58 protein-coding genes, 1 tRNA gene and 1 pseudogene (1 of these 60 running past the window's edge) are annotated in these 55958 nt (G+C 66.1%); 41 read left to right on the top strand and 19 right to left on the bottom strand.

Annotated features, from left to right (window positions below):
* The 3 genes from QA609_RS04855 to QA609_RS04845 all read left to right on the top strand — a co-directional run.
* On the top strand, nt 1-70 hold the 3' portion of the coding sequence (locus tag QA609_RS04855; RefSeq protein WP_278301455.1) for a hypothetical protein. The gene continues 386 nt to the left of window position 1, outside the view; the window shows 70 of its 456 coding nt (coding positions 387-456); its start codon lies off the left edge, out of view; its stop codon occupies nt 68-70.
* 55 nt (nt 71-125) lie between these two features.
* Nucleotides 126-737 (top strand): (d)CMP kinase, encoded by a 612-nt coding sequence (gene cmk / locus QA609_RS04850; RefSeq protein WP_278301454.1) that lies wholly within the window; start codon nt 126-128, stop codon nt 735-737.
* Between the two features lie 254 nt (nt 738-991).
* Nucleotides 992-1273, top strand: coding sequence for a GYD domain-containing protein (locus tag QA609_RS04845; protein WP_278301628.1), 282 nt, complete (start codon nt 992-994; stop codon nt 1271-1273).
* Nucleotides 1274-1460: 187 nt separating this feature from the next.
* Here the strand turns inward: QA609_RS04845 and QA609_RS04840 are convergent, their stop codons facing one another.
* Nucleotides 1461-1988: a cupin domain-containing protein gene (locus QA609_RS04840; RefSeq protein WP_278301453.1), complete on the bottom strand. Its 528-nt coding sequence runs from the start codon at nt 1986-1988 to the stop codon at nt 1461-1463.
* A 420-nt stretch (nt 1989-2408) separates the two neighbouring features.
* On the opposite strand from QA609_RS04840, the gene QA609_RS04835 reads away from it, so the two are divergent.
* The 6 genes from QA609_RS04835 to QA609_RS04810 all read left to right on the top strand — a co-directional run bounded on the left by QA609_RS04835 (nt 2409) and on the right by QA609_RS04810 (nt 8684).
* Entirely contained in the window at nt 2409-3239 is an 831-nt protein-coding gene (locus QA609_RS04835; protein WP_278301452.1) for a transcriptional regulator, read from the top strand.
* 108 nt (nt 3240-3347) lie between these two features.
* Nucleotides 3348-4790, top strand: a complete 1443-nt coding sequence (locus QA609_RS04830; RefSeq protein WP_278301451.1) for an FAD-binding oxidoreductase — start codon at nt 3348-3350, stop codon at nt 4788-4790.
* Nucleotides 4783-5217 carry a rhodanese-like domain-containing protein gene (locus tag QA609_RS04825; protein WP_278301450.1) on the top strand — a complete coding sequence of 145 codons (435 nt, stop codon included), beginning with the start codon at nt 4783-4785 and terminating at the stop codon, nt 5215-5217. The genes QA609_RS04830 and QA609_RS04825 overlap by 8 nt, the downstream gene beginning before the upstream one ends.
* Nucleotides 5218-5240: 23 nt before the next feature.
* A complete protein-coding gene (locus tag QA609_RS04820) occupies nt 5241-5834 on the top strand; it encodes a GNAT family protein (RefSeq protein ID WP_278301449.1) in 594 nt (197 codons plus the stop codon).
* 230 nt (nt 5835-6064) lie between these two features.
* On the top strand, nt 6065-6427 hold the full coding sequence (locus QA609_RS04815; RefSeq protein WP_278301448.1) for a hypothetical protein: 363 nt from the start codon (nt 6065-6067) through the stop codon (nt 6425-6427).
* A 547-nt stretch (nt 6428-6974) separates the two neighbouring features.
* Nucleotides 6975-8684 carry an AMP-binding protein gene (locus QA609_RS04810; protein WP_278301447.1) on the top strand — a complete coding sequence of 570 codons (1710 nt, stop codon included), beginning with the start codon at nt 6975-6977 and terminating at the stop codon, nt 8682-8684.
* A gap of 60 nt (nt 8685-8744) precedes the next feature.
* Here the strand turns inward: QA609_RS04810 and guaB are convergent, their stop codons facing one another.
* Nucleotides 8745-10244, bottom strand: a complete 1500-nt coding sequence (gene guaB / locus QA609_RS04805) for an IMP dehydrogenase (RefSeq protein ID WP_278301446.1) — start codon at nt 10242-10244, stop codon at nt 8745-8747.
* A gap of 452 nt (nt 10245-10696) precedes the next feature.
* Here guaB and QA609_RS04800 point away from each other — a divergent pair, with 452 nt between their 5' ends.
* The 6 genes and pseudogenes from QA609_RS04800 to QA609_RS04775 all read left to right on the top strand — a co-directional run bounded on the left by QA609_RS04800 (nt 10697) and on the right by QA609_RS04775 (nt 14570).
* Nucleotides 10697-11722 carry a DUF5794 domain-containing protein gene (locus QA609_RS04800; protein WP_278301445.1) on the top strand — a complete coding sequence of 342 codons (1026 nt, stop codon included), beginning with the start codon at nt 10697-10699 and terminating at the stop codon, nt 11720-11722.
* A 62-nt stretch (nt 11723-11784) separates the two neighbouring features.
* Nucleotides 11785-11959: transfer RNA gene (locus QA609_RS04795), tRNA-Trp, on the top strand.
* A gap of 169 nt (nt 11960-12128) precedes the next feature.
* Nucleotides 12129-12296: pseudogene (locus QA609_RS04790) on the top strand (DNA-binding protein); the annotation flags it as partial.
* A 284-nt stretch (nt 12297-12580) separates the two neighbouring features.
* Nucleotides 12581-13429, top strand: coding sequence for a nucleotidyltransferase (locus QA609_RS04785; RefSeq protein ID WP_278301444.1), 849 nt, complete (start codon nt 12581-12583; stop codon nt 13427-13429).
* 133 nt (nt 13430-13562) lie between these two features.
* Complete coding sequence (locus QA609_RS04780) at nt 13563-14072, top strand: hypothetical protein (RefSeq protein WP_278301443.1); 510 nt, start codon at nt 13563-13565, stop codon at nt 14070-14072.
* A 267-nt stretch (nt 14073-14339) separates the two neighbouring features.
* Nucleotides 14340-14570 (top strand): hypothetical protein, encoded by a 231-nt coding sequence (locus tag QA609_RS04775; RefSeq protein WP_278301442.1) that lies wholly within the window; start codon nt 14340-14342, stop codon nt 14568-14570.
* Nucleotides 14571-14638: 68 nt separating this feature from the next.
* Here the strand turns inward: QA609_RS04775 and QA609_RS04770 are convergent, their stop codons facing one another.
* Nucleotides 14639-14842, bottom strand: a complete 204-nt coding sequence (locus tag QA609_RS04770; RefSeq protein ID WP_278301441.1) for a hypothetical protein — start codon at nt 14840-14842, stop codon at nt 14639-14641.
* A 155-nt stretch (nt 14843-14997) separates the two neighbouring features.
* On the opposite strand from QA609_RS04770, the gene QA609_RS04765 reads away from it, so the two are divergent.
* The 3 genes from QA609_RS04765 to QA609_RS04755 all read left to right on the top strand — a co-directional run bounded on the left by QA609_RS04765 (nt 14998) and on the right by QA609_RS04755 (nt 20891).
* The gene (locus QA609_RS04765; protein WP_278301440.1) at nt 14998-17445 is read left to right on the top strand and encodes an ATP-binding protein; all 2448 of its coding nucleotides are present in this window, start codon (nt 14998-15000) and stop codon (nt 17443-17445) included.
* Between the two features lie 45 nt (nt 17446-17490).
* Nucleotides 17491-18270 (top strand): enoyl-CoA hydratase-related protein, encoded by a 780-nt coding sequence (locus tag QA609_RS04760; protein ID WP_278301439.1) that lies wholly within the window; start codon nt 17491-17493, stop codon nt 18268-18270.
* A gap of 359 nt (nt 18271-18629) precedes the next feature.
* Nucleotides 18630-20891 carry a catalase gene (locus QA609_RS04755; RefSeq protein ID WP_278301438.1) on the top strand — a complete coding sequence of 754 codons (2262 nt, stop codon included), beginning with the start codon at nt 18630-18632 and terminating at the stop codon, nt 20889-20891.
* Nucleotides 20892-21289: 398 nt separating this feature from the next.
* On the opposite strand, the gene QA609_RS04750 is transcribed toward QA609_RS04755, so the two are convergent.
* Nucleotides 21290-21739 carry a hypothetical protein gene (locus QA609_RS04750; RefSeq protein ID WP_278301437.1) on the bottom strand — a complete coding sequence of 150 codons (450 nt, stop codon included), beginning with the start codon at nt 21737-21739 and terminating at the stop codon, nt 21290-21292.
* 153 nt (nt 21740-21892) lie between these two features.
* Here QA609_RS04750 and QA609_RS04745 point away from each other — a divergent pair, with 153 nt between their 5' ends.
* Entirely contained in the window at nt 21893-22624 is a 732-nt protein-coding gene (locus tag QA609_RS04745; protein WP_278301436.1) for a GNAT family N-acetyltransferase, read from the top strand.
* A 195-nt stretch (nt 22625-22819) separates the two neighbouring features.
* A complete protein-coding gene (locus tag QA609_RS04740) occupies nt 22820-23998 on the top strand; it encodes a redox-regulated ATPase YchF (protein ID WP_278301435.1) in 1179 nt (392 codons plus the stop codon).
* Nucleotides 23999-24123: 125 nt separating this feature from the next.
* On the opposite strand, the gene QA609_RS04735 is transcribed toward QA609_RS04740, so the two are convergent.
* Together QA609_RS04735 and QA609_RS04730 are read right to left on the bottom strand one after the other, a co-directional pair.
* Complete coding sequence (locus QA609_RS04735; RefSeq protein ID WP_278301434.1) at nt 24124-24591, bottom strand: GNAT family N-acetyltransferase; 468 nt, start codon at nt 24589-24591, stop codon at nt 24124-24126.
* A gap of 136 nt (nt 24592-24727) precedes the next feature.
* Entirely contained in the window at nt 24728-25018 is a 291-nt protein-coding gene (locus tag QA609_RS04730) for a hypothetical protein (RefSeq protein WP_278301433.1), read from the bottom strand.
* A 100-nt stretch (nt 25019-25118) separates the two neighbouring features.
* On the opposite strand from QA609_RS04730, the gene QA609_RS04725 reads away from it, so the two are divergent.
* The 3 genes from QA609_RS04725 to QA609_RS04715 all read left to right on the top strand — a co-directional run bounded on the left by QA609_RS04725 (nt 25119) and on the right by QA609_RS04715 (nt 27297).
* On the top strand, nt 25119-25685 hold the full coding sequence (locus QA609_RS04725) for a maltose acetyltransferase domain-containing protein (RefSeq protein WP_278301432.1): 567 nt from the start codon (nt 25119-25121) through the stop codon (nt 25683-25685).
* A 166-nt stretch (nt 25686-25851) separates the two neighbouring features.
* On the top strand, nt 25852-26475 hold the full coding sequence (locus QA609_RS04720; RefSeq protein ID WP_278301431.1) for a DUF1326 domain-containing protein: 624 nt from the start codon (nt 25852-25854) through the stop codon (nt 26473-26475).
* Between the two features lie 24 nt (nt 26476-26499).
* Entirely contained in the window at nt 26500-27297 is a 798-nt protein-coding gene (locus QA609_RS04715) for a DUF2182 domain-containing protein (protein ID WP_278301430.1), read from the top strand.
* Nucleotides 27298-27333: 36 nt separating this feature from the next.
* On the opposite strand, the gene QA609_RS04710 is transcribed toward QA609_RS04715, so the two are convergent.
* The 3 genes from QA609_RS04710 to QA609_RS04700 all read right to left on the bottom strand — a co-directional run bounded on the left by QA609_RS04710 (nt 27334) and on the right by QA609_RS04700 (nt 29927).
* Nucleotides 27334-27978, bottom strand: a complete 645-nt coding sequence (locus QA609_RS04710; protein WP_278301429.1) for a LysE family translocator — start codon at nt 27976-27978, stop codon at nt 27334-27336.
* 99 nt (nt 27979-28077) lie between these two features.
* Nucleotides 28078-28938 carry a UbiA family prenyltransferase gene (locus QA609_RS04705; protein WP_278301428.1) on the bottom strand — a complete coding sequence of 287 codons (861 nt, stop codon included), beginning with the start codon at nt 28936-28938 and terminating at the stop codon, nt 28078-28080.
* Nucleotides 28939-29012: 74 nt separating this feature from the next.
* Nucleotides 29013-29927 (bottom strand): YncE family protein, encoded by a 915-nt coding sequence (locus QA609_RS04700; RefSeq protein WP_278301427.1) that lies wholly within the window; start codon nt 29925-29927, stop codon nt 29013-29015.
* A 111-nt stretch (nt 29928-30038) separates the two neighbouring features.
* Here QA609_RS04700 and QA609_RS04695 point away from each other — a divergent pair, with 111 nt between their 5' ends.
* Complete coding sequence (locus QA609_RS04695) at nt 30039-31730, top strand: thiamine pyrophosphate-binding protein (RefSeq protein ID WP_278301426.1); 1692 nt, start codon at nt 30039-30041, stop codon at nt 31728-31730.
* An 18-nt stretch (nt 31731-31748) separates the two neighbouring features.
* On the opposite strand, the gene QA609_RS04690 is transcribed toward QA609_RS04695, so the two are convergent.
* Nucleotides 31749-32219, bottom strand: coding sequence for a hypothetical protein (locus tag QA609_RS04690; RefSeq protein ID WP_278301425.1), 471 nt, complete (start codon nt 32217-32219; stop codon nt 31749-31751).
* A 184-nt stretch (nt 32220-32403) separates the two neighbouring features.
* On the opposite strand from QA609_RS04690, the gene QA609_RS04685 reads away from it, so the two are divergent.
* Nucleotides 32404-32607 (top strand): hypothetical protein, encoded by a 204-nt coding sequence (locus QA609_RS04685; RefSeq protein WP_278301424.1) that lies wholly within the window; start codon nt 32404-32406, stop codon nt 32605-32607.
* A 30-nt stretch (nt 32608-32637) separates the two neighbouring features.
* Here QA609_RS04685 and QA609_RS04680 read toward each other — a convergent pair whose 3' ends face one another.
* On the bottom strand, nt 32638-34023 hold the full coding sequence (locus QA609_RS04680; RefSeq protein ID WP_278301423.1) for an FAD-binding oxidoreductase: 1386 nt from the start codon (nt 34021-34023) through the stop codon (nt 32638-32640).
* Between the two features lie 113 nt (nt 34024-34136).
* Here QA609_RS04680 and QA609_RS04675 point away from each other — a divergent pair, with 113 nt between their 5' ends.
* Nucleotides 34137-34421 carry a hypothetical protein gene (locus tag QA609_RS04675; protein ID WP_278301422.1) on the top strand — a complete coding sequence of 95 codons (285 nt, stop codon included), beginning with the start codon at nt 34137-34139 and terminating at the stop codon, nt 34419-34421.
* Nucleotides 34422-34468: 47 nt separating this feature from the next.
* Nucleotides 34469-34792, top strand: coding sequence for a DsrE family protein (locus QA609_RS04670; protein ID WP_278301421.1), 324 nt, complete (start codon nt 34469-34471; stop codon nt 34790-34792).
* A 31-nt stretch (nt 34793-34823) separates the two neighbouring features.
* Here the strand turns inward: QA609_RS04670 and QA609_RS04665 are convergent, their stop codons facing one another.
* Nucleotides 34824-36173: a sulfatase gene (locus QA609_RS04665; protein ID WP_278301420.1), complete on the bottom strand. Its 1350-nt coding sequence runs from the start codon at nt 36171-36173 to the stop codon at nt 34824-34826.
* A 152-nt stretch (nt 36174-36325) separates the two neighbouring features.
* Between QA609_RS04665 and QA609_RS04660 the strand changes: the two genes are divergently transcribed.
* On the top strand, nt 36326-37333 hold the full coding sequence (locus QA609_RS04660; protein WP_278301419.1) for a TIGR04024 family LLM class F420-dependent oxidoreductase: 1008 nt from the start codon (nt 36326-36328) through the stop codon (nt 37331-37333).
* Nucleotides 37334-37343: 10 nt separating this feature from the next.
* On the opposite strand, the gene QA609_RS04655 is transcribed toward QA609_RS04660, so the two are convergent.
* From QA609_RS04655 to QA609_RS04645, 3 genes are all read right to left on the bottom strand, one after another.
* Nucleotides 37344-38234, bottom strand: coding sequence for a methyltransferase domain-containing protein (locus QA609_RS04655; protein WP_278301418.1), 891 nt, complete (start codon nt 38232-38234; stop codon nt 37344-37346).
* A 170-nt stretch (nt 38235-38404) separates the two neighbouring features.
* Nucleotides 38405-39256, bottom strand: a complete 852-nt coding sequence (locus QA609_RS04650) for a MarR family transcriptional regulator (RefSeq protein WP_278301417.1) — start codon at nt 39254-39256, stop codon at nt 38405-38407.
* Between the two features lie 62 nt (nt 39257-39318).
* A complete protein-coding gene (locus tag QA609_RS04645; RefSeq protein ID WP_278301416.1) occupies nt 39319-40284 on the bottom strand; it encodes an NADPH:quinone reductase in 966 nt (321 codons plus the stop codon).
* 180 nt (nt 40285-40464) lie between these two features.
* Between QA609_RS04645 and QA609_RS04640 the strand changes: the two genes are divergently transcribed.
* The 4 genes from QA609_RS04640 (at nt 40465) to QA609_RS04625 (ending at nt 45897) form a co-directional block, all read left to right on the top strand.
* A complete protein-coding gene (locus QA609_RS04640) occupies nt 40465-41931 on the top strand; it encodes a proton-conducting transporter membrane subunit (protein ID WP_278301415.1) in 1467 nt (488 codons plus the stop codon).
* Between the two features lie 51 nt (nt 41932-41982).
* A complete protein-coding gene (locus QA609_RS04635) occupies nt 41983-43617 on the top strand; it encodes a proton-conducting transporter membrane subunit (protein WP_278301414.1) in 1635 nt (544 codons plus the stop codon).
* On the top strand, nt 43614-45395 hold the full coding sequence (locus QA609_RS04630) for a Na(+)/H(+) antiporter subunit D (RefSeq protein WP_278301413.1): 1782 nt from the start codon (nt 43614-43616) through the stop codon (nt 45393-45395). Before QA609_RS04635 ends, QA609_RS04630 begins: the two co-directional genes overlap by 4 nt.
* A 94-nt stretch (nt 45396-45489) precedes the next feature.
* Nucleotides 45490-45897 carry a hypothetical protein gene (locus tag QA609_RS04625; RefSeq protein ID WP_278301412.1) on the top strand — a complete coding sequence of 136 codons (408 nt, stop codon included), beginning with the start codon at nt 45490-45492 and terminating at the stop codon, nt 45895-45897.
* Nucleotides 45898-45962: 65 nt separating this feature from the next.
* On the opposite strand, the gene QA609_RS04620 is transcribed toward QA609_RS04625, so the two are convergent.
* Nucleotides 45963-47084 carry an aminotransferase class I/II-fold pyridoxal phosphate-dependent enzyme gene (locus QA609_RS04620; protein ID WP_278301411.1) on the bottom strand — a complete coding sequence of 374 codons (1122 nt, stop codon included), beginning with the start codon at nt 47082-47084 and terminating at the stop codon, nt 45963-45965.
* A gap of 136 nt (nt 47085-47220) precedes the next feature.
* On the opposite strand from QA609_RS04620, the gene QA609_RS04615 reads away from it, so the two are divergent.
* From QA609_RS04615 to QA609_RS04595, 5 genes are all read left to right on the top strand, one after another.
* Nucleotides 47221-47883, top strand: coding sequence for a DUF6517 family protein (locus QA609_RS04615; protein ID WP_278301410.1), 663 nt, complete (start codon nt 47221-47223; stop codon nt 47881-47883).
* 63 nt (nt 47884-47946) lie between these two features.
* Nucleotides 47947-48351 (top strand): universal stress protein, encoded by a 405-nt coding sequence (locus QA609_RS04610; RefSeq protein WP_278301409.1) that lies wholly within the window; start codon nt 47947-47949, stop codon nt 48349-48351.
* 46 nt (nt 48352-48397) lie between these two features.
* Nucleotides 48398-48883, top strand: a complete 486-nt coding sequence (locus tag QA609_RS04605; protein ID WP_278301408.1) for a universal stress protein — start codon at nt 48398-48400, stop codon at nt 48881-48883.
* 80 nt (nt 48884-48963) lie between these two features.
* Complete coding sequence (locus tag QA609_RS04600; protein ID WP_278301407.1) at nt 48964-49353, top strand: DUF2267 domain-containing protein; 390 nt, start codon at nt 48964-48966, stop codon at nt 49351-49353.
* The gene (locus tag QA609_RS04595; protein WP_278301406.1) at nt 49350-50054 is read left to right on the top strand and encodes a methyltransferase domain-containing protein; all 705 of its coding nucleotides are present in this window, start codon (nt 49350-49352) and stop codon (nt 50052-50054) included. Before QA609_RS04600 ends, QA609_RS04595 begins: the two co-directional genes overlap by 4 nt.
* Nucleotides 50055-50060: 6 nt before the next feature.
* Here QA609_RS04595 and QA609_RS04590 read toward each other — a convergent pair whose 3' ends face one another.
* Nucleotides 50061-50942, bottom strand: a complete 882-nt coding sequence (locus tag QA609_RS04590) for a universal stress protein (protein WP_278301405.1) — start codon at nt 50940-50942, stop codon at nt 50061-50063.
* Nucleotides 50943-51252: 310 nt separating this feature from the next.
* Here QA609_RS04590 and QA609_RS04585 point away from each other — a divergent pair, with 310 nt between their 5' ends.
* From QA609_RS04585 to QA609_RS04575, 3 genes are all read left to right on the top strand, one after another.
* On the top strand, nt 51253-51843 hold the full coding sequence (locus QA609_RS04585) for a vitamin K epoxide reductase family protein (RefSeq protein WP_278301404.1): 591 nt from the start codon (nt 51253-51255) through the stop codon (nt 51841-51843).
* A gap of 60 nt (nt 51844-51903) precedes the next feature.
* Nucleotides 51904-52650, top strand: a complete 747-nt coding sequence (locus QA609_RS04580) for a sugar phosphate isomerase/epimerase (RefSeq protein ID WP_278301403.1) — start codon at nt 51904-51906, stop codon at nt 52648-52650.
* A gap of 71 nt (nt 52651-52721) precedes the next feature.
* A complete protein-coding gene (locus QA609_RS04575; protein ID WP_278301402.1) occupies nt 52722-53129 on the top strand; it encodes a hypothetical protein in 408 nt (135 codons plus the stop codon).
* A 16-nt stretch (nt 53130-53145) separates the two neighbouring features.
* Here QA609_RS04575 and QA609_RS04570 read toward each other — a convergent pair whose 3' ends face one another.
* Nucleotides 53146-53583, bottom strand: a complete 438-nt coding sequence (locus QA609_RS04570) for a universal stress protein (RefSeq protein WP_278301401.1) — start codon at nt 53581-53583, stop codon at nt 53146-53148.
* A 110-nt stretch (nt 53584-53693) separates the two neighbouring features.
* Nucleotides 53694-55256: an AarF/UbiB family protein gene (locus QA609_RS04565; RefSeq protein ID WP_278301400.1), complete on the bottom strand. Its 1563-nt coding sequence runs from the start codon at nt 55254-55256 to the stop codon at nt 53694-53696.
* A gap of 181 nt (nt 55257-55437) precedes the next feature.
* Between QA609_RS04565 and QA609_RS04560 the strand changes: the two genes are divergently transcribed.
* Entirely contained in the window at nt 55438-55887 is a 450-nt protein-coding gene (locus tag QA609_RS04560) for a universal stress protein (RefSeq protein WP_278301399.1), read from the top strand.
* The last annotated feature ends 71 nt before the right edge of the window (nt 55888-55958 follow it).

The raw sequence follows: 55958 nt of genomic DNA, 5'->3' as shown, positions 1-55958 counted from the left end.
CGCTGGTCTCGAGGACGAGCCGTCACTCGAGGACGTCACCGTCGAGATCGAACGGCGCGGCTGGTTCTAGATCGCCGTCCCGTTCGAACGGACCGCTTTTTACGCCGAGCCGTGAGGAATCACGTATGTCCACGGGTGCGACGACGACCGTCGAGATCGACACGACACTGTTCATCACCGTCTCCGGACCGCCGGGCTGTGGCGCGACGACGCTCTGTGAGCGGCTCTCCGACGCGATCGGCTGTCCGTACGTCTCCGGCGGCGACATCTTCCGCGAACTCGCCGAGGACCGCGACATGAGCCTCAACCAGCTGACCGCCGAGGCGGACTCCGACGACGAGATCGACCGGGCGCTCGATCGTCGACTGCAGTCGATCGCCGAGAAGTGGGGAACCGCGAACAAACCCTTCATCCTCGAGTCCCGGCTCGCGGGCTGGATCGCCGGCGAGCGCGCGGATCTGCGACTCTGGCTCGACGCTCCCGAGCACGTCCGCCTCGATCGCATCGAGGACCGTCTCGAGACCGAAGCCGAGATGCGGGTCCGGGAGGTCAGCGAGGCCGGCCGCTACGAGTCGTACTACGAGATCGACATCGACGAACAGGAGTTCTACGACCTGCAGCTCAACACCGCCCGCTGGGGGAAGGAGGGGGTGTTCCAGATCGTCCGGGCCGCACTCGAGGAGTACGATCCCGACGCCGATACGGGAGCGTTCTCGACGCCGGAGCTGAACCCGTAACCGTTTCCGGACACCTTCGGAGACGAAGAGAGAGACAGTCCTGGACTGAACGGCAGCGACGAATGCAAGCCGTTGTCCCGTTACGTAGAGGGTGCTTACTGACCGCCAGTCGTTCTGTCAGAAAGGAGTGGTATAGAGGACGACGTGCTGAATACAGCGCGCGTATGATCATATGCGCTGTCCAGAGAGGTTGATACCGGGGGTACGACTATATTGTTCAGTTCGGCGTATGCACGTCCGTAATGCCGACTTACGTGCTCTTGACGTCTTTCACTCAGCAAGGCGTCGAAAACGTCCGAGAGAGCCCCGAGCGAACGGAACACGCGAAAGAGATGGTCGAATCACTGGGCGGGACGTGGAAGGAATTTTTCGTCACGATGGGCCGGTACGACGGCGTCGTCATCGCCGACTTCCCGGACGACACGACGGCGGCGCAAGGAGCGCTCACGCTTGCAGAAAGCGGCAACGTGACGACCGAAACGCTTCGGGCATTCACCCTCGATGAGTTCCGCGACATCGTTGAAGCGATGTCGTGACGGATTCGCCGCGTCCGCAGATAGCGCACCGCTCCAACCCGCGACAGTGCTGCATACACCCTCTATACGTTGTACGACGTTTCTGATAATCATTCGATAGTTCGAACGGAGTCTGCTGAATAGAGAGCGCGAATGAGGCACGAATTGGGTTCGATTTATGAAGGGCAGCGATAGGAGGGCTGGACTATCAGCACTCGACCGGCTCGACCCACTCCGTCGCTGGCTCTCCGTCGGGAATCCCGAGGAAGGTGACGTGTGCGAGTGCGCCGCCCTCGCTGTCGGCCTTGTGAACGTGACCGGGGTCGATCCACGCATCGCCCGCCGAGTACGTCCGCGGGACACAGTCGTCCTCCATCGTGTGCTCAATTTCGCCCTCGATCATGCGGACGATGGACATCCCGGGGTGACGGTGCCACCCGGACTCCGCGCCCTCCTCCCACGTTGCCTCGGCGACGATAACGGTCGAGGCGTCGTCGAGATCGACGACGATCGGTTCGTCAGCGTCGTCGTAAGTCAGCTCGAACGTCGCGGCCACGTCGTCGCTGAAGGGGGCGTGCTCCTGGAGGATTTCGACATCGAAGCCATCAGGTTCGTCCACCTCAACCTCGTCGTCGTGGTCGTCCTCCTCGTCGTGTTCGTCGGCCGCCGTTGTTCCGCTCAGGCCGAGCGCGCCCGCCGCTGCCGCGCTGGCTTTCAGCACTGTTCTGCGTAACACACCCTCGATTGACTCATTGTCGGAAGCCATGGAGTCACTCTCGTTTGAATCGCCTTTCGGCGGAACGAGGCACGAGAAGCGAGAATAGATAACTATTGGCTGGCATTTCAGCAGTTGATGATTGCGTTGCAACAACTGACATCTGACCATTAGTTGCCAGGTTCCTTTCAGCACAACCAAATCCATCCCAACAATTTACTCCACGTCTTTACTGATGGGATAAATATAATTAGAAATACTTGGAATAGAACAATCGTCCTGCTGCACTCATGCTCTGGATGTTGCACGCGATATCTACCAGCTAATGGATAGGATGAGCGAAGCGTGCGAGATACAGGGCGCGAATGTTTCATGCACAGAAGGCCCATTCGCAGCGATCACCACCTATACGATTTTTGTGTGCCAGCACATACCAAGACCATGGATGGGACACCCGACGACATCGAATTTCTCGTCGCGTCGGACCATCGGGTCGCCGTGCTAGACACGCTGGCCTCGGGTCCGAATGACCGTGACGCATTGCGATCCGCGACGGGGGCTTCGTCGCCAACCATGAGCCGAATTCTCACCGACTTCGAGAATCGCAATTGGGTCGAACGGGAGGATCGGGGGTACCAGCTGACCGGTCTGGGCGAGTTCGTTGCCGATCGACTAAGGGAGTTTGTGGACGCGATGTCGATTGAGCACCAACTTCGTGACGTCTGGCAGTGGTTACCTCATGAATTAGATGGGTTCAGCGTCAATCTGTTTACGGATGTAACGGTCACTCGCCCGAATGCTGGGCACCCCGATAAATCCACTAAACGCCGTATCGAGTTGATCACGGAGACATCTACGTGGCGCGGTGTTGGCGTGGCAATGTTGGGGTTACGGACGCTGGAGACCTCATTCGATCGGTTCCTTGACCAGCATGATGAGTTCCACTGTGAGTACATTTACCCGCCCGAAGTGTTCGATGAACTCCTATCGTGGGGAGACACGGAAACGATCATGGAGGCAGCTGACAGCGACAGCTACACCGTCTTGTTGCACGAGAACCTGCCGATGGAAGATCGGTACGAAATCTCTCTCTTCGACGATTGCGTGACCATCTGTTGTTACGATCACGAGAATGGTGGATTACAGGCGCTCATCGAGACGACTAGTAGCGACATGCGAACGTGGGCGGAGACGTACTACGAGCAGTTCCGTACAGAAGCACATCCGCTCAGGGACGCATACGAACACGGTTCACTGCAGTCGCTCGAATAGGCCGAATCACCGGGGCTGACCGATTGGTGTTTCACGCCGTGAAAGATTTTGCACGACGAAGGTCCTTCAGCAGGAATCTATAACGATTTTGCGGTCGCACCGTGTCATATGGGATCTGAAGCAGAAAACAGTGATCACATCGATGAATTTGAATCGGAATTTCTCGGCGACTTGGTCCGCCCCGAGGATTCCGGCTACGACGACGCTCGCACAGTCTGGAACGGGATGATCGACAAACGGCCTGATCTGGTCGCTCAATGCCAGGACGTCGCTGACGTTATCAGCGCGGTCGAGTTCGCCCGCGAGCAGGACCTGCTCGTTGCCGTCCGCGGTGGGGGACACAACGCTGCTGGTCTCGGAACGTGTGACGACGGGATCGTCATCGACTGTTCCCCGATGAACTGGGTTGACGTAGACCCAGATACCCGGCGCGTTCGCGTCGGCGGCGGTGCCACGTGGCAGGACGTCGATCATGCGACGCAAGCGTTCGGACTCGCAGTTCCAGGTGGGGTCGTTTCCCACACTGGTGTCGCAGGTCTCACCCTCGGTGGCGGGTACGGCCACCTCCGGCGAAAGTACGGACTGACCTGCGACAACCTCGTCTCGGTCGATCTGGTCACTGCCGACGCCCGCTTCCTCACCGCCAGCGAGGATGAGCATCCGGACCTTTTCTGGGCGGTCCGCGGGGGTGGCGGTAACTTCGGCATCGTGACTGCCTTCGAGTTCGAGGCACACCCGATCGGGACTGAGCTGGCCACGGTGGAGACGTGGCACCCCATTGAGGACGCGGCGGCGGCCTTCAACGCCTGGCGCGACTTCGTCGAGACCGCGCCGCGAACGGTCAGTGGGGAGGCGATCATCTGGGGCATACCGGAAGACCCCCACTTCCCGGAGGAGTACCACGACGACCCGGTCGCCATCATCACCGCCGTTCACGCTGGCGACACCGAGGAAGGTGAGGAACTCCTCCGGCCACTTCGTGGGTTCGGGTCGCCGCTGTTCGACTTCAGTGGCCGGACCCGGTACCTCGACCTCCAGCAGGGGTTCGACCCGTTCTTCCCGGCCCACGAGCACCGGTACTACCAGGGATCGGTCTACCTCGATTCGCTGGACGACGAGGTCATCACGGAGATCGTCGAGCGTGAGCCGTCGCGGCCTGACCCTCGAATACTCTACTACGTCTGGAACCTGGGTGGGGCAATTGCCGACGTTCCGGAGCATGCCACGGCATTCAACGGCCGAGACCACCCGTACCTTCTCGCCATCGACTGCAAGTGGGACGACTCCGAGGCTGACGAGGCGATTCTCGACTGGGCGCGTTCCTTCCAGCGAGACGTGCACTCCCACTCGATTGGTGAGAGCTACCGCAACTTCCCTGGACTGGGCGAGAACGAGGACGGCGAACCCCAACGGAGCCCTCGTAGCGACGAGACGCACGACCGCTTAGTAGAGGTCAAGGACCAGTACGACCCGACGAACGTGTTCAGCCGCAATCACGGCGTTACGCCATCCGAATCAGTGCGGACTGACGGAGGGGCGGGCGATGAGTGAGACCGTCAACCACCGGTCGTCCCAGACACAGCCGGCCAGGCACGAGAACGCTATCCAGACCAGATACGACGAGTTAGTTCGCGCGGCCGAGGCCACTGTCAAGGTGTATACGCCAGCAGAAGCGATCGATCTGGCTGGCGAAGGTGGAATCCTCTTCGTTGATGTCCGCGACGCTGTCGAGCTATCTGAAGGGATAGTCTCCGGAGCTATCCACGTGTCCAGGGGACGGTTGGAGTCACATCTGATCTCCGAGAATCCACGGTATGTGGATGACCTCGACGACGCGGCCGAGATTATCTTCTACTGTGAGGGTGGTGCACGCTCGGCGCTGGCTGCACAGCGGGCGCAGGAACTGGGATTCGACCGCGTCGGACACCTCGCCGGTGGGATCTCCGCATGGAAGGACGCTGTGGACCGATACAAGTGATCGAAGACCGTTGATGATATACTATGTTCCCTGACCACATCGAGACGGACCGACTCGACCTCGAACGGATTTCGCACGACTCCGTCGATGTATTCGCGCTTCACGAACTCTACTCCAACGGAGACGATACGGAGGAAATGTTCGAGTACTGGGATTCGTCTCCCCACGAGACGGTGAAAGAGACCTACGACTACGTGGATGAGGCTGAACGACTGTGGAACGATATGGAGGGTGCGAAATACGTGATCCGCCCGAAAGACGGGGAAGACGGGGCAGGCGTCATCGCCGGAACGACGGGACTGTACCCGGATTGGGAAAAACGATCCGCCAACCTTGGCATTCTCCTCGATAAGCCATTTTGGGGACGTGGATATTCCGGTGAACGAGCCGACGCCATGCTGTCCGTCGCATTCGATCGACTCAATCTCGAGCTCGTCGTCGCCGTCTACATCGACGGGAACGAAAAGTCTCGACGGGCGATCACCAAGTACGTCGAACGGTATGGTGGCCAATACGAGGGCCTGCTGCGAAATTGGCTTCCGGTGGACGAGACCGTTGTTGATGCTCATCGATACTCGATTTCACGGGAAGAATACCTTGCGATGGCCGAATGCTGAGCGGTTGCCCCATCGAGACCGATAGAACGATTTCCAATTCGGAATCAACGTTTGCTGAACTCATCCTCTGTATGCAGCAGGCCTCTTTTGACAGCGGTTCGGGAGTTTGGACAGAGTTTGCTGAATAGAAGGTGCGAATGTGGTACGCCGATATGGTGGAGATCGGATCAGTCGGTACAGGAGTTCTTTGACACCCTAATCTATTTCAATAGTTAAATCTCACTGAATGTATGGCGCTATTTTCGGATATGGGCGTGGAGCAAAGGCTTGGAGCAGGCCTGTTATTCCTCATAATAGCGCTCGGAGTCCTGGTAACCCGTCCATGGGAACCTATGCTAATTGGGGCCATCGCAGGTCTTAACCTCCTGATAAGCGCTGTCTTCCTCCTCACCGTTGGAAGGGACACGGTAGAGGACACAGGGTACGATATGGGGTTCTGGCTTCTTGCCCTTGCAACCGCCACAGCCGCCTACATTGGTGCTGGATTCGGGATTCGAGGCGAGATCGACACAACAGAGTTTCTCGTATTCGTAATAGGATTCGGGATTCTCTTGGGCCTCCTCGCAGAGATCAGAGGTAGAATATCAGGATGAGCTTCAAGAACCAGACCTTGCTCAAATCGCAGGCTCAATCTCACGGCTGATTCATCGCAGACCGGGCGGAACGAACGGAGTCGGTCTGCTGCACTCATCCTCTATACTCGGCAGCGTACTTTTGACAGCACTCAGAGAGATCGATATCCGCTCCGATAACTACTTCTCCCGTACGTAACGACGGTTCGGCTGATTTGGTCGACGTGCAACGGCTACGCTCGCTCGCGTCGTTCCCTCGCTTATCGACTGTCTTCAGGCGGTCGACAGTGTGCACCTCTACAGGAAGAACAATCGGACGAAGTGATACGCAGTCCCGCCTGTCCGTACTGAATCCTCGAGTGCCGAACACTCGTGGAAACGCGGACGTTCTCCGGTCGCCCGAGTCGGCTCGATCACCACGAGTTTGCGGGTCGTCTCACCGTCCTCATCGACGAGATGGCACAGTGCGTCGCAACCCGAGGGCTCCCCGTCCGGAGGCGGCGAGGCCGACTCGATGGGGCACGTTCGCCGGTAGTTCTTTCATGCTATCCGCTCTCGTACAGCACGAATGACGTACTTCGTCACGCTCGAGGGGGAGACCTACGAGGAGGCCCGCGAGTCGTTCTCGTGGGACGTCCCCGACGGGTTCAACGCGGCCGTCGATCTGGTGGGCAAACACGACGACGGCGAGCGGACCGCCCTCCACCAGGCCTACCTCGACGGACGCCGCGAGCGCTACAGCTTCGACGACCTCGATCGGCGCTCGAGCGCCGTCGCGAACGCCCTCGAGTCGCTGGGACTGGGGTTCGGTGACCGGGTCGCCGTCGTCGTTCCGCAGAAACCCGCGAACGTTCTGACCCACCTCGCGTGCTGGAAGCTCGGTGCGGTCTCGCTGCCGCTGTCGGTACTCTTTGGCACCGACGCGCTCCGTTACCGGCTGACCGACAGCCAGGCCCGGATCGCGGTCGTCGACGTCTCCCAGTGGGAGACGATCCGGGAGGTCGCACCCGATTGTCCCGACCTCGAGGCCGTGCTGGTGGTCGACGGCGAGCCCGAGATCGAGGGCGGGACCGTCGGCGACGCGACGGTTTCGCGGTTCGAGACGGCGATCGACTGGCGGGACGACGATCACGACGTCGCGGAGACGGACGTCGACACGCCCGCGATCGTCATGTACACGAGCGGGAGCACCGGGAAGCCGAAGGGCGTGCTCCACACCCACGGCGTCTGGCTGGGTCACTGTCCCGCGTTCTCGATGTACTTCGAGCGCGACCTCGAGGGCACGTACTGGACACCCGCCGACTGGGCCTGGATCGGCGCGCTGGGCGATCTGGTCTTCCCGGCTTGGCACTACGGCCAGCCAGTCGTCGGCTCCCCGATGGGGTCGTTCGATCCCGGGACCGCGTTCGACCTGCTCTCGGAGTTCGACGTCACCGGTTCCTTTCTCCCGCCGACGGCGATCCGGATGCTGATGGACGTCGACGACCCCGCCGACCGCTACGAGCTCTCCCTGCGGGCGATCTGTTCCGGGGGCGAGCCGCTCACGCCGGAGATCCTCGAGTGGGCCGAGGCCGAACTCGAGGGGACGGTGGTCAACGAGCTGTACGGACAGACGGAGGCCAACCTCCTGGTGACGAACTGCCGGGAGTGGTTCCCCGCGAAAGCGGGCAGTATGGGAAAGCCGGTCCCCGGACACGAGGTCGCCGTGCTCGACCCCGAGACGGGTGAGCGCGTCGAAACCAGCGAGATCGGACAGGTCGCGGTTCGGCGGGGCGCCGACCCCGTCGTCTTCGAAGAGTACTGGAACGACCCCGAGAAGACGGCGGCGGCGACACTCGAGCGGGGAGACGGCAGCGAGCAGCGCAGTGGGGTACGATCCGAATCGGGCGAGACGGCCGAGGGCGAGGCCTGGCACCTGACCGGGGATCTCGCCGAGCGCGACGCGGAGGGGTATCTCTGGTTCAAATCACGCGACGACGACCTCATCATCACCAGCGGCTACCGGGTCGGCCCGCGGGAGGTCGAGGAGGCGATCCTCGAGCATCCGTCGGTCGCGCAGGTCGGCGTCGTCGGGGTGGCCGACGACCGTCGCGGCGAGATCATCAAGGCCGTCGTCCAGCCCGTCGCGGGGACGGCAGGGTCCGAGGAGCTACGCGAGGAGATCCGCGAGCTGGTTCGGGACCGACTGGCCGACTACGAGTATCCACGAGCGATCGAGTTCCGCGAGGAGTTACCGCAGACGACGACGGGAAAGATCCGACGGTCGGAGCTCGAGTAAGTGATAGAACGGGGCTGCGAGGCGTTCGCTCGAGTACCCGCGACGTCCGTGTGAGTCGGGTTACTCGTTGGGCGAGTAGTTCGGCGCTTCGTCGGTGATGACGACGTCGTGGGCGTGGCTCTCGGCCTGGCCGGCCGAGGAGACTCGGACGAACTCGCTGCGCTCCTTGAACTCGGGGATCGTCGGGGCGCCGACGTAGCCCATGCCGGACTGCATGCCGCCCGCGAGCTGGTGGAGTTCGGACTTGAGCGTGCCCTTGTACGGGGTCGCAGCCTCGACGCCCTCCGGGACGTAGTCGTCCTCCTCCTCGGGCTCTTCCTTGAGGTATCGGTCGCTGTCGCCGGATTTCATCGCGCCGACGGATCCCATACCGCGGTACTGCTTGTACTTCTTGCCGTTCATCGTGACGACACGGCCGGGGGCCTCGTCGGTGCCGGCGAAGTAGGAACCGAGCATGACGGCGTCGGCGCCGGCGGCGATCGCCTTGATCGCGTCGCCGGAGTAGCGGATGCCGCCGTCCGCGATGACGGGGACGCCGTGTTCGCTGGCGACGTCAGCGACCTGTGCGACGGCGGTGATCTGGGGCATGCCGGCGCCGGAGACGACTCGCGTGGTGCAGATCGAGCCAGGGCCGATGCCGACCTTGATTCCGTCGGCGAACTCGACCAGTTCCTCGGCGGCCTCACGGGTGCCGACGTTCCCGACGACGACGTCGGCCTCGACGGACTCCTTGATCTCGCGGGCGCCCTCGATGACGTTGCGGTTGTGCGCGTGGGCGGTGTCGATAAACAGGATATCGGCGTCGGCCTCGTCGGCGGCCTCGGCGCGCTCGCGCTCGAAGGGGCTGACGGCGACGCCACAGCACAGTTGGCCGTCCTCGTCGCGGACGGCCTCCTTGTACTCGCGGCGCTGGAGGATGCCCTGCATCGTGACGAGTCCGACGAGGAGGTTCTCGTCGTCGACGACCGGGACGCGCTCGATCTTGTGCTCGTACATCAGCTCGAACGCGTCGCGGGGGTCGACGTCCTCGTGGACCGTGATGACCTCGTCGGTCATCGCCTCCGTGACGTGGTCGTCCTCGTTGACCTCGAGGTGGGGCCGAATGTCCGTACTCGAGATGATGCCCAGTACCTCCCCGCGCGTGTTGACGACGGGGGCACCGCCGACGCCCTGGCGGGCCATCCGGTCGTCGATCTCGCGGACGGTCATCTCGGGGTCGGCCGTGACGACGTCCTCGTAGGGGATGACGAGTTCGTCGGCTCGCTTGACGCGGCCGATCTCCTCGACCATCTCGTCGACGTTCATGTTGCGGTGGATGACGCCGAGCCCGCCGTGGCGGGCCATCGCGACGGCCATGCCGCTCTCGGTGACGGTGTCCATCGCGGCCGACAGAATGGGGACCGAGAGTTCTACGGAGCGAGAGACGTGCGAGGAGAGGTCGGCATCGTCGGGTTCGACGCGACTCTCCTTCGGACGGAGGAGGACGTCGTCGAACGTTAGCGCTTCCGGTACCTGAAGTTTCGAAGAGTACGGCTCGTGCTCGGGAGCGTCGTTCGCCATGTAAACTGTCCGAAAGCGTCGGCAAAAAGCGTTGCGAGACCGGGGCGGGGTTGTGAACCGCTGTCGGTGGCGGCGAGGGGTGGTTCGGTCCGTCGAATCGCCACACGGCGTGTAGAACCACACAGTCCGGGAACGTGCACCACACATTCAGATCAGTTCATCTTTGTCAGGATCTGGCCGTTATTGGCTGAGATACGCCGAGTTGTGCAATCGCTTCTCACGCAACGTTTATTGACGGGCCAGTAGACCGTACGTGTATGAACGCTGTGAGTTTCAACAGCTCCCGACCCGTTGGCCAGACGAGCGCTGCCGCCGTCGCCACCAAAATTTTCGGGAACTTTACATCCAAACTCACAGCGCGAGGCCTCACGATGGACTGGCTCGCCACGCCCTCGTGGCACTCCCGTTCACACCACCCATCGGCCTCGGGTCACGGCCATCGATCCTAAGCGATGAGTGCATCCCAACACCCGATCGCCCTCCGGCTCGAGAGCCTGGTGGGCGGCGATACGAAGCTGTTAGCACTCGTCATGATGCTCCCGCTGATCGACGGGATCTTCCCGGCGTTGATCCTCGCGGGAGCACTCGACGACCCCCTCGGAGCCGTGCAGATCGGTCTGCTGATCTTCGGGGGTAGCGCCACCGTCGCCGTGATCCTCGCCGAGATGAGCGGGACGCCCCGCGAGCAGGTCACGGTCGTCCTGCTGGTCGGGATCCCGCTGATCCTGCTGGCGGCGCTGCAGGCCGCGCTGGCACCGGCGATCGACACCGTGCTCAACGAGGCCGTCTTCGAGCGGTTCGCGGCGGTCGTCATCCTCGCGATCGCGGCCAAAACCGCGAGCGCGACGATCGGCGAGTACCTGCCGAGCCCTGCGGTGATCGTCGGGCTGGGCCTGCTGGCGAGCCTCGAGCCCTCCGGCGCGGCGTTTATCGTGATGGACGACCCCGCGCTGGTCGCGAACGCGACCCTCGCGGCCGTCGTCGGCGTCGCCTTCGCGCTGGGGGTCGCCATCAGCGGCCCGTACCTGCGCGAGTACATGGACATCGACCGGTTCCGCTTCGGTAGCGCCGTCGCGCTGGGCCTGCTGCCGCTGTCGCTGCTGGGGATGGCGTTCGGCCAGGCCCCGCTGGCGGCGCTGCTGGTCGCAGCGATCTTCGCGGTCGACATCCCGCTCGAGCGCGACGACGACTCGTCCTCGCAGTCGAGCGAGAGCGCGCCGCGGTTCTCGAGCCCGTCGCCGTCACCCTCGCCGTCGCCCTCGGCGGAATCGGCACCCGCGGTCGGCACCGGACCGCTGTTCAACCCCGGCGGCTCGAGCTCGAACTCGAGTTCGGGGTCGTCGACGTCGACCGACGGCGGGCAGGACCAGTCGGCCGCGGAGGCGCTCGCAGACGAGGAGGACTCGAGTGACGACTCGGTCGAGGACGACGACGGTCCCTTCGATGACGACGAAGAGGAACGCGCACCCTGGCTCTGAATCGCGGGACGGAGCGTCCGAATCGAAACCACTTTAGGGCGGATCGCCCAACGTAGACTCGAGGGGTCGTGGCCAAGCCAGGCATGGCGACTGACTCCAGAGGCACCGCGCCCGGGACGACACTCCAGACTGATATACTGATCGGACACCTGATCAGTGTCCGTGTGATGACCCTCTGGAGTTCCGAGGCGCGCCGGAGATATCAGTCGATCGGGGGTTCAAATCCCTCCGACCCCATTTCCTCACCGCGAACAACATCGTGAGCGGTGAGTAATGAATGAGGAGGGTTTGAACGAGACCGAGGTTCTGCGAACGCAGTGAGCAGGTTCTCGGGCGTGGTTCAAATCCCTCCGACCCTCTCTGCACACTATCTAAGAGGGGCTTTCTCGACCTCTAAGTAGATCTTGCGACAATCTACCGTTCAATCAAAGTTCTTGATGAAGCGCTCGAACTCGATCAGAGCGATGTCTCATACTGGCTGTGGAAGTACCGCGACGAACTTTGGGCGCTTGTCGAAAGCGCAGGGTACGCGCTTGAGAACTACACTGACCGGATTCGGCGCGTGATAGGCCTCGCCTGTCGGAGTTGCTATCGCGCCGATCGTCTCGTCTCGAGGAGACCTTGTATCATGATGTGGCCGTCATCGGGTGGTGTCCGGTGCATCGCAGGCGTTAGTCGTGGCTTCTCTGATGAACATCTAACCGAATTACATGTATCCTGCTTTACTTTCACTGCGATCTGAAAATCGTTAACTTCGCAGCCTCACTACTGGATTCTGCCCTCATGGCGATACCAGAAAGCCGCTTAGAGAATTGGACTGGTACCGGCGCTGATAAAGGATCTGCCCGGTGTCGTCGAATGGTCTATAACGGACTTCGCGGATCTCGTTCCCCGCTTCAACAGAAGAAAGACGATTTCGACGTCTACCTCCAGGGATCGTATGCGAACACGACTCATATCTATGGGGGAAGTGACGTTGATATCGTTGTACGACTCGAGTCGTCATGGCGGAGGGATCTATCGGAACTCGATAGAAACGAGAAGGAACGCTATCACGAAGACTACGATGATGCTGATTACGGATACCGGGACTTCTACGGAGACGTCAAGAGTGCGCTAAAGACGAAATTCGGGAGCAAAGCAGTCAAAATCGACGACAAAGCAGTGAAGCTCGATAGCGATCATTGTTCCCTTCCGTTGAACGTTGATGTGGTCCCGGCCCAGGAATACCGCGTCTACTACTCATATCCGCCCGGAGATTCAGAACCCGATCTCACCCGGGGGATTTTCTTCCGAGACCAGTTCAAAGGTACGGATATCTACAACTTTCCCAAGGAGCATCGGTGGAACGGTGAGAACAAGAATAGTCGGTGTAATGGAAACTACAAAGAGACGATTCGGATGTTCAAACACGCACGAAACCACATCGGCGACAAGCTACTGTTCGGCAACGGCGACGTACCCTCTTACTTCATCGAGTGCTTGCTCTATAACATCCCCTATCAGCGGTTCCGGAAATCAGACCTTGGTGACCGCTTTGTAGCAGTTCTCGAGTTCCTTGAGCAAGACAAAATCGACGTCACGGACATGCAGCAACAAAACGAAATGGTCAACCTGACTGGATCTACAGTGACGACGTGGACGGCTGTTGAGGCGAACAGTTTCATCGAAGACTTGCGAGAACTATGGAATGGTTGGCCACACTAATGCACGCCTACTCTACTGACAACGATCTCCGCCCGAAAGTCATAGGCGGAATCGGGGCAATTGCACTGTTCGTACTAATCGGATTCGAACAGATCGCTGCCGCACTAGGAAACGTCGGCCTCATTGGTGTCACGTGGGCAATCCTGTTTGGAATAGGATTCACTTTGTTCGATCGTTTTCTCTGGAAAATATCGGCAATTCAAAAAAACCATTAGTATCCACTTCGGACTTGTCGGGCGAATGGGAGGGGTGGATAGAGACGTCCTATGACGGCGACTACGAGATTCCCGAAGAAGCTCTCCACACCGATAACGACCCAGATAGCGACTACACCCGGATGATTGGGAATCTCCATATTACGCAACGTTGGCGGAAAATAAACATTCACTTTGTAACCTACACGTCAGCTTCGGATAGCGTCGGTGCAACGATTCTGGCATCCGATGGTAGGTGGCCAACGCTGAGTTATCAGTATGAAAACCAGCCCGATTCAGATACACCGAAGACGATGTCCCTCCATCATGGAACCACCAATCTTGAATTGAAGAAAGACGAGAACGAGGACGATATTCTTGAGGGGTTCTACTACACCGGTAACGGTCGTCGAAATCACGGAAAGATGCACTTCAAGCGAGTTGATTAGTGTCTTTTCTATAGATTTTCGCGCCCTATCGATCATGGAGTACATCTGCACTGTCCATGTGGCCGACACACCACAAAATAATTCCAGTTTTCGCTCGCCGGAACCTTTCATGGTACTTGCGATAGACCTTGAAGTTCCCCGGCTGCCCGTCACTACCTCGAGCATCGTACTCTTGATCTCGCTCCACGTTCCGTTCCTGAACTTCACGTCGTACCAGCTCGAGCACACAACCCAAACACTGAACACCTTCACACCCAGCAAACAGGCATGAGCTGGGACGTCGACTACGAGAACGAGGACTCGATCGCACTGGCCCACGAGGACGGCTTCGTTCTGTTCGCCAAGCGGGGGATGGACCAGGGCGACCACACGAACTGGACCCTCGAGCTGACCGACACCGACGACGGGACCGAACTCGTCTCCGAGACCCACCGGATCTCCAACGAGCAACACCTGTGGTCGGTGATCGAGAAGTACACCGATCTGTACCCCGCCTAGCGACGACTCGAGCCAACTCTCACTCCCTCGAGCGCACCGTCAGCCCTCTCGAGGGGCCTCCGAGCCGATCAGTCCGCGTCGATGGAGACGCGCTCGACGTTCGTCGACCCGCAGGCGGTACAGCGCTGCTCGGCCGACTCGGTTAGGATCGAGCCACAGTCTTTGCAAGTCCCGCGGGTCGTGTCGCCGATCCGGGTTCCACAGAGCGAACAGACCCGTCTGGTTCCCCGGAACTGGGCGCCGCAGTCCCTACACGCGTAGACGCTTTTCATGGTCTGTTACACCGATATTCGGTGGCGCGGCACAAGGACGTTTCGTCCGACCGTTCACTCTTTCGACACAGTTTTTATTTCCTATTGCTTCAAATGTTATGGATCGTTGAAAATTGCAGAGAGTTTATGTTTGGCGCGATAGAATTACTGCTGAGATGGCGCCATCAACTCGTCGGGGGAACGAAACGACGGCCGCCGGCTCGAGTCGGTACGAGGCGGTCGCCGACCTCGCACAGCGTGCCCTCGCAGACGACGACCTCGAGACGATCCTGCAGGCGACGACGAGCGCCGTCGCTACCGTGATCGACGCCCGATCGCTGGCGGTCCTCGAGCGGCTTCCGGGGGGGAGCCGCGCGACGATCCGCAGCCACGTCGGCCGCCACCCAACGGGGGGTGAGGCCGGAACGGTTCCCGCGACGGCCGAGAGCTGGGTGGGGACGGTCCTCGATCGAGGAGCCGTGATCGTCGACGACCACCGAACGAGCGACGTCGACCCGCCCGCCGAGGGCGAGCCGAGAAGCAGCGTGGGGGTTCGCATCGACGCCGACGGCGAACCGTGGGGCGTTCTCGAGGCCCACGCGACCGACACCGGGGCGTTCGCCGAGGCCGACGTCGCCTTCCTCGAGCGAGTCGCCGACGTCCTCGAGCCCGCGCTCGACGCCGACCGAAGCCGAACGCGCTCCGACGCCGCCCCGTCACACCGGGAGGGCGTCGACCGCGTCCTCCGGGCGATCGAAACCGCACGGGAGGGGATCGCCGTCCTCGAGCCCGGCGGCGAGTTCGCGTACGTCAACGAGGCCTACGCCGAACTGTACGGCTACGAGCCCGCAACGATGCGGGGGATGCACTGGGAGGAAGTTCACCCGTCGGGGATGGTCAGGCGGATCTACCGCGAGGTGTTCCCGCAGCTCTCGACGACCGGTGCCTGGTCCGGCCGGACGATCGGGCTGCGAAGCGACGGGACGCGGTTCCTCAAGGAACACAGCCTCTCGTCGACGGCCGACGGCGGGATGGTCTGTATCGTCCGGGACGTCGTCGAGCGTCGACGGCTCGAGTCCGAGTTCGAGGAGATCTACAGTCGGATCACGGACGCGGTGATCGGTCTCGGCGTCGACTGGACGTTCACTCACGTCAACGACCGGGCCGCGGAGCTGATCGGGCTCGAGGATCGGGAGCTCCGGGGTCGCTCGTTCTGGACGGTGTTCGCGGACGTCGACGAGACGTTCGAGACGGAGCTTCGAACCGCGATGGAGAGCCAGGAGCCGACCGCCTTCGAGGAGTACGTCCCCGTCCTCGAGTCGTGGCTCGAGGTCAGCGTCTACCCCTCCGAGACGGGGCTCTCGATCTACCTCCGGGATATCACCGATCGCAAGACCGTCGAGGGCGAGCTTCGGGAGAGCAACTGGGCGCTGCGCCAGCTCTACGAGATCACCGCCGACCCGGAGCGGTCGTTCGAGGAGAAGGTGACGGAGCTGCTCGAGCTCGGTCGCGAACGGCTCGGCCTCGAGGTCGGGTTCGTCGCCAGCGTCGACCCCGAGGCCGATCAGTTCGAGATCGTCCACGCCACGGCGGACGACCGGGTTCGACCCGGGAAGACGGCGCCGCTGTCGGAGACCTACTGCCGACAGACAATCGAGACGATGGAGCCGTTCGTCCTCACCGACGCGCCCGACGAGGGGTGGGCCGACGAGCGGGCGTACCGTCGATGGGGATTCGATACCTACGTCGGCTGCGAGATCCCGGGGGGCGACGGCACTCGGACGGTCTGTTTCGCCGACGACGACGCCCGATCGGAGCCGCTGACGCCCGCCGAGCGGGGGTTCGTCGAGCTCGCGGCACAGTGGCTCAGCTACGAACTCGAGCGACGCCACCACCAGACCGAACTCGAGGAGCTCGTCGACGAGCTGGAGGCCTCGAACGAACGGCTCGAGCAGTTCGCCTACGCGGCCTCCCACGACCTCCAAGAACCCCTTCGGATGATCACGAGCTACCTCCGGCTGATCGAGGACCGGTATGGCGACGAGCTCGACGCCGACGGCGAGGAGTTCCTCGAGTACGCCGTCGACGGCGCCGAGCGGATGCGCGAGATGATCGAGGGGCTGCTCGAGTACTCCCGGGTCGACACCCGCGGAGACTCGTTCGAGACCGTCGATCTCGAGTGCGTTCTCGAGGCAGTGCGATCCGACATCCGGGTCCAGATCGCGGAGTCCGACGCCGAGATCACCGCCTCGCCGCTACCCCGCGTGCGGGGTGACTCCGGGCAGCTGCGCCAGCTCTTCCAGAACCTGTTATCGAACGCGATCAAGTACAGCGGCGACGAGCCACCCCGGATCGACGTCTCGGCCGATCGCTCGCGGGTCGACGGCTACTGGCGGATCGCCGTTCGCGACGACGGCGTCGGGATCGATCCCGAGGAGAGCGAGCGGATCTTCGACGTGTTCCAGCGTCTGCACGGCCACGACGAGCCGGGGGCCGGGATCGGGCTCGCGCTCTGTCAGCGGATCGTCGAACGCCACGGCGGCGAGATTCAGGTCGACTCCGAGCCCGGCGAGGGGGCGACGTTTACCGTGACGCTGCCGCCCGCGAGCGTCCCGGCCGCGTAGCCGATCGTCGCCGGGTTTTTATCGTGGTTCGCCGAACTCGAAGCTATGAGCCGAGACACCGTTCGACTCCGCTGGAACGAGGACGAGACCGTCGCGACCCTGCTGGTCGACCGTCCCGACGCCCTCAACGCCCTGAACGTCGCGACCCTCGAGGGGATCGGCGACGCTATCGAGGAGGCCGAAAACGAGGGCGCGCGGGCGCTCGTCCTGACGGGCGCGGGCGACGACGCGTTCATCGCGGGTGCCGACATCAGCTACATGCAGGACCTCTCGAGCCCGGAGGCCCAGGCCTGGGGCGAGCTCGGTCACTCGGTCGCCGACGCCCTCGAGTCGTTCCCCGCGCCGACGATCGCGGCGATCAACGGCTACGCCTTCGGCGGGGGCTGCGAGATGGCGCTGGCCTGTGACCTGCGGGTCGCGAGCGAGTCGGCGCTGATCGGCAACACGGAGATCGACCTCGGGATCATCCCGGGCTGGGGCGGCACTCAGCGCCTGCCCCGACTGGTCGGCGACGAGGCGGCGCGGCGACTGATCTTCCTCGGCGAGCGTCTCGACGCCGAGAGCGCGGCCGAACTCGGCCTCGTCGGCGAGGTCGTCGCCGACGACGAACTCGAGGCGACCGTCACCGAGCTGGCCGAGCGCCTCGCGGCGAAACCCGCCGACGCCATGCAGGCCGCAAAGCAGTCGGTCAACCAGTTCGGCGAGGGGTCGCGCTCGAGCGGGCTGGCCTACGAACAACGCGCGTTCGCGAGCCTCTTCGGCACCCACGACCAGCGCGAGGGGATGGGGGCGTTCCTCGAGGACCGGGAGCCGGAGTTCGAGTAACGTATTCGGAGCCGTCAAACCGACCCGTAGCGTGACGAGGGTTCGACCTTGCTTTCCGCGCGAACGAGAGACGGTCACGTCTCGTTCCGTGACCGATCCCGAAACGCCGGGCGATTCGAGTCGGGTTCCGTCGAAGTGGAACGCGACCGACGGTCGGCGTTGATCGGTTTCTCGCCGAGTCTCGTCGGTGACGAGCGATCGGCTCTCCCGAGGGCGAGGCGGCTGCAAGCACATGACGGGATGACCGTTAGGGATGTCATCGTTGAACGCGGCGGTGTAACGCTATTGCCTCGAGAAGCGGGAAGCGCCGTCGCAGTTCCCCGTCTTCTCGGTGAGTATCTAGCGCACTCCACCTACCGATGACAGCAGACGACCAATCCGACACCGACCGAGCGGAGGATCGAGCCGAGAAGACGCCGGGCGACGCGACCGGAAAGCCGACCCGAGCCGACGGCTCGGGATCCACGGGGACGAGCGACGACGTCGGCGACGAGGTCGACGAGAACAGCAAACACGAGCAGCTCGAGGAGGTACGCGAGAATCCGGAGGGCGAGCACCTGACGACCGACCACGGCGTCAAGGTCAGCGACACGGACAACTCCCTGAAGGCGGGCGAGCGGGGTCCGACGATCATGGAGGACTTCCACTTCCGGGAGAAGATGACCCAGTTCGACCACGAGTCGATTCCGGAACGGGTCGTCCACGCCCGCGGAACGGGCGCCCACGGCTACTTCCAGCCCTACGAGGATCCGGATCTCGGCGAGTACGACGACATCTCCGAGCTGACGAAGGCCGGCCTCTTCCAGGATCCCGACCAGAAGACGCCCGTCTTTACGCGCTTTTCGACGGTCGTCGGCTCTCGCGGCTCGTCCGACACCGTCCGGGACGTCCGCGGCTTTGCGACGAAGTTCTACACCGAGGAGGGCAACTGGGACCTCGTCGGGAACAACATGCCGCCCTTCTTCATCCAGGACGCGATGGAGTTCCCCGACCTGGTCCACGCGATCAAACCCGAGCCCGACGACGGGATTCCGCAGGCGTCGGCGGCCCACGACACGTTCTGGGACTTCGCCTCGCTGAAACCCGAGACGACCCACATGCTCATGTGGGTGCTCTCGGGACGGGCGCTGCCGCGAGCGTACCGCATGATGCAGGGCTTTGGCGTCCACACCTTCCGGCTGGTCAACGACGACGGCGAGTCGGTGTTCGTCAAGTTCCACTGGACGCCCAAGCTCGGCACCCACCAGCTCGTCTGGGACGAGACGACGAAGCTCTGGGGCAAGAGCTCCGATTTCAACCGCAAGGGGCTCTACGACGTCATCGAGGAGGGGTACGACCCCGAGTGGGAACTGGGCGTCCAGATCTTCGACGAGGAGCAGGCCGAGGAGTTCGACTTCGACGTCCTCGACCCGACGAAGATCGTCCCCGAGACCGAGGTCCCGGTCCGGCCGATCGGGAAGATGGTGCTCAACGAGACCCCCGACAACTTCTTCGCCGAGGTCGAGCAGGTCGCGTTCCACCCGGGCAACGTCGTCCCGGGGATCGACTTTTCGAACGACCCGCTCCTGCAGGGCCGGCTGTTCTCCTACCAGGACACCCAGCTCAACCGCTTCGGCGGCGCCAACTGGGACGAGATCCCGATCAACCGCCCGATCGCCGAGCGACACAACAACCAGCGCGCCGGCTTCATGCGCCAGGAGATCAACGAGGGCAAGGTCTCCTACAAGCCGAACTCGATCGGCGACGACGATCCCCAGGAGGCGCCCGCCGAGGAGGGCGGCTACGAACACTACGCCGAGAAGGTCGACGGCCAGAAGATCCGCAACCGCAGCGACAGCTTTGAGGACCACTTCACGCAGGCGCGGCTGTTCTGGAACAGCATGAGCGACGCCGAAAAAGAGAACATCATCGGCGCCGCCCACTTCGAACTCGGTAAGGTCGGACGCGTGGAGATCCGCGAGCGGATGGTCTACGACCTCTTCAACAACGTCGACCACGAGTTCGCCAAACGCGTTGCCGAGGGAATCGGTATCGAAACCCCCGAGGAGCCCGGCGATCAGATGCCGACTCACGACCGCGAGGACCCCTCCCTGAGCATGGAGAACCGAACTCCAGACACGATCGAGACCCGCAAGATCGCGATGCTGATCGACGACGGGTTCGACGACGAGCACGTCGAGACGCTCCGGTCGGCCCTCGAGGACGAGGGCGCTCGAGTCAAGGTCGTCTCGAAGGTCCTCGGCGAGAAGTCCGGCGCCGACGGCGAGACGGTCGAACCGGACAAACACCACGTCGCAGCAGCTTCGGTCTCGTTCGACGCAGTCGTGATCCCCGGCGGCGAGGAGAGCGTCGACGCCATGCGCGGGCAGGGCGACCCGAAGCATTTCGTCGCCGAGGCGTTCAAACACTACAAGCCGATCGCCGCGGTCGGCGAGGGAACGACGCTGTTCGAGGACGTCGACCTGCCCGAGACCGAGATCGCCGGCGAGGACGAACTCGTGACCGACGCCGGTGTCGTTACCTGTCGCAGCGACGACCTCGAGTCGTTCGCCGAGGCGTTCGTCGATGCGATCGCCCAGCACCGCCACTGGGACCGCAATCCGGAGGAAGTTCCGGCCTGAGGGGTCGCCGGGTCGACGCCGCGACACGGGCCGTGTCGTCGGGACGAACGCGAATCGGCGCGCGGCGTCATCACGGATGGCAACTTTCGGACAGGTTGGTCGACTGCTGTTTCAAACATGTCCCACTTATTTCGGAGTGTCTCGACGTCCGGTCACTCGATAGCGGTATTCGGATAGATATCGCACCAACAAGTAGATTTAATACCCGATAGATGGGAAAACGAACGTCGGCGTTGACGCCGACCGACAGCGCACTCGGCCGTGAGTGCCGGTGGATGACTCATGCTCGACTCGCCGTCGGCGATCACTCGTGGCTGTGTGATCGCGTTGTCGCGCGACCGGGCCGCGGCTCCGCCCCGGCCGCGCCCGTCATCGCTTGCTGAGTACTCCTCAAGCGGTTACTTCGTCCGAGAGCTCCGCGGATCGTACTCCTCGAGGGAGTCCCGAAGCGCCCGGTGGGCGTGAAAGGCGACCGAGAAGTCCTGCGGACTGGGGATCGTACAGGCCAGCCAGCCGACCGTCGCCGCCGTGACGACGGTCGGTCCCTCGGTCGCATACCCCGTCGCGGTGAGGCCGAGCGCCGGCAGCGCGAGAGCCAGGGGTGCAAGCGCTGCCGCCCGAAGAACCCAGGGCGAATCCGTTCCGGTCGGTCGCGGCTGGACGACAGCCCAGGGGCGACTTCGAAGGAGGCCGACGATGCCCCGCTCACGGTTCGGGAGATACGAAATCGTGTAGTCGATCGCACCGAACCGGAGGACGAACGCGTGGGACCACTCGTGGGCGATCAGCCCGACCACGACCGTCACCGCGAGTACGCTACAGCCGACGAGAAGTTCCGTTCCGACCATCGTCACCTATCGCGGACGGCCTCTCCCTCGAGCGGTCGGATCGACGGCTGTGTCGCTCGTTTCTTGTCCAGAGTCGTTCTTCAAATCCATCTGTCGACGTACTGCGTAGCAGGCCTGCCAACTGTTAAGTGTTTTGGGGTGGTGAACCATACCATGGTACTCAGTGAACCCCTCGAGTTCGGGCACGACGACCGGAAACGGATCTACGAGTACGTCGAGCGCCACGGGGCCGTCGATCCGCTCGAGGCCCAGGAAGAGCTCGGGATCGAGCCGGGCGGCTTCCGTCACCACGTCGCGATCTTAAAGCGCGACGGCCGCCTCGAGGAGAAAGACGGGACCCTCCGAGTGACGATCGACGCCGGCGCCGAGGAGGAGTACCGCTCCGAGGACCTCGAGTTCCACATTCGCCCGGCCAGACAGGAGGACCTGGCCGGGATCGTCGGCGCGATCCGACAGGTCGCCGAGGAGCGAACGTACATCGAGGCCGAAAGCGTCGCTGACGAGGTCGACCACGAGGAGGCGCTGCTCAGGCACAACGAACTGGAGTCACGAATGTTCTTCGTCGCGACCGTCGACGACGACGTGGTCGGCTGGGTCCACCTCCACGCGCCGGAGCTCGAGAAACTGAGCCACACCGCCGAACTGACCGTCGGCGTCCTCGACGGCTACCGAGGTCACGGGATCGGCTCGCACCTGCTTGCTCGCGGTCTCGAGTGGGCGGGAACGAACGGCTACGAGAAGGTCTACCAGAGCGTTCCCTCGACCAACGAGGACGCGATCGCGTTTCTCGAGACCCACGACTGGGAGACCGAGGCGATTCGTGAGAACCACTACAAGCTCAACGGCCACTACGTCGACGAGGTGATGATGGCCGTCGAGCTCTGAGAACGACGGGTCGGTCGATACCGATCAGGCCGGACTGCTGTCGCTCTCGGCGACCTCGAAGAGGTCGTCGTACCCCTCGTCGGTCGGGAGCTGCGTTCTCACGTCCTCGAGCGTGTCGCCGGTGAGGGCTTCCTCGAGAGCCGCCGGAGGGCTGGAATCGAAAGACAGTTTGAACGGACGGTGCTACGGGGAGTCATGCTCTCGATCGCGCTTGCCGGGAAACCGAACGCCGGCAAGTCCACGTTCTACACCGCGGCGACGATGGCGGAGGTCGACGTCGCCAACTACCCGTTCACGACGATCGACGCCAATCGGGGGGTGAGCTACGCCCGCACCGAGTGTCCCTGCCTCGAGCGCGACGAGCGCTGTAACGCCGACAACTGCGAGGACGGCAAGCGCTACGTCCCGATCGAGCTGATCGACGTTGCCGGGCTCGTCCCCGGCGCCCACGAGGGGAAAGGCCTCGGAAACCAGTTCCTCGACGAACTCACGAACGCCGATGTGATCGTCAACGTGATCGACGCCTCCGGCGGCACCAACGAGAAGGGCGAACCCGTCGACATCGGTGAGCACGACCCCCTCGAAGACATCGACTTCGTCGAGGAGGAGATGGACCTCTGGCTGGCCGACATCGTCGACCGCAACTGGGAGTCGATCGAACGCCAGTCGCGCTCGCCAGGGTTCGACGTCGACGACGCGCTCGCGGAGATGCTCACCGGCTTCGGCGCCTCGCCGACCGACGTCGCCCGCACGCTGCGGGAGATCGACTACCCCGAGGACCCCCGCGAGTGGACCGACGATCACCGCGAGGCCCTGGCCCGCGAGATCCGCCAGCGCACCAAGCCGATCGTCGTCGCCGCGAACAAGATCGACGTCGCTCCCGAGGAGAACGTCCGGAAACTGCTCGAGCTCGATAAACCCGTGATCCCCACCACCGCGGAGGGCGAACTCGCCCTGCGTCGAGCCGCCGACAACGGCCTCGTCGACTACGATCCCGGCGACGACACCCTCGAGGTCGGCGCCGACGTCAGCGACGCCCAGCGCGAGGCCCTCGAGGGACTCGCAGATACGATGACCGAGTACGGCGGCACCGGCGTCCAGGGGGCACTGGACTACGCGGTGTACGACCTGCTCGAGCACCTCACCGCCTACCCCGTCGAGGACGCCTCGAAGTGGTCCGACGGTAGCGGCAACGTCCTGCCCGACGCCCACCTGCTCCCCCAGGGGTCGACGCCCGTCGATCTGGCCTACACCGTCCACTCCGACATCGGCGACGGCTACCTCCACGCCGTCGACGCCAAGTCGAGTCGAGAGATCGGCGAGGGGTACGAGCTCGAGGAGGGGGACGTGATCAAGATCGTGAGTACGAACTGACGAACTCGAACGGTAGCCGTGGCACTGTGCCCGCCCAACCTACAACGAACAAAGCGAGTCACGTCCGGACTGCAGTATTCCGCGCCCCGGGGTGTGTACTCGGCTGTACTCTTCGATATCCGCGCTCACTCTAGCGGCTGTACGTAGTCGACCTGCTTCGGCTGGAAGTCCATATCGCGATAGAACCGGCGCGCGTCCTCATTTTCCCACTCACAAGAGACTTTGAGATGGTCACACCCTCGCTCGAGAGCCATCTCTCTCACGCGTTCGAGGACCGCCGCGCCGTGGCCCTGGCCCCGGCGGTCCTCGTCGATGGCGAGGTTCACGATGCGGAGGTACGTCGAGTACCGCCGGGAGGGGTGACGACCCTCGCGGAGCGTGACGAGACCGATACGCTCGCCGTCGTGAACGACCAGGTAGTCCGTGACGTCTTCGCTATCGAGGTGTGCACGGAAGCCATCGTCGGGGACCTCGCGAACGTTGGCGTAGGCGAGTTCGTTCAGCTCTGAGTACGCCTCCATCTCCGTTGCGAGGGCGTACCAGCGGTCGACGAGCGCCTCGAGGTCGTCCGCGGTGGCTTCGACGAGCTTCATACGGGAACACTCCGCGGCTCGGTTGTCAACGTTCGGTCGGCGTGTCTCGCTCTGACAGGCCCCTCCGTCGTGCTCCGAACGGTCGGTGGCCCCGTGTCGGACGGCGATCCGAAAGCGACGGTCTCGCGTTCGGAAGCTACGTTGCCAGCTGCAACAGCGCCCCGAGACAGACGAGCACCGCGCCGAGCACGGTCAACCCGATCCCGCCGTCGTTCGGGACCGAGTCGGCAGGGTCGTCCGAGAACAGGAGCTGTGACGCGGCGAAGAGAAACAGCCCGCCACCGCCGACCGCCATCAGTCCCGCTCCGAGGCTCGAGCCGTCGGTGACGATCATCGAGACTCCCATCGCTGCGACGACACTGCCGATGACGCCGTTCGACAGGTGGTACAGCGTCGGTCGGTCCATAGTGTTCGTTCTTCCTGACACGTATTAGTAACCTCGGTAGTAGAGAGGTCGTCAAACACGAGCCGGGCTCGCCGGTCGCCGTCGAAAAACGCTTTCGTCGCTCGCTCGAGTGCCCCACACGATGACCAGCGAGAAGGCAAAGATGCTCGCGGGGGAGCTGTACGATCCGACCGACCTCGAACTCGAGGCCGAGCGCGACCGAGCCCGCGAACTGACGCGGGAGTACAACCGGACGGCGCCCGACGAGGACGATCGGCGACGGGAGCTGCTCGAGGAGCTGCTCGGCTCCCGCGGCGAGGCGTGTACGATCGAGCCGTCGTTTCGCTGCGATTACGGTTCGAACATCCACGTCGGCGAGGACTTCTTCGCCAACTTCGACTGCGTGTTTCTGGACGTCTGTCGGATCGAGGTCGGCCGGAGCTGCCTGATCGGGCCGGGCGTCCACGTCTACACCGCGACACACCCCCTCGAGGCCGACGAGCGCGCCGAGGGGCTCGAGTACGGCGAGCCGGTGGCGATCGGCGACGACGTCTGGATCGGCGGGCGGGCAGTGATCAACCCCGGTGTGACGATCGGCGACGAGGCCGTCATCGGCTCCGGCGCCGTCGTCACCGAAGACGTCCCCGACGGGGTCGTCGTGCAGGGCAACCCCGCGACGGTAGTTCGGGAGCTCGAGGCGGCGGATTGATCGCCCGACAGCGGCCGGTTCCCGATCGCTGGCCGTCTCGGTGACGGATTCGACGCGAGCACCTCGAGAACGGTCGGGACGCTTTCACCGTCTGCACGCTCGTCAGCGGCTGGCAGTTCGTCACCGGATAGCTTTCTGAGGGGTCCGCCCGTATCTATCGTGTCCCATGACAGCTAGCAATCAGGACCCGCCGGAGTGGCGCCTCGCCGGCGAGTTCATCGAGGCGTGCAACTGCTCGGTTCCATGTCAGTGTCTGTGGTACGAGCTCCCCGACGACGGCAGGTGCACGTTCGCCGGGTTCTGGACCATCGAGGAGGGAACGTACGGCGACGTCTCGCTCGACGGGCTGGGCGCGGGGATGCTCGTCTGGGAGGACGGCCTCCTCCTCGAGGGCGGCTGGCACGTCGTCCTCGTACTCGACGAGGCCGCCGACGACGAGCAGGCCGAGGCACTCGAGACGATCTTCTCCGGGCAAGCAGGCGGGCTGTTCGAGGCCGCCGCCCCGCTGATCGAGACGGTCGAAGACAGCGTTACGGTCCCGTTCTCGTACTCGACGGCCGACGGCCACCGCTCGTTCAGCGCCGGCGATATCGTCACGATCGAGACCGACGAGAGCGTCGGCTTCGGCGACCAGCAGGGATCGGTGTTCCCCCACCCGTTCGTCCCGCCAGAGGAGCGGGCGAGCACCGGGAAGACGACCGACGCGACCGTCGACTACGACGACGACTTCTCGTGGGACGTCGGCGGCAACAACTCCTACTTCGGGCCGTTCGAGATGGCCAACGGCTGATCAAACCCGCAGCACTCCACGAGCATGACCACTCGAGACTCCGTTCCGCAGCGACCCGCTGTCCGACGGATACCTGTCGTCGCGGTCGTCGTCTACGGCGTCGCGCTCCTCGCCTGGATCGCGATCCTCCGTCAGTGGCTGCCGATGCCGGGCAGAGAGATGGGGACGGAGATGCGGATGTCGGACCCCGGCGTTCCGGAGGCGATGGCACTCGAGGGCGGCGCCGTCGGAGTCGTGCTCTACCTGATCATGTGGGGGACGATGATGATCGCCATGATGTACCCCTCCTCGGTGCCGCTGTTTCGCCTGTACGACGGAACGCTCCGGGAGGCCTCGAGGACCGCACGGCTCGCCCGGCTGGGCGCCCTCCTCGGGGCGTACACGCTCGTCTGGACGCTCACCGGGCTGGTTCCGCTGGCGGTCAACGCGGCCGTTCCGATCGCACCGCTTGCCACGGATCACGGCGTCTTCCTGTTCGGGGGTGTACTCGTCGTCCTCGGCGGCTACCAGCTCTCGCCGTACAAGTACCGCTGTCTGGATCGCTGCCGATCGCCGTTCGGATTCCTGCTAACCTACCACCGTCCCGGCGTCGTCGGCGCCGCGAGGATGGGCTGGGAGTTCAGCCGCTTCTGCGTCGGCTGCTGCTGGGCGCTGTTCGCCCTCATGGTCGTCGCTGGCTCGATGAACGTCCTCTGGATGGCCGGTATCGCGGTCGTGCTCTCGCTCGAGCGAACCGTTTCGTGGGGTCCCCAGCTGGCGAGGGCGGTCGGCGCGGTCGCGGCGGTCGGCGGCGTCGCAGTGCTCGCGGTCGCGATGGTGTAGCCGGTGGCCACGAGCGACGACCAACTGATCGCCCGGCTACCCGACGCCCCCGACGAACAGTCGCAGCCCGAGTCCGATCAACACGAGCCCCGAGAGCCACTGCACGCCGGTCGCGAGGCGCGGTCGGGCGGTCAGCAGCGTCCGGACGCCGCTCGAGGCGAGCGCGACCGCTCCCAGGTAGGCCATCGTCAACAGCGCGTAGATTCCCCCGAGGACGGACAGCTGCGTCGGGACGTGGCTCGAGCCGTCGACGAACTGCGGAAGGAAGGCGAGGAAGAACAGCGCGACCTGCGGGTTGGCGACGTTGACGATGACGGCCTCCCTGAAGGGGTTTTCCTCGACGGCGGTTCCGTCACCCTCCGCCAGGAGCTCCGTCTCGCGGATCGTCCGAACGCCGAGGTAGACCAGGTACGCCGCGCCGACGTAGGTGACGGCGGCGAAGGCGACCTCGGAGGCCCGGAAGATCGCTGCGAGCCCCACGGCCGCCGCGAGCGTGTGGACGAGGACGCCGACGCTGATCCCCGCCGCGGAGGCCAGCCCGCTCTCGCGGCCGTCGCCGACGCTGCGGGTCAGCACGTAGACGGTGTCGGGGCCGGGCGAGAGGATCATCGCTCCCGCGGCGAGGAGGTACACCGCCAGCAGCGCCGGATCGAGCAGAACGGTTCGGAGCGCCTCGAGCACGGCGTTTCACACCTCGCGTGCCCTCGAGTCGGGAAGTCGTATCGCGGTCACTGTCGGATCAGTTCGCGGTCGACGACAAAAGGGGCGGGGTTCCGCTCCTCACCAGAACCGGGCCAGCGGTTCGAACCAGACCGCGGCGACGAGCACGGCGAGGAAGACGTACGAGCCCCGTATCAACAGCATGGTCGCCAGCTTCGGCGGCGCGCGGCGGGCGACGACGGCAACGGCGGCGAACGCGAGCGCGGCCAGCACCGCGGAGGGCGGAAACACCCGTCCGGCGGCGAAGGCGACGACGACGAACAGCGCGGTGAGCATGAGCCCGTAGGCGACGGCGTACGCGCGGTCTGGGCCAACCGCGACCGCGACGGTCCGTTTGCGGATCGAGCGGTCGTAGTCGTAGTCCTTGGCGTCGTCGATGACCTTGATTCCCGAGAGCAACACGAGGAACACCGCGGCGAAGCCGATCGGAACCAGCGCGAACGTCTCCGCCTGGACGTAGAACCCGCCGAGAAGCGAGAGCGCGATCCCGAGGGGGTAGCCGGTCGTCGCCGTCACAGGATTCATATCGAGCTGTGGGGCGTGGTAGTAGGCGATCACCCACGTCGGGATCGTGAGGGCGGCGGCGACCCAGCCGACCAGTACGAACAGGGCGACCGTACAGAGGGCGAACGTCGCCGTCGAGACGGTCAGCCCGAGCCGGCAGCCGCGTTCGGTCAGCGGGTGGTCGTCGTCCTCCTCGCGGACGTAGAAGTCGACGTAGCCGTCCTTGACGTGGGCCGTGTACACCGCCGCGAACATCGCGACGACGTGCAGCGCCGCGACTCCCGGCGCGAACGCTTCGGCTAGCACCGCGCCGAACAGCGAAGCGGCGAGCGGCGGGAGCATGAACACGGGATGGACCTGCGACCAGAACGCTCGAGCCGTCGCCCCGACGCCGGCCCCGTGTCTCGCGAGGGACATAGTTCGGGTGACGACGGTCCGACGTAAAATACCGCGGGTAGCGGGGAGTTTGCGTGGCTCTCGAGCGTGAGCGACTACTCGGGGAGGTACGCGATCCCGTCGGGATGGAGCTCCGTGTCGTAGCGTTCGATCTCCGTCCAGCTCGCACAGTCGATCACGGAAACGTCGTTGGTCTTGTTGTTGGCGACGAACGCCCGGTCGCCGTCGGGCGCGAAGACGGTGCCGCCGGGCCAGATCCCGACCGGGATGCGGGCGATCTCCCAGGGCCGTTGCTCGCCGTCGCGGACGTGTTCGGTGTCGAGCAGGGAGACGTCGTTGGACTCACGATTGGGGACGAGAACGTGGCGGCCGTCGGGCGAGAGGACGACGCGGATCGGCGTCTCGCCAAGCAGCGCCCGGTTCGTCTGCTCGAGCGTGTCGGGATCGAGCACCGACAGCATGCCATCCTCCTGGTTCGCGACGAGGAGGCCGGCCTCGGGGTGGACTGCGATCCCCTCGGGCTCCTCGCCGACCGTCGGATCGCCGATTATTCGGCGTTCTTCGCAGTCGATCGCGGTGACGTTCGCACTGCCGATGTTGGCGACGAACGCCCGCTCCTCGTCGGGCGTCAGCGCCACCATGTGGGATTTGTCCTGGTGGGTCGGGAACTCGTCGACGATCTCGTTCGTCTCGCAGTCGACGACGTAGACGCGACTGCTGTAGGTCGAGGCCAGCCACAGCTCGCCCGCGTCCTCTCGCACTGCGAGCCCGTGTGGGAAGTCGAACCCCTCGTGTTCGATCTCGGCGGTTCGCCCCCATGTGTCGGGATCGAACGCGAGCAGCGTGTTTCCAAGCGAGCAGGTGACGTAGACGGTCTCGTCGTCGGGACCCACGACGATCTCGTGGGGGTTGAACTCGGTCTCGACGACGCGGACGGTCTCGCCGGTGTCGGCGTCGATGACGGACATCGTGTCCGAATCCTTGTTCAAAACCAGCAACTGATCGGTCATACGGGATCCTCTCGTCGCTCGATCCCTAACGTTCCGAGAACCGGCAAACGGCTCACGGACCGGGTCGCCGGGGGACACAGTTTCATGATCCGCCGGGACCCACGGGAGAGCATGACGGACGGATACACCGGGGCCGACCTCTTCGTCGACGCCCTCGAGTCCTACGACGTCGACTACGTCTTCGGCAACCCCGGCACGACGGAGCTGCCGATCGTCGACGCGATCGGCGAGAGCGAACTGGAGTACGTGCTGGGCCTCCACGAGGACGTCGCGGTCGGGATGGCCGGCGGCTACGCCCAGACCAGACGCTACCACGCCCACCACGACGAGTCGATCACGCCCGTCGGGGTGGCGAACCTCCACATCGCGCCCGGACTGGCCCACGGGCTCGGCAACCTCTACGCAGCCAAGATCACCGGTGCGCCGCTGGTCGTCACGGCGGGCAACCACAGCACCGACTTCCGTCACGAGGAGCCGATCCTGAGCGGCGACCTCGCCGAGATGGCCGAGGGGTTCTGCAAGTGGTCCGACGAGGTCTTAGACGTCGAAGCGCTGCCGACGATGCTCCGGCGGGCGTTCCGCGTCGCGATGACCCCGCCGACCGGGCCCGTCTTCCTCGCGTTGCCACTGGACGTCACGCTCGAGGAGACCGACGCCGAACCGGAACGGCTCGGACCGATTCCCAACGCCGGGAGCGGCGATCCGGGCCAGCTCGAGCGCGCGGCCGAGCTGCTGACCGAGGCCGACGACCCGGTGATAGTCGTCGGCGACGAGGTCGCCCGCTCGGGCGCTGACGCCGTCGCGGCCGCGGTCGAACTCGCCGAAGCCACGGGGGCCCGCGTCCACGGCGAGATTCTGGCCTGCGAGATCGACTACCCGACCGACCACGACCAGTGGGTCTCCTACATCCCGCCGGACGAGGATCTCGCCGCGATGCTGATGGACAGCGACACCCTGGCGTTCGTCGGCTGCTCGACGAACACCACCCTGACCCGCCACGAGGAGGCGCTGGTCGACCCCGAGACGACGTGCATCCACGTTGGCCCCGACGCCTGGGAGCTCGGGAAGAACCAGCCGGCCGACGCCGCCGTTATCGGCGATCCCGGACTCGTCCTCGAGGGGCTCACCGAGCGCGTCCGGAAGCGACTCTCCGAGGAGGTAGTCGAAGAACGCCTCGAGCACGTTGCCGCAGTCAAAGAGATGGTCGAGGCCCAAATTGCGGGGATGGGCGAGGACGAGGCGCCGGGCGACCCGCGGGCCTCGAAGGCCCAGCTGGTCGACGCGATGGAACGGGTCGCCGGCGACGCCTACGTCGTCGACGAGGGGATCACCTCGAAGTACGCGATGCTCACGCGCTGGGACCTCGCTCCCGAGCAGTACATCTCGAACAAAGGTGGCGGGCTCGGCTACGGGCTGCCCGCCTCGGTGGGCGCGGCGCTGGCCGAGAGCCAGCGCGAGGAGCCCCGCGACGTGGTCGGCTTCATCGGCGACGGCTCCTATCTGTACTACCCCAACGCCGTCTACAGCGCGGCCCGCTACGACCTCGATCTCACCGTCGTCGTCCCCGACAACCGCAACTACCGCATCCTGAAGGACAACACGCTCAAGATCATGGGCGGCGAGGAGGACGATTACGAGTTTACCGGGATGGACTTCGAGCCGCCGGTCGACATCCCGAAAAACGCCGAGAGCCACGGCGCCCGCGGCCACCTCGTCGAAACGCCCGACGAGATCGAGGGGGTGCTCGAGGACGCCCTCGCTCGCGATGGGCCCGACGTGCTCGACGTGCTGGTCCACGACTGAGCGGGGCAGCCGGCTCGCTCAGTCGTCCTGCGGACACGTCTCGCTCGTTCCGAGCGCGGTGCTGAGGCGATCCGAATCGATCCGCATCAGCAGGGTGAAACAGTCGCTTTCCCCCCAGTCGTCGACGAGCTCCTCGACGTCGCTCGTCGAGTACGTCGTTTCGAGCGAGCCGACGTCCGTCCGGACGTCGACGGTGTAGTGGACGCGGTCGCCCATCCAGGACTCGCGGATGCTCGTCTCGTCGGCCACGTCGTCGCCGATCTCTCGCGTTCGGTACCCCTCGAGCTCGTGGTCGGTCTCGTACTTCAGCTCCCCGGCCCGGTGAATCGTGACCGTCGCCGTCACGTCGTCCTCGAGATAGTTGACGAGTTGCACTTCGCCGAGGCCGACCTGCGGATCGTCGTCGTCGGCGACACATCCGGCGAGCGCCGTCGTTACTGTGCCGACAGATCCCAGCAGGGCGCGACGACTCGTGGGACGAGCGACCATACCGGAACAGGATAGCAGACCGACAAGTATCTTCGGGAACGGAGTGCTCACCCGTTCCTCCTCCCGGCCTCGGCGCGTGGCTCGAGGACGCGATCCCTCGAGAGGGCTCGGACGCGCTGATTCGGATCGAGATGCCGTCTCGCGGACGATTACAGTTAAGAGACGGTGAGCCCAAACGGATGATATGGGAGACCACACACATCCGTCGCGGGACTCGTCGCAGTGGGACAACCCCGATTTCTGTCCGTTCTGTAGCCAACCCGTCTCGGACGGCGGGCCGGGCTTCATGGACCACATCGACGACGACGAGAACGCCACCTGTCGGGATCGCTTCGAACAGTGGCGCGACGGCGTCGCTGACGACATGAACGGGGAGTGGGGCGGCTAGCGGCCGGTTCGTCCCCGTTACGTTCGGCGATTACGGAAAGATCTTCTCCGGGTTCAGCGTCCCCGTCGGATCCAGCGCATCCTTGATCCGCTGCATCGCGTCGACCGCACCCGAACCGTGCTCTGCCTCGAGGTACTCGCGTTTCCCCTGGCCGATACCGTGCTCGCCGGTCGCCGTGCCGCCCAGCTCGAGCGCCCGGTCGACGATTTCGGTGTACACCGCCTCGCCTTCCGCGACGTGGTCGGGGTCGTCGCGGTCGACGAGGACGGAGTAGTGGAGATTCCCGTCGCCCGCGTGGCCGAAACAGGGGATCAGCAGGTCGTGCTCGTCGGCGAGCCGTCTCGTTTCGCGGACGATCTCGGGGTAGGAGCTGATCGGCACGGTCACGTCGCCCGGGTGGAGCGGCTCGAGATCGGCGTCGTACGTCGCGACGGCGTAGGCCAGTTCTCGACGAGCCTTCCAGAGCTCGTCCATCTCCGCGTCGTCGGCGCTCGTCTCGAATCGAGCGACGTCGCGTTCCTCGAAGATCGTCCGACAGAGCTCGATCTCCTCCTCGATACCGTGGTTGGCGTGGAACTCGAGGAAGACCATCGGAGCGTCGGGGAGGTCGGTGCCGAGGTAGGCGTTTGCCATCCGCGCGCTCAACCCGTCGACGAGTTCGATCCGGGCGACGTCGAGATCGGTCTGGACGGCCTCGGAGACGGCCGCGGTCGCGTCCTCGAGCGTCTCGAAGATCGCTCGGCCGCCGCGGATCTGCGCGGGTCGGCCGGCGAGCTCGAGGGTCGCCTCCGTAACCACCGCGAGCGTTCCCTCGCTGCCGACGAGCAACTCGGTGAGGTTGTAGCCGCTCGAGGTCTTGCTCGCTCGCGACCCCGTCTGCACAACCGTTCCGTCGGCGAGCACCGCCTCGAGCCCGAGCACCCAGTCGGCGACCTCGCCGTAGCAGACGGTCTGCATCCCGCTCGCGTCGGTCGCGATCATGCCGCCGATCGTCGAGATGTCGCCCGACGACGGCAAGGGCGGGAAGAAGAGGCCGTCGCCGGCGACGTGCTCCTCGACCGCGGAGCCGATGATCCCCGGTCCGACGTCGATCTGGAAGTCGTCGGGTCGGTAGTCGCGAACGTCGTCCATCCGGGTGAGATCGAGGCTGATCCCGCCGCGAGCGGGGACGGCGTTGCCCTCGAGTCCCGTCCCGGCCGCGTAGGGGGTCACGGGAACGCCCCGGTCGGTCGCTGCCGCCAGCACCGCCGAGACGTCGTCCGTGCGCTCGGGCCAGACGACGACGTCCGGCTGGACGCCCTCTCCTAACTGCTCGGCGCCCCAGTCGGCGGCGTGGCTGTCGCGCTGGCCGTCGGCGAACGAGAGCTGATCGTCCGCGAGGGGGAGGTCCTCGAGGAACGAACAGTCGTGTGTCATACGGCCACATTCTTCACCGTCGGTATCAACGTTGTCCCCACCTTCGCGACGCTCCCGGGTCCGGATTTCACGCGGGGACAACGGTGACGGCGCTCGAGCCCGTTCGTTCGAACGTGACCGATCCCGACGACTCCCTCGAGGACCAGCTCGCGGCGCTTCGCGACCACCTCGAGGCGACGGCCGAGCTGCCGATCGATCCGAAGACGAACCGCTGGCTCGGCGAGGCCGAGGCCGTCGCCCGCGACGCGACCGCGGACGATATCGACCCGGAGACGGCCCGGAAGCGCGTCCGACAGGTTCAGCGGCTGCTCTCGGCGGCCGACGACCCCGACCACGAGGACGCGGTCGCCCACCTCGAGGCGGCCCGCGAGCTGTGTTCGGCCGTGCTGTCGTCGTGAGCGGTTCGCCGCGAGCGTTTACCTACCGCGGCGTGGTAGCACGGCGTATGCAGCTCGGAATCGTCCTCGAGACGAACGACCCGGAGCGGGTCTGGAACGCGTTTCGCCTCGCGAACACCGCACTCGACGCCGATCACGCGGTCGAACTGTTCCTGCTCGGCGACGGCGTCGACGCGCCCGACCTCGAACACGAGAAGTTCAATCCCCACGGCGTGATGGTGAACTACGTCCGGAACGGCGGCGAACTGTTCGCCTGCGGGACGTGTCTCGACTCGCGGGAGCTGTCGGAGGGAGAGCTTCGGCCGCGCGCGACGATGGGTGAGCTCCTCTCGATCGTCGAGGACGCCGACGAGGTGTTGACGATCGGGTAGCGGGATCGGTCGCGACACCCGACATCGCGGCTCACGGCGGCTCGTGGGGCCACGAGTCGATCTCGTCGTCGTAGTTGCCCGGCGCGATCGGTCCCTCGAGCAGCGGGTCGTCGGTCTCGACCATCCACTCGTGGAGCCGCCGAGAGAGCTCCGTGCGGACGTCCTGATAGCGGGGCTCGAGTGCGACGTTCTCGTCCTCCTGGGGGGTCGCCCGGAGGTCGTACAGCTCCTCGTAGGGGCGAAACGGCGCGCTGTAGGCCTCGCGGACCTCGCGGCCGGCCTCGCTAGCGAAGACGTCCCGGGCGAGGTACACCTTGGGAAGCTGCCAGAAGTTCCGGACGTACTTGTACCGCTCCGTTCGGATCGCCCGCACCGGGTTGTACTCGTCGTGCCAGGTCATCTCGGCGAAGAGCCGCTCGTGGGGCTCGTACTCCCCGTCGGTCACGAGCGGCAGGAAGCTCCGTCCGTTTACCTCGTCGGGAACCTCGAGACCGATCAGCTCGAGGATCGTCGGTAACACGTCGACGTTGCCGAGCAGCTCCTGGTAGCGCTCCCCGCCGTCGATCACGCCCGGATAGGATACCACCAGCGCCGCCTCGAGGCCGGCGTCGTAACAGCTCCCCTTCGCTCGCGGGAAGGCCAGGCCGTGTTCGGTCGTGAAGATCACGAGCGTCTCCTCGACCAGTCCCGCGTCCTCGAGGGCCGTCAGAATCGTCCCGACGCCGTCGTCGATGGCGGCGACCATCCCGCGCATCTCGGCTAAGTCCTGGCGAATGCCCCGTCGGTCGGGCAGGTACGGTAGCGGCCGCACGTCGTCGGGATCGTCGGCGTCGTAGTGGTCGGCGTCGAAGCCGAACCGACCCGTCTTCTCCTCGACGCGGTGGCACTCGAAGAAGCCGACCGACGCGAAGAACGGATCCTCGAACCCTCCCCGCTCGAGGAAGGAGGCGACGACCGAGGAGACGTTGCGGGCCCGGTTTGCCTGGTGGACCGACGGCGAGACGCCGGGGTAGAGGTTTCCCTCCGAGTGGATGTGATCGTAGCCGAGCGTGTCGGTGTCCTGGGAGATGTGCTGGAGGCCGAACAGGTGGGTCTCGTAGCCCGCGTCGCTGAGGTAGTGGGGGACGATCCGTTCGTCGTCGCCGAGCTCCCAGTGGGTGTGGGCCAACCCCATGAGCCCGTTGACGTGCGGGTAGCGCCCGGTCATGAGGCTGCCCCGACTCGGCGTACACTGCGGCGCCGTCACGAAGTGGTTCTCGAACAGCGCGCCATCGGCCGCGAGCCGGTCTACTGCCGGCGTCTCGACGTCGACGCCGTAACAGCCCAGATACCGGCCGAGGTCGTGGCAGTGGATCAGGAGGACGTTCGGTCTGGCTCCCATAGGAGCCGGGCTACCACGACGCCGGGGATAAGTACTCGAGGGCTACAGCCACCGCGACTTCCCGTGGATCCGAACGCCTCGCGGGATCCGTTAAGCCAATCCGTACCGCGGTCGACGGTGACGCGTATGAGACGACAACGGAGGCGAGCGGCGTGAACGCACGGCTGGACCTGCTGGTTCGACTCGGCGACTACGACCGTCCCCAGGACGTCGCCGACCGCGCCGTCCGGGCCGAGGAGCTGGGTTTCGATCGGCTCTCGACGGGCGAGACGACGGGCTGGAACATCGTTCCGGCGCTGACGCTGATTGCCGACCGAACCGACGAGCTGGGCGTCTCGAACGACGTGATCTCGCCGTTCGGGCGATCCCCGGCGATGCTCGCCCAGACCGCGCTGGCGTTACACGACGCCTCGGACGGACGGTACCGGCTCGGGCTCGGCCCGAGCTCGCCCGCGATCACCGAGCGCTGGCACGGCGAGTCCTTCGAGCGACCGCTGCGGCGCACTCGGGAGGCGATCGAGGTCATACGAGCAGTGTACGAGGAGGGCACCCCCGCTTACGAAGGCGAGATCTTCGACATCGCGGGGCTCAACTACGAGCGAGAGGTCCCCGAGAATCCGCCACCGATCGACCTTGCCACCCTCGGACCGAAGGCAACCGAGATGGCCGGGCGGTTCGGCGACGGCTGGGCTCCGCAGCTGTTCACGAAGTCCGGTCTCGAGGACCGCCTCGAGGACCTCCACCGGGGCGCCGAGCTGGCGGACAGGGATCCCGACGAGCTGCGCGTGAGTCCGATCGTCCGCGGGATCGCCGCCGAGGACCGCGAGCGGGCCCGCGAACGCGCCCGCAAGACGATCGCGTTCATGCTCGGCGCGTACGGTCCCTACTACGGCGACTCCGTGGCCGAGCAGGGCTACCCCGACGTCGTCGCTGATATCCGCGAGGCCTGGCAGGATCGGGATACGGAGGCGATGGCCGCGCGGCTCCCCGACGAGGTGCTCGACGAGCTGGCGCCCGCCGGCACGCCCGAGGAGGTCCGCGAGTGGGTCGCCGACTACGCCGAGATCGACGGCGTCGACGCCGTCCGGATCGGGTTCGTCGACGGGATGAACGAGGCGGACAAGGAGACGACGATGGCGGCCGTCTCGGAACTGGTCTGAGGGGCGGCTCTCACCGTCGGCAGCGGGCGCGAACGGAGACGCTCCCGACGCCGTACTGCTGGCAGACGCCTCGAGCCCGGTCCGAGACGAACTCGTACCACGGGTTCTCCCTGAGCGTCACGTCGCCGAAGCCGGCGGTCTCGAGCAGGCCCGCGTAGTCGTCGACTCGAACGGCGCCGCCGATGCCCGCGGCCCACAGCGCCGGATCGGTCCTGATTCGCTCGGGGAGCCGACGCTCGCCGACGAGTTCGGAGACCGCCAGCCGACCCCCCGAGCGGAGGACGCGACTCGCTTCCTCGAGGGCTCGCTCCGGCCTCGGCGAGAGCGTGATCGCGCCGTTCGACAGGACGACGTCGACCGTCCCCTCCTCGAGCGGGAGCGCCTCGGCCGTCGCCCGCGGAAGCGAGACGTTCGCGGCGCCGATTTCCTCGCGACACCGGCGCGCGTTCGCCAGCTGCTCGGGGACGGGATCGACGCCGATCACGCGCCCGCGGTCGCCGACCCGCGCGGCGGCGACGAACGCGTCCGTTCCGGACCCGCTACCGAGGACGAGGACGACGTCGCCGTCGGCGAGGTCGGCCAGATCGAGGTGGTAGCCGACGCCGGTAAAGGAGTCGACGGCCGCAGGCGGGAGCCGACCGATCTCCGCCGGCGGGTAGCCCAGACGGGACGCCAGTCCGCGGCCCGACGGGAACGGCAGGTCGGCACCCTCGTCGGGTGTGTCGGCGACGGTCCGATAGACGGCCGCGACTTCGCGTCGCAGCTCCCGCTCGTCGGTGGCAACGGTCGAACGGCCGCTGTCGCTCCGCGGTCGTCGCCGATCGGCCCGGCCTCGAGCGCGCTGCCACCCGAGAACCGGAGCGCGGTCGACGTCGGTCGTGAAAGACGTTCGGTCGCGCATCCCGGTTCAGATACGTTCGCACGTGTCATGTACGTAACTGGTGGCGATCGATCGTCCGTCGGTATCGTTGCAGCCGGTGACCGGCTGCCGGTCGTTGCGAACGGTGCAGACCCGGTCTCCACTCGGTACGTCGGCCTCGCTTCGTACGGACCGCGAGCGACGCGGGGTCGCTACTCGGCGGGCGTCTCGACCGCGAGCGGACGCGCCTCCCGGCGGTACTCCTCGTAGGTCGAGACGGCCCACTCGCGGATCGTCGGGTCGTCGGTGTCGACGAACGCCCGGACGGTCCCGCTGTCGGGGTGGTAGCCACAGATCCCGACCCGATCGTCGAAGAGGCTGAGTCCGTACTCGGGAAGCTCCTCGTTGATCAACACGGTGAGGTTGCCACTCGCCAGGGTTCGCGCCGACTGCTCGGGGTAGGTCGTTCGGATGTAGCTGACGACCGACGGCGGATCGATGACCTCGGTCGCCATCCCGTCGACGACCCGCCCACAGAGCTCGTCCCGGCAGGGCTCGAGCAGCGCCAGCTCGAAGCCGACGAACCGGAACCGGTCGGTCTCCCGGAGCAGGGAGACGAACCGGTTGACCGGGCGGTACGGGTCGTCGACGGTGGGGACCGTGACGACCGCTTCCGAGAACGATTCGAGCGGAAGCCGTCGGACCTCGTCGGGAAACCAGCCCCAGCTCTCCCGGAGTTTCCGCTCGGTTTCGACGCGATCGAGCAGCTCCTGCATTCCCGACGCGACGAACGCGCCGAGCGGAGTCGTCTCGTAGCGGTGGTCGGTCCGTGCGATCCAGCCGCGATCCTCGAGCGCCCGCAGGGTGCGGCCGATCGTCGACCGCGAGACCCCGGTCAGCTCGTGGAGATCGGCCCGCGTTCGCGGCCGATCCGCCAGCGCGACGAGCGCGGTCGTTCGATGGTGCGATCGCGTGAGATACGCCACGTCGTCGATCGCGTCCGGGTGCACACTCACCCCCGTCTCCATCTCGCGGTCGCCGCGCTCGCTGGGGTTTGGAACCATGTCATTCGTACGCACGCAGTAGTAATAGTAGTAGGGTCGGATCCGTACCGAAATCGATCGGACTACGGCTCGAGGACGAGCTTGCCGAAGAAGCTGTCCTCCATCACGTCGCGCTGGGCCTGGGCGGCCTCCTCGAGGTCGTACGTGCGGTCGATCTCGACCGAGAGGCGATCGCGGGCCATGAGATCGGCGACCCCCCGCAGCGGCACCCGTAGGTCCGGCGTGTTGAACATCGTCATGAACTGGTAGCTGACGTCCGCCGAGCGGGCTGCGCCGACGCTGGTAAAGCTCGGACCGGGATCGTTCTCGCCGATGCCGACGACCCGACAGCCCGTCGCCGCGACCTCGGCGTCGAACTGGAGGTAGTCGTCGAGCCGGTGGTCGAGGATCGCGTCGACGCCGCCGTCGCTCGCCTCGAGGACGGCGTCGGCGAGGTCGTCGCGCGAGTAATCGAGGGCCGTGTCGGCGCCCAGTTCCTCGAGGGTATCGTGGTGCTCCTCGGAGGCGGTCGTCACGACCCGGGCGCTGACGGCGTCGCCGATCTGGACGGCGACGTGGCCGACGCCGCCGGAGCCGCCGTGGACGAGACAGGCCTCGGCCGGCTCGAGATCGGCGTGGTCGATCAGCGCGCGCCAGGCGGTGACGCCGACGACGCCCGCCGCGCCCGCCTCGCGGGCGTCGACGCCGTCCGGCAGGTGGACGACGCGATCGGTCGGCACCGTCGCGTACTCGGCGTAGCCGCCCTGGAACGAGCCGTTGCCGATCCCGGTGCCGTAGACGCGATCGCCCTCCTCGAAGCCGTCCGCGCTCGAGCCCGTCTCGGCGACGACGCCCGCGAAGTCGACGCCCGGCGTGAACGGGGGTCCGAGGGGTTCGTACGACCCCTCGCGGAAGTAGGTGTCGACGGGGTTGACGCCGGCGGCCTCGACCTCGAGCAGGAGCTCGTCGGCCGCTGGTTCGGGTCGGTCGATCTCCTCGACCTGCAGTACGTCCGGTCCGCCGTGTTCCGAGAGTCGAACGGCTCGCATGACGTGCGGGGGCACGGAACGCACCATTATAAGGGTACAGATCGCGGCACGCCGCCGATCGAATCCCCCACGTTGAAAACGCCGACCTCCTTATCGCTACTCGATTCCCGTCTCGGCCCCCGATTCCTGTCCTGTGCCGACGGGGTCGCGACTCGAGGGCGGCCGGGAACCGACACCGCAATGATCGAACTCCAGTGGTTCGTCGCCGCCGTGATCGTCGTTCCGCTCGGAGCCGCCGCACTCTCCGCGCTCGCCGACGGGTGGTTCGACGACGTCGGGTGGTCGATCGCTGCGGTGTCGCTGTCGGTGACGTTTCTCCTGTCGGCGGTTCTCACCGTCGCCCTCCTCACCGGCGAGCCGATCGAGTACCAGTTCGCCCTCGATCGGGTAGGCTACGCCACGGAGTTCCAGGCGGACGGCTTCTCCGGCGCGATCGTGCTGCTCGACTCGATGGTTGCTCTCGGCGCGCTCGCGTACACCCGGACGGCCGGCCCCCGCGGGAACGGGTTCTACGCCGGCTACCTCGCGATCGTCGCCGGCGTGATCGGGATCACCCTCACGGGCGATCTCTTCGCGCTGTACGGCTACCTGCTCCTGCTCGGCCTGGCGACGTTCGTCCTCGTCGGGGCGACGGGGACGGGGTGGGGAAGCTACGTCGCCTTTCGGTACTTCGTCCTGGGCACGCTCGGAGCCGGCATCTACCTCGCAGGGGTCGTCGTCGCGGTCGCCGCGACGGGGACGAGCAACATGGCGCTGCTGGCCGAGCGACTCCCGGAGATCGGCTACGCCGATCCGCTGGTCGTCGCCTCCTTTCTCCTGATGGGCGTCGGACTCGGGATCAGCGTCGGGCTCTTTCCGTTTCACACCTGGCTCGTCGACGCCCACGGCGTCGCGCCCGACGCCCTGAGCGCGCTGATCTCGGGTGTGATCCCCGCCGCTGCCGTCTACGCCTTCTCGCGGATCCTGTTTACCGTCTACACGACCGACTTCCTCGCGGCCAATCCCGTCCTCGTCGACGGCATCCTGGCGATCTCGCTGGCGACGATGTTGATCGGCAACCTGCTGGCCGCGGTCCACCGGGGGATCAAGGACGTCCTCGCGTACTCGACGATCTCCCAGGCCGGGCTCGTCGTCGCCGGCTTCGCGATCGCCAACGAGACGGCGATCTTCGGCTCGATCCTGCAGCTGTTCGGCCACGGGGTCGTCAAGGGCGCGCTCTGTCTCGTCGCGGGGATGTTCGCGCTTCGCTTCGGCGCCCGCTCGCTCGAGGAGTACGCCGGGCTCGCCTCGGAGGCACCGATTCTGGGCGCGACGTTCGCGGTACTTGGCGTCGCGATGATCGGGCTCCCGCCGACGGTCGGCTTCGTCGGCAAGTGGTACATCGCGCTGGGGGCGATCCAGCACGGGATGTGGATCGTCGCGGCGCTGATCGTCGTCAGCACCCTGCTGACCCTCGCCTACGTCGTTCCGTTCATCGATCGGCTCTACTTCCATCCCTTCGAGGGAACCAGACGCCCCGACACGACGACCACCCTCGGAATGGTCGTGGTCGTCGTCGCGGCGACCGCGATCTCGCTCGCGATGGGGGTGAGTTCGGCGTGGCTCGAGGGTCTCCTCCGGGAGGCGACCGAGCGACTCGCCGCGTAGATCCATGACCACGAGACACACACCGAGCCGACGACCGGAGGGCGATCGACCGTGAGCGACGCCGCCGAGATCACCACGTTCCGACCGCTCGCGGCCGTCGTCCTCCCCGCGCTGGTCGTCTTCGCCGTCGCCCTCGCCGATCGCCGACCGAACGTTCGCGAGGCGGTGAGCCTCGTCGGTTCGCTCGCCACCTTCGCCGTCGTCGCGAGCATGCTCCCGGGCGTCCTCGAGGGCCGAACCTACGTCACCTACCTGGGCACGTTCGCGACCGACATCGAGTTCGCGTTCCGGGCCGACCCGCTGGGGATGGTGTTCGGCGCCGTCGCGAGCGGACTGTGGGTCGTCACCGCCGTCTACAGCGCGGGCTACCTCCGCGGGCTCGAGAAGGCCAACCAGACCCGCTTTTTCGCCGCCCTGGCGCTGAGCATCGCCGCGGCGATGGGCGTCGCGTTCGCCGCGAACCTGCTCGTGCTCGTCCTGTTCTACGAGCTGATGACCGTCGGCACGTATCCGCTGGTCGCCCACGACGGCACCGAACGCGCCCGGCGGGTCGGCTACAAGTACCTCGCGTACGTCCTCGGCGGCGGGACGCTGGCGGTCGGGGGGACGCTCCTGACGTTCTACCTGGCCGGCTCCGTCACCTTCGCGCCGGGCGGGATCGACGCCCTCGCGAGCGCGGCGGGCGAGGACCCCTGGCTCGCCCGGATCGCCTTCGGACTCCTGGCTGCGGGCTTCGGCGTCAAGGCCGCCGTGATGCCGCTCCACGGCTGGCTCCCCAGCGCCATGGTGGCGCCCACACCCGTTTCGGGGCTGCTCCACGCCGTCGCCGTCGTCAAGTCCGGCGCGTTCGCGCTCGTCCGGGTCGTCCTCGAGGTCTACGGCCCGGTGACGGCGGAGGCGCTCGGACTCGCGGCCCCGTTGGCCGGCGTGGCGGCCGCGACGATCCTCCTGGGGAGCCTGCTCGCGCTGCGCCAGGACGATCTGAAGCGACGGCTCGCGTACTCGACGATCGCACAGCTGTCGTTCATCGTCCTCGGGGTCGCCCTGCTGAGTCCGTCGGCGGTCGTCGGCGGGGTGGTTCACCTGCCGGTCCACGCCGTTGGGAAGCTCACGCTGTTCTTCTGTGCCGGCGCGCTGGCCGTCGAGTGCGAGACCAAGAAGATCAGCGAGATGGCGGGTATCGGCCGTCGGATGCCCCTGACGATGGCGGCTTTCGCCGTCGGGGCCGCCAGCCTGGCGAGCATCCCGCTGTTCGCCGGCTTCGTCAGCAAGTGGCACCTCCTGTTGGGCAGCGCCGAGGCGGGCAACGGGCTCGTCCTCGCGCTGTTCGTCGTCTCGGGCGGGCTCAACGTCGCGTACTTCTGGCCGATCGTCTACACCGCCTTCTTCGAGACGGGGGAGCGAGTCGATCCGAAACCCGTTCTCGAGGGGCCGCTGGGTGGCGCTCGAGCCGATGGCGGGGATGCCCGAGCCGAATCGCGGACGTCGTCCGCAACTCGGACCGACGGCGTCAACTCGAGATGGGAGCGACGGCCCTGGACCGGTCGGGAGACGACGTGGCTCCTGCTCGGGCCGGTCCTCGCGGCGAGCGCGCTCGTCGTCGCGATCGGGATCGCCGCCGACTGGCTGTTCGTGCTCGAGCTCGCGCGCCTGGTCGCGGAGAACGCGGGGGTGAGCAGCCCGTGATCGGTACCGGCCCCGACTGGCTGCTCGCGGTCCCGCCGCTGCTGGTCGTCCTCTTCGGGACCGTGCTCGTCCCGTTTTCCTCGCGACGGCTCGGCCACGCCCTCGCGGCCGTCACGCTCGGGATCGTCGCGGTCTGGACCCTGCTCGTTCCCGACGGGACGGGGCCGACGACGACGTTCCTGGGGCTCGAGGTCGTGCTCGTCCACGTCGACGACGCCTCGCGGCTCGTCGGGCTGGCGCTCTCGGCGTTCGGCGCGCTGGCGGTCGGCTACACTTACCTCGTCGGCACCGACGACCGCCACCTGCTGATCGCGCTCGCGTACGTCGGAACCTCGCTGTGGACCGTCTTCGTCGGCGACTGGCTGGGGCTCGCCCTCGGCTGGGAGCTGATGGCCGTCGCCAGCACCCTGCTCGTCTGGTACTGCGGCGGCGAGGCGATCCGGGCGGGGTACCGCTACGCACTGGTCCACGCCGTCGGCGGCGGCCTGCTGCTGGTCGGCGTCGCGCTGCACTGGGTCGCCGTCGGCCCCTCGGCGACTGCGCTGCAGTACGACGGAACCGGGATCAGTCCGGGACTGTCCGCGATCGCGGTCGGCCTCGCGGTCGGCGTCAACGCGGCCCTCATCGGCGTCCATATCTGGCTGCCCCGAACCTACGCGGCGCCCCACGTGGGAACGTCGGTAATTCTCTCGGCGTACACGACGAAGGTCGCGGTGTACGCGGCCTACCGGGCGTTCCCCGATGGGAACCTCGCGCTCGCGACCGCCGGCGCCGCGATGACCGTTTACGGCGCGGCCTACGCCCTCGCCCAGAAGGACATGCGCAAGCTGCTCGCCTACCACATCCAGGCCCAGGTCGGCTACATGCTCGCCGGGATCGGGCTGGGTTCGGCCCTGGGTGTCGCGGGCGGCTTCGGCCACCTGTTCAACAACGTCCTCTACAAGGGACTGCTGTTCATGGTCGCGGGGTTCGTCGTCGTCCGCACGGGGAAGAACACGCTCGACGACGTCGGCGCGCTCGGCCGGGCGACGCCCCTGCTCTTCGTAACCTTCCTCGTGGCCGCGCTCTCGATCACCGGCGTCCCCGGCTTCAACGGGTTCGTCACGAAGGGGATGGTCCTCGACGCGGCCGCCGAGGCCGACGCGACCCTCCTCGAGGCTCTCCTGCTCGCTGGGGCCGTCGGCACGTTCGTCTCGTTCATGAAGTTCGGCTACTACGCCTTCCTCGAGGGCGAGCGCGCCTCGATCCGCGACCTCTCGCCGGCCGATCTCGCGGTCTCCGCGCCGATCGCGGTCGCCTGCGTCCTGCTCGGGATCTTCTACCCCGCGCTGTTCGCGATCCTGCCGGCGACCGACGCCTGGAGCACGGACCCCTACTCGACGGCCCACCTCTACAAGGCCGTCGTGCTCGCGGGCGGCAGCCTCGTCGCGTTCGTCGTCGCGAAACCGCTGTTCGGTCGCGTCGCCGGGGGCCGGGACGTCGATACCGTTCGGGATCCGTTCGTCTTCCGGGGGACGCGAGCGCTTACGGGCGCCCTCGAGCGGGCGTTCGCCCGAACCGACGACTGGGCCGTCCGAGCCGGCTGGGGGACGGTGGCCGCGGTCCGGAACCCGGGTGCGACGATCGCTGCCGCGCTGCCCACGTCGCTCGAGGGACGGTACCGGGATCGGCTCGAGCGAACGCCCGGGAAGTCGGGGCTAAAGACGAGCGTCGGCACGACCGTCGCGCTCGCGTTCGCGGCGCTTGCGGTCGCGCTGGTGGTCGCGATAACGTTTTAGAGCTGCACGGGGGATGCCGGACGTCTATCCGTTCTGTCTCGTTTCGAGTAGCACACCAGAACACTTTTTCTAGAGTCTGCCTGATATTGCAGGCATGTGTGCAAACCGAACAACAACGACAGGACCGCTTTTCGAGCGTCCGTCGAGCCCGATCGGCTACGTTGCCATCATCATGGCACTCGTCACCGGAGTCCTCCATCTGATAGCCTCGACGAACGCTATCGAGATGAGTGTGATCCTAGCCGTTCTCTTTATTCTCAACGGACTGGGATTCATCGGAGGAACGATCCTGTACGTCACGCGGTACTGGAAACGGTGGTTGTTCCTCGTTGCCGCACTTTATGCGGTCGTCACGATTCTCGCGTTGTTCCCCGTACAGGGATGGGGCGTAGAAGCGTTCTACATGGACGGCAGTCTCAATCCGATCGCGGTAGTTACGAAAGCCGCCGAAGCCATCCTCGCCGTCTGTGCCCTCTCTCTGTACGCGGCCGCGGGTGAGTGAGAGAAGAGAGAAACGTTCCGTCGCGCAGCGGCCCTTTGGAACGGAGCTCTCGATTCCCGCTCCGGCTACCGAACCGCTCGCGTCGCGTCGTCGATGATCTCGAGGGCCTCCTTTAGCTCTGCCGTACCCGTGGCGTAGGAGAGGCGGGCGTACCCCTCGCCGTTGGCGCCGAAGGCACCGCCGGGGACGACGATCACGTCCCGCTCGAGCACCTCGTCGCACCAGCCCTCGGGCACCTTCGGCATGACGTAGAACGCCCCCGACGGCGTGGGCACCTCGAGACCCGCGTCCTCGAGGCCGTCAACGACGAGATCGCGTCGCTCCTCGAAGGCCGAGACCATCTCCTCGACGGGGTCCTGTGGTCCCGTCAGGGCGGCCTCGGCGGCGTACTGGGCGGGCGCGGAGGCACAGGCCTGGGCGTACTGGTGGACCCGCAGCATCCGTTCAATGCGACGGTTGGAGCCCAGAACCCAGCCGAGCCGCCAGCCCGTCATCGAGTAGGTCTTCGAGCAGGCGCTGACGACGACGACGTTGTCGCTCTCGGCGAACTCGAGGGGCGAGCGGTGTTCGCCCTCGAAGACGATGCGTTCGTACACCTCGTCGGAGAGACAGAGGACGTCGTGTTCGTCCGCGATGCGGGCGAACTCGCGCATGTCGGCCTCGCTCTGGACCGCACCCGTCGGGTTCGCGGGACTGTTGACGACGAACGCCGCGGTCTCGTCGGTGATCGCGTCCTCGACGGTCGCGGGGTCGAGCGTGAGGTCGTCGCGCAGACCGACGGGTTTCGGCGTTCCGCCCGCGATGTGGGTCAGCGCGTCGTAGGAGACGAACCCGGGGTCGGGGAAGATGACCTCCTCGCCTGGGTCGACGTGGGCCTCGAGGGCGAGGTGGAGCGCCTCGCTCCCGCCGGAGGTGGCGATGACGTGGGCGGGATCGATCTCGAGTCCGAACTCCCGGTCGTAGTTCGTGGCGATCGCCTCCCGGAGCGACCGGGTTCCCTTGTTCGACGTGTAGGCGTCGGTTCGCTCGGCCTCGATCGCCTCGATCGCCCCCCGTCGGGCGTGTTCGGGCGTCGGGAAGTCCGGCTGGCCGATCCCGAGGTTGATCGCGTCCTCGCCGGCGGCCTCGAACACTTCTCGGATACCGCTGATCGACACCTGCTCGACCCGGGCTGCAAACTCCGTCATAGCTACACCGGCGTAGCCGATCCCGATAACTCTTGATGTGTCGTCCTCTCGCACGCGCCAGAAGTATCGCAAATACACACTTACAGGAAATATTTGGTCAAAAACGATATACGTACTCGGCCGCATCGTCGGAACGATGACTCCCTCCCGACGATCGGTCCTCGCCGCGGGAGCGGCGGGCGGGCTCGCACTCGGTGCCGGCTGCCTCGACGTCGTCTCCGGCGAGGAGCCCCTCGAGTTCGCCGCCGATCGCGTCGAACCGGCCGAGGCGACGGTCGCCGACACCGGCTACGAGAGCCGGGGGAGCGAGCGCGCGTCGATCGACCGCACCGTCGACGCCGGCCTCGAGCGCGAGGTACGGGCGTCGATCTGGCAGTCCGTCTACTCGAAAACGCGGGAACACCGGGGCGAGGACCGCGAGGTGAGCCTGTTCGCCGCGGTCTCGACCCCGGAGATGGCCGTCGCCGGACGTTCGGTCAACCCGCTCGCGGACGCCTCGAGCGAGGAACTCCTCGCGGAGATCCTCGATCGGGTCGACGGCCCACACGGGGATCTCGACGGCCTCGAGCGCGAGCGATCGTTCGTCCTCGAGATCCTCGGAGCGGGCCGGGAGGTCGACGTCTTCGCGGGCGAGACCGACCTCGACGGCGAACGGGTCGGCGTCGACGTGCTGATCGCCTCGTTCGACCACGAGGGCGACTTTCTGGTGACCGTCGGAACGCACCCGACGCTGCTGGCCGAGGAGTCGGCGAACCTCGAACTCCTCATGGAGTCGCTCGAGCACCCGCTCGAGGGGTAGCGGCCACCGCTCGCGCTCGGGGGTGGAACCTATTTGTTCTGGCCGGTGGTGGGACCCCACGCCATGTACGAGACGATCCTCGTCGCGACGGACGGCAGCGATCCGGCGAGCCGCACAGTCGACTACGCGGTCGATCTCGCGTCGACGTTCGACGCCGACCTCCACGGAATCTCAGTCGTCGACACGTACCGGTACGGCGACTCGATGCTCTCGGGCGATCGGACGGTCGTCGACGACCTGCGGGACCGCGCTCGGAGCGTGCTCGAGGACCTCGAGGGCCGCGCCGGCCGCGAGGTGACGACGGAGCTCCGACGAGGGCGACCCCACGAGGAGATCGGCGACTACGCCGCGGCGATCGACGCGGATCTGGTCGTGCTCGGCAACCGCGGGCTGGGCGCCGGCGGCGAGATCGGGAGCAGCGCCGAACGGCTCGTCAGGAGCGTCGATCGACCGGTGCTGACGGCCTGATCGCGGACCGAACCGTTAGGCGTCCGGCGGTCCAACCGTCGGTACGATGACCGAAGACGACGATCCCGACGCGTCGATTCGATCGATCCTCGTCCCGACCGACGGGAGCGACGCCGCCGACGCCGCCCTCGAGCGAGCGCTCCAGTTCGCCGAGCTCGAGGGGGCGACCGTCCACGTCCTCTCGGTGGTCGACACGACGGCGAACCCGATGCGCTTCGGCGTCGCGGAGGTCGCCGACCTCGACCGGGCGCGGACGGAGCTCGTCGACGGTGTCGTCGACGCCTGCGGTGACCGCACGCCCAGGCTCGAAGTTCGGGGCGCGGTTCGCCGCGGCCGTCCGGCGGAGACGATCCTCGAGTACGTAGAGGAGCAGGCGATCGATCTGCTCGTCGTCGGTCGGACGGGTCGGGGCGGCGTCGCCGAGGCGCTCCTGGGAAGCACCGCCGATCGGCTGGTACGACAGGCGGCGATTCCGGTCGTGGTCGTTCCGGACGTCGGCGAGACCGACGACCGATCCCGCGGCGCCGAGTAGCTTTATTTCGCTTCGCGGTGTACGGCCGTCGACTCGCTCCCTGGAGCTCGCGGCTCGAGACGATCCAGGACTCCCAACCCATGAACTACAAGGAATTCGTCGGCCAGGTCCAGCACAGACTCGAGTACGCACAGTTCGGTCAGGCGGTCCGGGCGACCCGGGCGGTGTTGACGACGCTCGGCGAGCGGCTCCCGGAGGGGGAGGCGACCGACCTCGCCAGCCCGCTCCCGATGGAGATCGACCGCTACCTGAGCGAGGCCACGCACGGCCAGCGCTTCGACTACCACGAGTTCCTCGATCGGGTCGCCGAGCGCGAGGGCGTCGATCGATCGGACGCCAACTACCACGCCCAGCAGCTGCTCGCGATCGTCGCCGAGGACGTCCCGCCCGGAAACATCGAGAAGGCCCGCAACGGGCTCCCCGAGGATTTCGACCCGCTGTTCGAGCTGATCGAGGCGGCCGAGGAGTGACCAGCGAGAGGCACGCCGCGAGCGAGGCGACCGACCGACTGCCGGGGCCGATCGCCCGCGTCCGCCGTTCGAAGCGGGATGCCCGCAACTGGTACGACGCGTTCAGCCGATGGTACGGCGCCGTCGCCGATCCGTTCGAGGCTCCGGCGCGGACGAGCGGCCTCGAACTGCTCGCCCCGGAGCCGGGCGAGCGCGTCCTCGACGTCGGCTGCGGGACTGGCACCGCCTTGGTCGCCATCGCGAGGGACGTCGGCCCGACGGGGACCGCCGTCGGGACCGATCTCGCCGACGGAATGTGTCGCGCGTCCCGACGGGCGCTGGCCGGAGCCGGCCTCGAGCGAGGCGTCGTGATCGCGGGCGACGGCGCGAGCCTGCCGTTCGCCGACGACGCCTTCGACGCCGTCTTCGCGAGCTTCGTCCTCGAGCTCTTCGACACGCCCGAGATCCCGGCCGTCCTCGCCGAGTGGCGACGCGTCCTCGCTCCGGACGGGCGGCTCTGTATCGTCTCGCTCTCCCGGAGCGGGTTCGGTCCGACGACGTGGTTCTACGAGCGAGTCCACGACCTGTTGCCGACCGCCGTCGACTGTCGGCCGATCTACGCCACCGAGACACTGCGCGAGGCCGGCTTTCGGGTTCTCGAGACGCGCCACGAGACCGTCTGGCGGCTGCCCGCCGAGATCGTTCTCTGTCGGCCGCGATAGGGTGATCTAGACGGGCGCCCCGCGAACCAGCGTGACCGTCCGCGGCGAGCGGCGGGCGACCCGTTCGGCGACCGAACCCGTGAACAGCCGGGCCGCGAGCGATCGGCCGTGACTCCCCATGACGAGCTGGTCGTAGCCGCCCGACTCGACGCGCTCGACGATCGCTGTCGCGGGCGCTCCGGTCGCGGTTTCGGTCTCGAGCGTCGTCCCGCGTTCGTCGGCCAGCCTCGTCGCCGACTCGAGGATCTCCTCGGCTCGACGCTCGCGGTCCTCGAGGATCGCCTCCAGATACGTCCCCTCGACCTGCGATCGTGGGCGATCGAACGGGAGGTCCAGGGCGTGGAAGGCGGTGTGGGAGGCGTCGGGAAACGTCTCGAGGGCGTAGGCAAGCGCGGCCTCGGCCTGCTCGGAGCCGTCGAGGGGGACCAGGATCTCGCCGGGGAGGTCCCGATCCCGGATCGCCGCGGTCGTCTCGGGAACGACCGTCGTCGAAACGGACGATCGGCGGACGACGGCCTCGCTCACATGGCCGAGGAAGGGACGGGTGATCGGCGACTGTCCGTGGCTGCCGAGGACGACGTGATCCACGCCCTCCTCGTCGGCGACCGCGAGGATCTCGGTGTGGGGTGTGCCCGTTCGGAGTTCGGTTCGAAGTTCGCGACTGCGTTCGTCGGCGCGTTCGGTCGCGCGCTCGAGGACCCGCTGTCCCCGTTCTTTCGCGCGCTCGGCGGTCGACTCGGACGATCCCACGGTCGCGGTGTGATCGCGTGCGGGGTCGGCGACGAACAGGGCGATCGGTGACGCGTCGGGAAACGACGCGAGGCAGTACTCCAGGCCGGCGAACCCCCGATCGGATCCGTCGACGGGGACGAGGACGTGGCGTGGCATGGTCGTATCGGAGGCGGGCGTCGGCCCGCTCGGTCCCGTCTCCCACGCCGACGGAAATAAAACGACGGTCGGCAGTCCCTCGAGGGAGACGATGGTTCTCGCGACAGTCCAGCGACCGAATTTGCATGTATTGTACAAGATATGGAGCAGGGTGTTCTCGGATGGCTGCCGAGAGGTCCGCGAAACGAGAGATTGACGCGAATGGGCTCGATCTGGAAGCTCTACACTGCCGCCGGCGATATGGAGAGTGCATAGTATTGTGCTTACTATACAAAGACTTATGGCGGCCTGGTTCCAATTCGAGAGTACAATGGGAGAAACCGCAACGAAAACCGGATTGGAACGGTCGCAGGGACTCGGCGAGTACGTAAACACGCTCCTCGGTGCCTTCCTGGGCATCGCGGTGATCGGCTGGGGAGCCAGCGTCTTCCTCACCGCAGTGCACTTCTGGGCGCTCCCGCTTCCCGCGGGGATCGAGCCCGAGGGGAGTCTGGCCGTGATCACGAGCGCGTGGGCCTACATCGGGCCGATTCCGCTGGCGCTGCTCGGCGCCGGCTACTACGCCACGATGATCGTCCTCGGGGGGCTCTGGCTCGAGACGAAATCGCCGCTGCTCGAGCGAGGGATCTTCCTGATCACCGGTGGCGGACTCGCCGCCTCGGCGTACTTCGTCTACCTCCAGCTGGGGGTCATCGGCGCGATCTGTCCGTTCTGTATGATCTCCGCGGCCGCGACCACGAGCCTGTTCGCGATCGAACTGCTCGTGAAATCCATCGGCGGGGCGAGCGTCGCCCCCTCGGTCTCGAGCACCCGGGTCTGGCCGCCGCTGGTCGCCGGCACGATCGGGATCACCGTCGCGGCGATGTACGGAATCACGCTGGCGCCGATCCCGGGCGTCTAATCCGGCAACTCATCGTCGGCCCAGCGGCGGAACTATGAGGCCGGCGACCCCTGATCCGGTATGGACCTCGGCCTCACCGTCGGCGACTCACTCGAGCGCGCCGACCGAACGATCGACGGCTTCGACCTGCTCGAGCTGTCGATCGGCGAAGGGACGGATCCGAACGGAATCGACACCGACCGCCTCGAACGGCTCCTCGAGCGGGAAGGCGCCGACCTCTGTGTCCACCTGCCGTTCAAGCAGGTCGTCGTGACGCCCGTCGATGGGATCAACGACGCGATCCTCGCCTACCAGCGGGAGCTGCTCGAGTGGGCCGGCTCGGTGGGCGCCGAGAAGGCGGTCCTCCACGGGACGACCCGGAACCCACACGATACGGACCTCCGGCCGGTGTTCGCCGAGCAGCTGGCCGCCATCGCCGACGCCGGCGCCGACGCCGGGGTCGAACTCGTCGTCGAGAACGTCGGCCACCAGAAGCGCGGACTGCCGCTGTCGGTGCTGGGCGATCTGGCCCGTGAGACCGACACGTCGGTCTGTTTCGACGTCGGCCACGCCTACATGGAGGACGGCGACGACGGCGTCGAGCGCTTTCTCTCGGGGTACGGCGACCTCGTCAGCCACTTGCACGTCCACGACGCCCGGAGCCGAGGCGACACCCACCTCCCGCTGGGTGCCGGCGAGATCGACTACGGGATCGTCGCCGATCGGCTCGGCGGATTCGGCGGCACTGTCGCGATCGAGGTCTTCACCGACGACGTCCCGCTGTTGCGCGACACCGCCGAGCGGGTTCGGGGACACCTCGAGGACTGATCGAGTCGCGCTCGAGCCGACAACGGGAACTGAGCGGTAGTTTGAACAGTTCAGGGGGCGAACAGTCGGTGATGGATTCACGGAGCGACTCGGGTGCCCGCCTCCTGCTCGTCGCCAGTCTGATCGCGGTCGGTTTCGTCTACGGCGTGTTGGTCCCTCGAGACGTCCTCGCGGGCGACGGCTCTCGAGCAGTGTTGTACGTGGTCGGCGGCTGGGTGCCGTTCACGCTGGTGTTCTACGCGCTGGGACGGGGCTTTTCCTCGCCCGAAGCGCTGCCGAGCATGCGAAGCGCCGACGCCGGGCTCGGGCTCGTGCTCGTCTTACTGCTCCTGAGCCTCGGGCTCGAGGCCTGGGGGGTGCCCCCCGAGGAACTCCCGGAGGCGTACGTCCTCCAGGCGATCGGAATCTTCCTCGGCCTCGCGCTGTTCGGCTGGGGGATCGGCCGGCGTTCGCGGGCGATCGCCGACCGAACGGACTGAATTCCTCGAGCGCCGACTACGGTTTGCCGTCGCCGACGACGAGGACGTCGAGATCCCCCTCCCTGGTGACGCCGTCGGTGACGCTGCCGAGCATCATCCGGCTGACCCCGCCCCGACCTCGAGAGCCCATAACGGCGACCGCCGCGCCGACCTCGTCGGCGTAGGCGAGCAGCTCCCGGACCGGAACGCCCTGGCGGATCTCGGTCTCGACCTCGAGACCGCGCTCCCGGGCTCGCTTCTCGAGGCGGCCGACGAACGTCTCGGCGCGCTCGGCGAACGCCTCGGCGGCGCTGGCGCCGTCGCCGGGGAGTCGAACGGAGCCCAGCGGTCCCTCCTCGACGACGCAGACGACGAACACCGCCGCGTCGGTCGTCTCGGCGAGGTCGAACGCCCGCTCGGCGGCCGCCTCGGCGTACTCGCTGCCGTCGGTCGGCACGAGGATTCGGTCGTACATGCGCTCCCGTTCTCGCGCGGAGGGGATAAGTTCGGGTGGCGGCTGGCGGCGAAGGGCGGACTCGAGTCGGTTGCGCCCGTTCGCCGCTACTTTCTCTCTCCGGCCGACACCTACCGCCGCGCCCGCACGTACTGGACGAACGCGACGGCCGCGGCGAGCAGCGACGGGATCTCGTAGGGCTGGCCGTGAAGCGTCAGCACGGCCGCGGCGACGAACAGCGCGCCGGCGACGACGGCGTACCCGACTGCAGGATCGCCCCCGCTGGGCGGATCGACGGGATCGGTTCTGACGACGAGTTCGCCTCGCTCGAGCTGGCCGAAGACGCTATCGAACCGGGCGGGAGCCCGGGCGAGGACCGGCGCCGACTCGCGCAGGTCGGCCCGGGTCTCCGCGAGCAGCGCCTCGATCTCGCTCTCGATGAAGCCGTGGTCGACCAGAAACGACCGCGTCGCCGCGAGGAAGTCGAACTCGGGGTCGAGGCTCCGACAGACCCCCTCACCGACCGTGCCGACCCTGACGAGCAACATCACGTTCGGCGGGATCCGGAACGGGAAATCGTGGAGCATCGACAGCAGCTCCGTGATGATCGCCCGCCAGGTGATCTCCGAGCGACCCTCGAGGTTCTCGATCACCAGCTCGAGGACCCGCCTGACGGCGACACGGTCGACGGTCGGTTCGAGCACCTCGAGCGCGATGAGCGCGTTCAACAGGCCGTCGACGTCCCGACGAACGAGCGTGCGATACAGACTTGCGATGTCTTCCTGTTCCTGGGATGTGAGCCGCTGGCTCATCCCGTAGTCGTAGATGACGAGCCGTCCGTCGTCGGTTACCGCGAGGTTTCCCGGATGCGGGTCGGCGTGGAACACGCCGTCGACCAGCCCCATCTTCAGGTAGGTTCGGGCGATCAGGGTCGCCATCTCGGTCGGGTCGGTTCCGGCCGCGGCAAGGGCGCCCTCGTCGGTGATCTTCCGGCCCTCGACGTACTCCATGGCGATCACGCGGTCGGAGCAGAGCTCCTCGTACGTTTCCGGGACGACGACCCGGTCGTCGTCGGCGAAGTTTTCGCCGATGTCGTCCATGATCGAGGCCTCCCGGGCAAAGTCGAGCTCCTCGAGGATGATCGCCTCGAAGTCGTCGGCGACGTTTTCGAGCGAGTAGCGCTGGCGCTCGTCGGCGAACGCGGAAAGCAGCGGGACCAGCCCCCGGATAACTCGGAGGTCACGCTCGATCATCTCGACCAGCCCCGGACGGCGAACCTTCAGCGCGATCCGCTCGCCCTCGTACTCGGCGGTGTAGACGAACGCGAGTGAACCGCCCGCGACGGTCTCGATGGTCTCGAGATCGAGTTCGTCGCCGAGTTCGTCCGCGAGGACGGTCAGCGGATCCCCGCCCGTGTTTTCGGGGACTTCGTCCTGCAGGCTCGCGAAGACCTCGACGTACGTCGGAGGAACGACGTCCGGGCGCGTCGACAGCACCTGACCGACCTTGATAAACGCGGGTCCGAGCGCGAGCATCGTCTCGGTGAGCCGTTCGGCCCGCTCGCGGTGGATCGCTGTCGACACCCGCCGGGGCGGGCCGAACAGGAGGAATCGCCGCCGATCCCGGAGGAGGGCGAGTGCGACGGGGAGAAACCGAAGCAGAACCTGGACGTACCGCAGGTAGTAGCCGATCATCGCTCGAGGGCGCCGTGGGCGATCGTCTCGCTGTCCATAGTGGGCGTTCGACTCCCGGTCACAAATACGTCAGCACCCTGGCAATCCAGGCGGCAGCTGTACGGACGGATTCCTTTCGTTCTCTCCCAGCTCCTTGGAACTCGGGGTTGGGCATATGATGCTCGCTCGCGTTTGCTCGAGTATGTACGATCGACTCCTGCTGCCGACGGACATGAGTGCCGGAATCGACGACGCGATCGATCACGCGATCGACGCGGCCGAGCGGTACGACGCCGAACTGCACGTCCTGTACGTCGTCGACACCGACGCCTACAGCTCGTATCCCGGCGACGAGTACGTCCACGAGTTCGAGGGCCTCGAGAGCGCCTTAGAGCAGGCCGGCACCGACGCCGTCGAGGCGATCGCCGAGGAAGCCGAGGCCGCCGGCGTCGAGACGACCCAGGCGGTCCGCCACGGCGTTCCCCACGAGGAGATCCTCAGGTACGGCGACGAAGCCGATATCGGACTCACGGTGGTCGGTTCGAAGAACCGCTCGGGCGAGTATCGACAGCTACTGGGGAGTGTCGCGGAGCGAGTCGTGAACATGTCCGATCGTCCGGTGACGGTCGTCAAGTCCCCGGTCGACGAGTAGCGGGCTGCGTCCCTCTCAGTCGCTGATCGCGCGGCTTCGGTATTCGGACTATCGCGAACGACTCGCGTTAG

Origin of the sequence: Natronococcus sp. A-GB7 (assembly GCF_029688865.1) — an archaeon.
Taxonomy (GTDB): domain Archaea; phylum Halobacteriota; class Halobacteria; order Halobacteriales; family Natrialbaceae; genus Natronococcus.
This window is presented reverse-complemented; position numbering and strand designations above follow the sequence as displayed.

Coding starts and splice junctions, on each gene's coding strand:
- cmk (WP_278301454.1), top strand. CDS start 126: ATGTCCACGGGTGCGACGACGACCGTCGAGATCGACACGACACTGTTC.
- QA609_RS04835 (WP_278301452.1), top strand. CDS start 2,409: ATGGATGGGACACCCGACGACATCGAATTTCTCGTCGCGTCGGACCAT.
- QA609_RS04830 (WP_278301451.1), top strand. CDS start 3,348: ATGGGATCTGAAGCAGAAAACAGTGATCACATCGATGAATTTGAATCG.
- QA609_RS04825 (WP_278301450.1), top strand. CDS start 4,783: ATGAGTGAGACCGTCAACCACCGGTCGTCCCAGACACAGCCGGCCAGG.
- QA609_RS04820 (WP_278301449.1), top strand. CDS start 5,241: ATGTTCCCTGACCACATCGAGACGGACCGACTCGACCTCGAACGGATT.
- QA609_RS04815 (WP_278301448.1), top strand. CDS start 6,065: ATGGCGCTATTTTCGGATATGGGCGTGGAGCAAAGGCTTGGAGCAGGC.
- QA609_RS04810 (WP_278301447.1), top strand. CDS start 6,975: ATGACGTACTTCGTCACGCTCGAGGGGGAGACCTACGAGGAGGCCCGC.
- guaB (WP_278301446.1), bottom strand. CDS start 10,244: ATGGCGAACGACGCTCCCGAGCACGAGCCGTACTCTTCGAAACTTCAG.
- QA609_RS04800 (WP_278301445.1), top strand. CDS start 10,697: ATGAGTGCATCCCAACACCCGATCGCCCTCCGGCTCGAGAGCCTGGTG.
- QA609_RS04785 (WP_278301444.1), top strand. CDS start 12,581: ATGGTCTATAACGGACTTCGCGGATCTCGTTCCCCGCTTCAACAGAAG.
- QA609_RS04775 (WP_278301442.1), top strand. CDS start 14,340: ATGAGCTGGGACGTCGACTACGAGAACGAGGACTCGATCGCACTGGCC.
- QA609_RS04770 (WP_278301441.1), bottom strand. CDS start 14,842: ATGAAAAGCGTCTACGCGTGTAGGGACTGCGGCGCCCAGTTCCGGGGA.
- QA609_RS04765 (WP_278301440.1), top strand. CDS start 14,998: ATGGCGCCATCAACTCGTCGGGGGAACGAAACGACGGCCGCCGGCTCG.
- QA609_RS04760 (WP_278301439.1), top strand. CDS start 17,491: ATGAGCCGAGACACCGTTCGACTCCGCTGGAACGAGGACGAGACCGTC.
- QA609_RS04755 (WP_278301438.1), top strand. CDS start 18,630: ATGACAGCAGACGACCAATCCGACACCGACCGAGCGGAGGATCGAGCC.
- QA609_RS04750 (WP_278301437.1), bottom strand. CDS start 21,739: ATGGTCGGAACGGAACTTCTCGTCGGCTGTAGCGTACTCGCGGTGACG.
- QA609_RS04745 (WP_278301436.1), top strand. CDS start 21,893: ATGGTACTCAGTGAACCCCTCGAGTTCGGGCACGACGACCGGAAACGG.
- QA609_RS04740 (WP_278301435.1), top strand. CDS start 22,820: ATGCTCTCGATCGCGCTTGCCGGGAAACCGAACGCCGGCAAGTCCACG.
- QA609_RS04735 (WP_278301434.1), bottom strand. CDS start 24,591: ATGAAGCTCGTCGAAGCCACCGCGGACGACCTCGAGGCGCTCGTCGAC.
- QA609_RS04725 (WP_278301432.1), top strand. CDS start 25,119: ATGACCAGCGAGAAGGCAAAGATGCTCGCGGGGGAGCTGTACGATCCG.
- QA609_RS04720 (WP_278301431.1), top strand. CDS start 25,852: ATGACAGCTAGCAATCAGGACCCGCCGGAGTGGCGCCTCGCCGGCGAG.
- QA609_RS04715 (WP_278301430.1), top strand. CDS start 26,500: ATGACCACTCGAGACTCCGTTCCGCAGCGACCCGCTGTCCGACGGATA.
- QA609_RS04705 (WP_278301428.1), bottom strand. CDS start 28,938: ATGTCCCTCGCGAGACACGGGGCCGGCGTCGGGGCGACGGCTCGAGCG.
- QA609_RS04700 (WP_278301427.1), bottom strand. CDS start 29,927: ATGACCGATCAGTTGCTGGTTTTGAACAAGGATTCGGACACGATGTCC.
- QA609_RS04695 (WP_278301426.1), top strand. CDS start 30,039: ATGACGGACGGATACACCGGGGCCGACCTCTTCGTCGACGCCCTCGAG.
- QA609_RS04690 (WP_278301425.1), bottom strand. CDS start 32,219: ATGGTCGCTCGTCCCACGAGTCGTCGCGCCCTGCTGGGATCTGTCGGC.
- QA609_RS04685 (WP_278301424.1), top strand. CDS start 32,404: ATGGGAGACCACACACATCCGTCGCGGGACTCGTCGCAGTGGGACAAC.
- QA609_RS04680 (WP_278301423.1), bottom strand. CDS start 34,023: ATGACACACGACTGTTCGTTCCTCGAGGACCTCCCCCTCGCGGACGAT.
- QA609_RS04670 (WP_278301421.1), top strand. CDS start 34,469: ATGCAGCTCGGAATCGTCCTCGAGACGAACGACCCGGAGCGGGTCTGG.
- QA609_RS04665 (WP_278301420.1), bottom strand. CDS start 36,173: ATGGGAGCCAGACCGAACGTCCTCCTGATCCACTGCCACGACCTCGGC.
- QA609_RS04655 (WP_278301418.1), bottom strand. CDS start 38,234: ATGCGCGACCGAACGTCTTTCACGACCGACGTCGACCGCGCTCCGGTT.
- QA609_RS04650 (WP_278301417.1), bottom strand. CDS start 39,256: ATGGTTCCAAACCCCAGCGAGCGCGGCGACCGCGAGATGGAGACGGGG.
- QA609_RS04645 (WP_278301416.1), bottom strand. CDS start 40,284: ATGCGAGCCGTTCGACTCTCGGAACACGGCGGACCGGACGTACTGCAG.
- QA609_RS04640 (WP_278301415.1), top strand. CDS start 40,465: ATGATCGAACTCCAGTGGTTCGTCGCCGCCGTGATCGTCGTTCCGCTC.
- QA609_RS04625 (WP_278301412.1), top strand. CDS start 45,490: ATGTGTGCAAACCGAACAACAACGACAGGACCGCTTTTCGAGCGTCCG.
- QA609_RS04620 (WP_278301411.1), bottom strand. CDS start 47,084: ATGACGGAGTTTGCAGCCCGGGTCGAGCAGGTGTCGATCAGCGGTATC.
- QA609_RS04615 (WP_278301410.1), top strand. CDS start 47,221: ATGACTCCCTCCCGACGATCGGTCCTCGCCGCGGGAGCGGCGGGCGGG.
- QA609_RS04610 (WP_278301409.1), top strand. CDS start 47,947: ATGTACGAGACGATCCTCGTCGCGACGGACGGCAGCGATCCGGCGAGC.
- QA609_RS04605 (WP_278301408.1), top strand. CDS start 48,398: ATGACCGAAGACGACGATCCCGACGCGTCGATTCGATCGATCCTCGTC.
- QA609_RS04600 (WP_278301407.1), top strand. CDS start 48,964: ATGAACTACAAGGAATTCGTCGGCCAGGTCCAGCACAGACTCGAGTAC.
- QA609_RS04590 (WP_278301405.1), bottom strand. CDS start 50,942: ATGCCACGCCACGTCCTCGTCCCCGTCGACGGATCCGATCGGGGGTTC.
- QA609_RS04585 (WP_278301404.1), top strand. CDS start 51,253: ATGGGAGAAACCGCAACGAAAACCGGATTGGAACGGTCGCAGGGACTC.
- QA609_RS04580 (WP_278301403.1), top strand. CDS start 51,904: ATGGACCTCGGCCTCACCGTCGGCGACTCACTCGAGCGCGCCGACCGA.
- QA609_RS04575 (WP_278301402.1), top strand. CDS start 52,722: ATGGATTCACGGAGCGACTCGGGTGCCCGCCTCCTGCTCGTCGCCAGT.
- QA609_RS04570 (WP_278301401.1), bottom strand. CDS start 53,583: ATGTACGACCGAATCCTCGTGCCGACCGACGGCAGCGAGTACGCCGAG.
- QA609_RS04565 (WP_278301400.1), bottom strand. CDS start 55,256: ATGATCGGCTACTACCTGCGGTACGTCCAGGTTCTGCTTCGGTTTCTC.
- QA609_RS04560 (WP_278301399.1), top strand. CDS start 55,438: ATGTACGATCGACTCCTGCTGCCGACGGACATGAGTGCCGGAATCGAC.